Annotated in this window: 47 protein-coding genes (1 of these 47 running past the window's edge); 29 read left to right on the forward strand and 18 right to left on the reverse strand. The window is 53.2% G+C overall.

The window, feature by feature from the left end:
* Positions 1 to 208 precede the first annotated feature (208 nt).
* Entirely contained in the window at positions 209 to 463 is a 255-nt protein-coding gene (locus J1778_RS03840; protein ID WP_217172068.1) for a helix-turn-helix domain-containing protein, read from the forward strand.
* Positions 464 to 541: 78 nt separating this feature from the next.
* On the opposite strand, the gene J1778_RS03845 is transcribed toward J1778_RS03840, so the two are convergent.
* From J1778_RS03845 to J1778_RS03855, 3 genes are read right to left on the reverse strand one after another with little or no spacing between them, the layout of a single operon-like run.
* On the reverse strand, positions 542 to 1,945 hold the full coding sequence (locus tag J1778_RS03845) for an efflux transporter outer membrane subunit (RefSeq protein ID WP_217172069.1): 1,404 nt from the start codon (positions 1,943 to 1,945) through the stop codon (positions 542 to 544).
* Entirely contained in the window at positions 1,938 to 5,087 is a 3,150-nt protein-coding gene (locus tag J1778_RS03850; protein WP_217172070.1) for an efflux RND transporter permease subunit, read from the reverse strand. Before J1778_RS03850 ends, J1778_RS03845 begins: the two co-directional genes overlap by 8 nt.
* Before the next feature lie 9 nt (positions 5,088 to 5,096).
* Positions 5,097 to 6,230 (reverse strand): efflux RND transporter periplasmic adaptor subunit, encoded by a 1,134-nt coding sequence (locus J1778_RS03855; protein WP_217172071.1) that lies wholly within the window; start codon positions 6,228 to 6,230, stop codon positions 5,097 to 5,099.
* A gap of 615 nt (positions 6,231 to 6,845) precedes the next feature.
* Between J1778_RS03855 and J1778_RS03860 the strand changes: the two genes are divergently transcribed.
* Positions 6,846 to 8,447: a PTS transporter subunit EIIC gene (locus tag J1778_RS03860; protein ID WP_217172072.1), complete on the forward strand. Its 1,602-nt coding sequence runs from the start codon at positions 6,846 to 6,848 to the stop codon at positions 8,445 to 8,447.
* Positions 8,448 to 8,453: 6 nt separating this feature from the next.
* Here J1778_RS03860 and J1778_RS03865 read toward each other — a convergent pair whose 3' ends face one another.
* Both J1778_RS03865 and J1778_RS03870 read right to left on the reverse strand, forming a co-directional pair.
* Positions 8,454 to 9,194, reverse strand: a complete 741-nt coding sequence (locus J1778_RS03865) for a GntR family transcriptional regulator (protein WP_217172073.1) — start codon at positions 9,192 to 9,194, stop codon at positions 8,454 to 8,456.
* Positions 9,195 to 9,367: 173 nt separating this feature from the next.
* The gene (locus J1778_RS03870) at positions 9,368 to 11,122 is read right to left on the reverse strand and encodes an ABC transporter ATP-binding protein/permease (RefSeq protein WP_217172074.1); all 1,755 of its coding nucleotides are present in this window, start codon (positions 11,120 to 11,122) and stop codon (positions 9,368 to 9,370) included.
* Positions 11,123 to 11,251: 129 nt separating this feature from the next.
* Here J1778_RS03870 and J1778_RS03875 point away from each other — a divergent pair, with 129 nt between their 5' ends.
* On the forward strand, positions 11,252 to 11,968 hold the full coding sequence (locus J1778_RS03875; RefSeq protein WP_217172075.1) for a tetratricopeptide repeat protein: 717 nt from the start codon (positions 11,252 to 11,254) through the stop codon (positions 11,966 to 11,968).
* 114 nt (positions 11,969 to 12,082) lie between these two features.
* Here J1778_RS03875 and J1778_RS03880 read toward each other — a convergent pair whose 3' ends face one another.
* Positions 12,083 to 12,952 (reverse strand): MBL fold metallo-hydrolase, encoded by an 870-nt coding sequence (locus J1778_RS03880; protein WP_217172076.1) that lies wholly within the window; start codon positions 12,950 to 12,952, stop codon positions 12,083 to 12,085.
* A gap of 115 nt (positions 12,953 to 13,067) precedes the next feature.
* Between J1778_RS03880 and J1778_RS03885 the strand changes: the two genes are divergently transcribed.
* Both J1778_RS03885 and J1778_RS03890 read left to right on the forward strand, forming a co-directional pair.
* Entirely contained in the window at positions 13,068 to 13,985 is a 918-nt protein-coding gene (locus J1778_RS03885; RefSeq protein WP_217172077.1) for a LysR family transcriptional regulator, read from the forward strand.
* Between the two features lie 216 nt (positions 13,986 to 14,201).
* A complete protein-coding gene (locus J1778_RS03890; protein ID WP_217172078.1) occupies positions 14,202 to 15,365 on the forward strand; it encodes an MFS transporter in 1,164 nt (387 codons plus the stop codon).
* 84 nt (positions 15,366 to 15,449) lie between these two features.
* On the opposite strand, the gene J1778_RS03895 is transcribed toward J1778_RS03890, so the two are convergent.
* From J1778_RS03895 to J1778_RS03915, 5 genes are all read right to left on the reverse strand, one after another.
* Positions 15,450 to 17,720, reverse strand: coding sequence for a TonB-dependent receptor domain-containing protein (locus J1778_RS03895; RefSeq protein WP_217172079.1), 2,271 nt, complete (start codon positions 17,718 to 17,720; stop codon positions 15,450 to 15,452).
* Positions 17,721 to 17,778: 58 nt separating this feature from the next.
* Positions 17,779 to 19,917 carry a S9 family peptidase gene (locus tag J1778_RS03900; protein WP_217172080.1) on the reverse strand — a complete coding sequence of 713 codons (2,139 nt, stop codon included), beginning with the start codon at positions 19,915 to 19,917 and terminating at the stop codon, positions 17,779 to 17,781.
* Between the two features lie 9 nt (positions 19,918 to 19,926).
* Positions 19,927 to 20,757 carry an energy transducer TonB family protein gene (locus tag J1778_RS03905; protein ID WP_217172081.1) on the reverse strand — a complete coding sequence of 277 codons (831 nt, stop codon included), beginning with the start codon at positions 20,755 to 20,757 and terminating at the stop codon, positions 19,927 to 19,929.
* Between the two features lie 125 nt (positions 20,758 to 20,882).
* The gene (locus tag J1778_RS03910) at positions 20,883 to 21,740 is read right to left on the reverse strand and encodes a ChaN family lipoprotein (protein WP_217172082.1); all 858 of its coding nucleotides are present in this window, start codon (positions 21,738 to 21,740) and stop codon (positions 20,883 to 20,885) included.
* Positions 21,741 to 21,806: 66 nt separating this feature from the next.
* Entirely contained in the window at positions 21,807 to 22,742 is a 936-nt protein-coding gene (locus tag J1778_RS03915) for a LysR family transcriptional regulator (protein WP_217172083.1), read from the reverse strand.
* Positions 22,743 to 22,875: 133 nt separating this feature from the next.
* On the opposite strand from J1778_RS03915, the gene lysA reads away from it, so the two are divergent.
* The gene (lysA, locus tag J1778_RS03920) at positions 22,876 to 24,135 is read left to right on the forward strand and encodes a diaminopimelate decarboxylase (RefSeq protein WP_217172084.1); all 1,260 of its coding nucleotides are present in this window, start codon (positions 22,876 to 22,878) and stop codon (positions 24,133 to 24,135) included.
* Positions 24,136 to 24,278: 143 nt separating this feature from the next.
* Here the strand turns inward: lysA and J1778_RS03925 are convergent, their stop codons facing one another.
* A complete protein-coding gene (locus J1778_RS03925; RefSeq protein WP_013574149.1) occupies positions 24,279 to 24,596 on the reverse strand; it encodes a PTS lactose/cellobiose transporter subunit IIA in 318 nt (105 codons plus the stop codon).
* 279 nt (positions 24,597 to 24,875) lie between these two features.
* On the opposite strand from J1778_RS03925, the gene J1778_RS03930 reads away from it, so the two are divergent.
* From J1778_RS03930 to J1778_RS03950, 5 genes are read left to right on the forward strand one after another with little or no spacing between them, the layout of a single operon-like run.
* The gene (locus J1778_RS03930; protein ID WP_217172085.1) at positions 24,876 to 26,219 is read left to right on the forward strand and encodes a PTS sugar transporter subunit IIC; all 1,344 of its coding nucleotides are present in this window, start codon (positions 24,876 to 24,878) and stop codon (positions 26,217 to 26,219) included.
* 24 nt (positions 26,220 to 26,243) lie between these two features.
* Complete coding sequence (locus J1778_RS03935; protein ID WP_217172086.1) at positions 26,244 to 27,680, forward strand: glycoside hydrolase family 1 protein; 1,437 nt, start codon at positions 26,244 to 26,246, stop codon at positions 27,678 to 27,680.
* 15 nt (positions 27,681 to 27,695) lie between these two features.
* Entirely contained in the window at positions 27,696 to 28,013 is a 318-nt protein-coding gene (locus tag J1778_RS03940; RefSeq protein ID WP_217172087.1) for a PTS sugar transporter subunit IIB, read from the forward strand.
* Between the two features lie 38 nt (positions 28,014 to 28,051).
* A complete protein-coding gene (locus J1778_RS03945; protein ID WP_095923259.1) occupies positions 28,052 to 28,825 on the forward strand; it encodes an FCD domain-containing protein in 774 nt (257 codons plus the stop codon).
* Between the two features lie 5 nt (positions 28,826 to 28,830).
* A complete protein-coding gene (locus tag J1778_RS03950; protein ID WP_217172088.1) occupies positions 28,831 to 29,304 on the forward strand; it encodes a GNAT family N-acetyltransferase in 474 nt (157 codons plus the stop codon).
* Here J1778_RS03950 and galR read toward each other — a convergent pair.
* Both galR and J1778_RS03960 read right to left on the reverse strand, forming a co-directional pair.
* Entirely contained in the window at positions 29,293 to 30,300 is a 1,008-nt protein-coding gene (gene galR, locus J1778_RS03955) for an HTH-type transcriptional regulator GalR (protein ID WP_217172089.1), read from the reverse strand. The two genes, J1778_RS03950 and galR, sit on opposite strands and share 12 nt — an antisense overlap.
* A gap of 216 nt (positions 30,301 to 30,516) precedes the next feature.
* Positions 30,517 to 31,437, reverse strand: a complete 921-nt coding sequence (locus tag J1778_RS03960) for a LysR family transcriptional regulator (RefSeq protein ID WP_217172090.1) — start codon at positions 31,435 to 31,437, stop codon at positions 30,517 to 30,519.
* A gap of 119 nt (positions 31,438 to 31,556) precedes the next feature.
* Here J1778_RS03960 and J1778_RS03965 point away from each other — a divergent pair, with 119 nt between their 5' ends.
* The 9 genes from J1778_RS03965 to lplT all read left to right on the forward strand — a co-directional run bounded on the left by J1778_RS03965 (position 31,557) and on the right by lplT (position 43,748).
* A complete protein-coding gene (locus tag J1778_RS03965) occupies positions 31,557 to 32,528 on the forward strand; it encodes a transporter substrate-binding domain-containing protein (RefSeq protein WP_217172091.1) in 972 nt (323 codons plus the stop codon).
* Positions 32,529 to 32,606: 78 nt separating this feature from the next.
* Complete coding sequence (gene hilA, locus J1778_RS03970) at positions 32,607 to 33,500, forward strand: L-isoleucine 3(1)-dioxygenase (RefSeq protein WP_217172092.1); 894 nt, start codon at positions 32,607 to 32,609, stop codon at positions 33,498 to 33,500.
* A 62-nt stretch (positions 33,501 to 33,562) separates the two neighbouring features.
* Positions 33,563 to 34,294, forward strand: coding sequence for a 3(1)-hydroxy-L-isoleucine 4-dioxygenase HilB (hilB, locus tag J1778_RS03975; RefSeq protein WP_217172093.1), 732 nt, complete (start codon positions 33,563 to 33,565; stop codon positions 34,292 to 34,294).
* Positions 34,291 to 35,022, forward strand: a complete 732-nt coding sequence (locus J1778_RS03980; protein ID WP_217172094.1) for an SDR family NAD(P)-dependent oxidoreductase — start codon at positions 34,291 to 34,293, stop codon at positions 35,020 to 35,022. The genes hilB and J1778_RS03980 overlap by 4 nt, the downstream gene beginning before the upstream one ends.
* 47 nt (positions 35,023 to 35,069) lie before the next feature.
* Complete coding sequence (locus J1778_RS03985) at positions 35,070 to 36,326, forward strand: ATP-grasp domain-containing protein (protein ID WP_217172095.1); 1,257 nt, start codon at positions 35,070 to 35,072, stop codon at positions 36,324 to 36,326.
* 59 nt (positions 36,327 to 36,385) lie between these two features.
* Entirely contained in the window at positions 36,386 to 37,624 is a 1,239-nt protein-coding gene (locus J1778_RS03990; RefSeq protein WP_217172096.1) for an MFS transporter, read from the forward strand.
* Positions 37,625 to 37,761: 137 nt separating this feature from the next.
* Positions 37,762 to 40,023: a molybdopterin guanine dinucleotide-containing S/N-oxide reductase gene (locus J1778_RS03995; RefSeq protein WP_217172097.1), complete on the forward strand. Its 2,262-nt coding sequence runs from the start codon at positions 37,762 to 37,764 to the stop codon at positions 40,021 to 40,023.
* Between the two features lie 354 nt (positions 40,024 to 40,377).
* Positions 40,378 to 42,543, forward strand: a complete 2,166-nt coding sequence (aas, locus tag J1778_RS04000; RefSeq protein ID WP_217172098.1) for a bifunctional acyl-ACP--phospholipid O-acyltransferase/long-chain-fatty-acid--ACP ligase — start codon at positions 40,378 to 40,380, stop codon at positions 42,541 to 42,543.
* The gene (gene lplT / locus J1778_RS04005; RefSeq protein WP_217172099.1) at positions 42,540 to 43,748 is read left to right on the forward strand and encodes a lysophospholipid transporter LplT; all 1,209 of its coding nucleotides are present in this window, start codon (positions 42,540 to 42,542) and stop codon (positions 43,746 to 43,748) included. Before aas ends, lplT begins: the two co-directional genes overlap by 4 nt.
* A gap of 76 nt (positions 43,749 to 43,824) precedes the next feature.
* On the opposite strand, the gene J1778_RS04010 is transcribed toward lplT, so the two are convergent.
* From J1778_RS04010 to mutH, 3 genes are all read right to left on the reverse strand, one after another.
* Positions 43,825 to 44,865: an NADP(H)-dependent aldo-keto reductase gene (locus J1778_RS04010; protein ID WP_217172100.1), complete on the reverse strand. Its 1,041-nt coding sequence runs from the start codon at positions 44,863 to 44,865 to the stop codon at positions 43,825 to 43,827.
* A 176-nt stretch (positions 44,866 to 45,041) separates the two neighbouring features.
* Entirely contained in the window at positions 45,042 to 45,260 is a 219-nt protein-coding gene (locus J1778_RS04015) for a YgdI/YgdR family lipoprotein (RefSeq protein ID WP_217172144.1), read from the reverse strand.
* A 105-nt stretch (positions 45,261 to 45,365) separates the two neighbouring features.
* Positions 45,366 to 46,052 carry a DNA mismatch repair endonuclease MutH gene (gene mutH / locus J1778_RS04020; protein ID WP_217172101.1) on the reverse strand — a complete coding sequence of 229 codons (687 nt, stop codon included), beginning with the start codon at positions 46,050 to 46,052 and terminating at the stop codon, positions 45,366 to 45,368.
* Between the two features lie 697 nt (positions 46,053 to 46,749).
* Between mutH and rppH the strand changes: the two genes are divergently transcribed.
* The 9 genes from rppH (at position 46,750) to ptrA (ending at position 56,717) form a co-directional block, all read left to right on the forward strand.
* Complete coding sequence (gene rppH, locus J1778_RS04025; protein ID WP_013574162.1) at positions 46,750 to 47,277, forward strand: RNA pyrophosphohydrolase; 528 nt, start codon at positions 46,750 to 46,752, stop codon at positions 47,275 to 47,277.
* Positions 47,278 to 47,288: 11 nt separating this feature from the next.
* A complete protein-coding gene (ptsP, locus tag J1778_RS04030) occupies positions 47,289 to 49,535 on the forward strand; it encodes a phosphoenolpyruvate--protein phosphotransferase (protein WP_217172102.1) in 2,247 nt (748 codons plus the stop codon).
* Between the two features lie 182 nt (positions 49,536 to 49,717).
* Positions 49,718 to 50,587, forward strand: coding sequence for a prolipoprotein diacylglyceryl transferase (lgt, locus tag J1778_RS04035; RefSeq protein ID WP_217172103.1), 870 nt, complete (start codon positions 49,718 to 49,720; stop codon positions 50,585 to 50,587).
* A 6-nt stretch (positions 50,588 to 50,593) separates the two neighbouring features.
* Positions 50,594 to 51,388 carry a thymidylate synthase gene (gene thyA, locus J1778_RS04040; protein WP_112288301.1) on the forward strand — a complete coding sequence of 265 codons (795 nt, stop codon included), beginning with the start codon at positions 50,594 to 50,596 and terminating at the stop codon, positions 51,386 to 51,388.
* A gap of 249 nt (positions 51,389 to 51,637) precedes the next feature.
* A complete protein-coding gene (locus J1778_RS04045) occupies positions 51,638 to 52,132 on the forward strand; it encodes a prepilin peptidase-dependent protein (RefSeq protein ID WP_274388727.1) in 495 nt (164 codons plus the stop codon).
* A complete protein-coding gene (locus J1778_RS04050) occupies positions 52,123 to 52,710 on the forward strand; it encodes a prepilin peptidase-dependent protein (protein ID WP_217172105.1) in 588 nt (195 codons plus the stop codon). Before J1778_RS04045 ends, J1778_RS04050 begins: the two co-directional genes overlap by 10 nt.
* A gap of 44 nt (positions 52,711 to 52,754) precedes the next feature.
* On the forward strand, positions 52,755 to 53,192 hold the full coding sequence (locus J1778_RS04055; protein ID WP_217172106.1) for a YgdB family protein: 438 nt from the start codon (positions 52,755 to 52,757) through the stop codon (positions 53,190 to 53,192).
* Entirely contained in the window at positions 53,185 to 53,529 is a 345-nt protein-coding gene (locus tag J1778_RS04060; RefSeq protein ID WP_217172107.1) for a prepilin-type N-terminal cleavage/methylation domain-containing protein, read from the forward strand. Before J1778_RS04055 ends, J1778_RS04060 begins: the two co-directional genes overlap by 8 nt.
* Positions 53,530 to 53,831: 302 nt before the next feature.
* The gene (gene ptrA / locus J1778_RS04065; RefSeq protein ID WP_217172108.1) at positions 53,832 to 56,717 is read left to right on the forward strand and encodes a pitrilysin; all 2,886 of its coding nucleotides are present in this window, start codon (positions 53,832 to 53,834) and stop codon (positions 56,715 to 56,717) included.
* An 81-nt stretch (positions 56,718 to 56,798) separates the two neighbouring features.
* Here the strand turns inward: ptrA and argA are convergent, their stop codons facing one another.
* On the reverse strand, positions 56,799 to 57,671 hold the 3' portion of the coding sequence (gene argA / locus J1778_RS04070) for an amino-acid N-acetyltransferase (RefSeq protein ID WP_217172109.1). Its footprint extends 453 nt past the window's final position; 873 of the gene's 1,326 nt are visible here — the last part of the coding sequence; its start codon lies off the right edge, out of view — the gene reads right to left on this strand; the stop codon is at positions 56,799 to 56,801.

The raw sequence follows: 57,671 nt of genomic DNA on the forward strand, positions 1-57,671 counted from the left end.
GGGTATTAATGGCTACGCGGAGTAAAAATCCCCACCAAAATAATTTTTTATCAGTATTTAGTCTGCTATCTCATCAATATTACATCTTATCTATCAATAACCTGATTATCCTCCCTCAGCGTTTATCCCGTTTTGGGATAATTTTTCTCCCGGTTTACTCTTCCTGTGTAGACGTTTTATTTACTCATAACTCAGGAAAGGATCCTCCATGAACAAAACACAGAATCATACTGACTGGCATCAGGCAGACATCATTGCGGCATTGCGTAGACGGGGTACGACATTGGCGGCGGTATCGCGTAGTGCGGGATTGAGTTCTTCGACGCTATCGAATGCGCTGTCACGATCATGGCCGAAAGGGGAGAAGGTGATTGCGCAGGCACTGGATGTGCATCCGAGTGTGATCTGGCCGAGCCGTTATTTTGATGCGCGGGGAGAGTTGGTGAAGAAGATTCTGCGATGAATATTATTGCGAGATAAAGAATCTCCGTCTTTTAAACAAAAACGCCGACTTCCGTCGGCGTTTCCATTCATTCAAAAATTACTCCTTCCATCCGCCACCCAGCGCTTTATATAAACTGATGTCCTGATTCAGTTGGGCAAGTTGTGTGGTGATCAGCGTTTGCTGAGCAGAATACAGGGAGCGCTGCGCGACCAGTACGCTCAGGTAGTTGTCGACACCGCCTTTGAAACGCATCTGCGAGAGGTCGTAATTGCGCTGGTTGGCATCGGCGTCCTGCTGGCGGGCCAGCAATTCGTCTTTGTAGGTCTCCTGGCCAGCTAAGCCGTCGGACACTTCTTTGAACGCCGTCTGAATCGCTTTTTCATAGTTGGCGATATCAATTTTCCTGGTGTCTTTCGCGATGTCGAGATTGGCCTGATTCACGCCGCCGTCGAAGATCGGGATGTTAATCGATGGCATAAATGACCATGCGCCGGTGCCGCCGTCGAACAATTTACTCAGGCTGCCACTTTCTGAACCGGCGGTGCCGGTCAGCGTGATGCTCGGGAAGAATGCCGCGCGCGCTGCGCCGATGTTGGCGTTAGCCGCTTTCAGCGTATGTTCAGCGGCAATAATGTCCGGGCGACGGGTCAGCAGATCAGACGGTAAACCGGCCGGTGTCTGCGGGAATTTCCAGTCCTGTTGCAGGGTGGCGTTCGCCAGCAAATTCTGCGGAATGGGGGTGCCGACCAGCAGCGTCAGCGCGTTCACATCCTGACGAACCTGGCGCGTGTACTGCGCGATATCGGCCTGTGCTGCGCGAACGGTGGTTTCGGCCTGCACCAGATCCTGCGAGGTGCTGATGCCGGAGTCGTAACTGCGTTTGGTCAGCTCGTAGGATTTGTTCTGGCTGTCAGCGGTACTGATCGCCAGTTTCAGCAAGTCATTATCCGCCGCCAGACTCAGATAGCCGGAAGCGACTTCAGACACCAGCGAGATTTGCGTAGCGCGCTGCGTCGCCTCTGTCGCCAGGAAGGTTTCCAGCCCCTGATCGCGCAGGCTGCGCACGCGGCCAAACAGGTCAACTTCATAGGATGTCACGCCGAGATTGGCACTGTATTGCTGATAGGTTACGGGACCGGTATTTTGCGTCGAATACAATCCTCCGGGCAGATGCTGGTTGGTTTCACCGGCGCTGGCGTCGAGCGTCGGCAGCAGCGCAGCGCGGTCAATCTGGAAGGCCGCGCGCGCGGTATCGACGTTTAACGCCGCGACCCGAAGGTCGCGGTTGTTAGTCAGAGACATGCCAATCAGCTGATTCATCGCCGGTTGACTGAAGAAGGTTTTCCAGCCGATATCCTGTGCAGCGCCGGTTTTCGCACCGTCCCAGTTGCTGGCGACCGGCAGCGCAGGGCGCTGATAATCCGGCTCCATCGTACAGCCCGCCAGCAGGGTGAGTGAAAACGCGCCGATAAGTGACAGCGCGAAATGCGGTTTATTCATGGTGTGTTGCCTCAGACGCCGGAAGCGCCTTGTCTTGTTTTTTCGATTTGCGGGTGAACAAATTCACAATCGTCACGTAGAACATCGGGACGAAGAAAATCGCCAGGAAGGTCGCCGTAATCATCCCGCCGACCACGGCGGTACCGATGGAATGCTGGCTGCCCGCGCCCGCGCCGCTGGAAATGGTCAGCGGGAATACACCGAGAATAAAGGCCATCGAGGTCATGATAATCGGCCGGATGCGCAGCTTGGCCGCTTCGATCGCCGCTTCCGTCACCGACATGCCTTCGTTCTCATGCAGCTCTTTGGCGAACTCGACAATCAATATGGCGTTCTTTGCCGCCAGCCCGACGGTGGTTAACAGGCCGACCTGGAAGAAGACGTCATTCGACAAGCCGCGCAGCAGCACGGCGCCGATCGTCCCGAGGATCCCCAGCGGTACCACCAGCATGACGGAGAACGGAATTGACCAGCTCTCGTACAGTGCCGCCAGACACAGGAACACCACGATCATCGACAGGGTATAAAGTGCCGGTGTTTGTGAGCCGGAAAGCTTTTCTTCATAGCTCAGGCCGTGCCATGCCACTTTGTAACCCGGTGGCAGTTTGGCCGCGATTTCCATCACCGCGTCGTTGGCGTCGCCCGAGCTGTAACCCGGCGCCGGTGCGCCCATCAGTTCGACAGAAGACACGCCGTTGAAACGCTCGTAGCGCGGTGAACCGTACACCCATTTGCCGCTGCCGAAGGCGCTCCACGGCACCATATCGCCGCTGGAGTTACGGAAATACCAGTTGTTCAGATCTTCCGGCGTGACGCGGGAAGCAGCTTTGCCCTGGATGTAAACGCGCTTCACGCGGTTGTTGTACATGAACTGGTTCACATACGCCGAACCCCAGGCGGCAGACAACGTATTGTTGATGTCGTCGAGGCTCAGCCCCAGCGCCTGTGCGCGTTCATCGTCAATTTCCAGCTGATATTGCGGTTCATCTTCCATCCCGTTCGGACGCACGGCGGTCAGGCGTTTGTCCTGCGAGGCCAGTTGCAGGAACTGGTTACGCGCCGCCATCAGGGCGTTATGCCCTTTGCCGTTGGTGTCCTGCAGGAAGAAGTCAAAACCAGTGGCGTTACCCAGTTCCATAACCGCTGGCGGAACGAAAGCAAACACGCGGGCATCTTTGATGGTGGCGAAATGCGCCATCGCACGACCGGCGAGTGCCTGAACTTTCTGCGCGGCGTCCGGACGTTTCGCCCAGGTTTTCAGCTGCACGAAGGCAATCCCGACGTTCTGACCACGGCCGGCGAAGCTGAAGCCGTTGGCGGTGAATACCGAGGAAACGATGCCCCCTTCCTGCGTCATCAGGTATTCGCGCACGTTATCCAGCACCTGCTGAGTACGTTCCGCCGAGGCATTAGCGGGCAGCGTGGCCTGAACCAGCATGACGCCCTGATCCTCATCCGGCAGGAAGGTGGTCGGCACGCGGGTGAACATAAACCCGGTGGCGATCACGATCAGCAGATAGATGCACATAAACAGACGACGACGGGAAATCACCGTGCCGACGGCGCTGGTGTAGCGCGTCGCCCCTTTGTCGAAGGTACGGTTGAACCAGCCCGCAAAGCCTTTCTGCGATTTTTCCTCGTCGTTGTGTTTGATGATGGTGGCACACAACGCCGGAGTGAAAATCAGCGCCATCAGCACGGAGAGCGCCATGGCAGACACAATGGTGATCGAGAACTGACGGTAGATGATCCCGGTCGAGCCGCCGAAGAATGCCATCGGCACTAACACGGCGGAGAGCACCAGTGCGATACCAAACAGCGCGCCCTGGATCTGTTTCATCGATTTGATGGTGGCTTCTTTCGGCGACAACTTATCTTCTGTCATCACACGTTCAACGTTTTCCACCACCACGATGGCGTCATCCACCAGCAGGCCTATTGCCAGCACCATCCCGAACATGGTCAGGGTGTTAATGGAATACCCCGCGGCCGCCAGAATACCGAAAGTACCGAGCAGCACCACCGGCACCACCAGCGTGGTGACCAGCGTCGCGCGCAGGTTTTGCAGGAACAGCAACATCACGCAGAACACCAGCACGATGGCTTCGATCAGCGTTTTCACCACTTCTTCAATCGACGCGCTGACCACTGGCGCGGTCTGGTACGGGAACTCGACTTTCACGCCAGCCGGCAGGGAATCTTCCAGCCCGGCGACGGTAGCTTTGACCGCTTTGTCGGTATCCAGCACATTTGCGCCGCTCGCCAGACGCAGGGCGATAGCGGTAGACGGGCTGCCGTTAAAGGTCGAGGAGATGGAATAACTTTCCGGTCCCAGATCGACATTTCCGACATCACTAAGGCGTACCTGCGAACCGTCGGCATTCACTTTCAACAGCACGTTTTTGAACTGATTAATGCTGTCGAAACGGGTTTTCCCGATGATGGTGGCGCTGAGTTTGCTGTCTTTGACCGTCGGCAGTCCGCCGAGAGAACCGGAAGACACCTGGACGTTTTGCGCTTCAATCGCCGCACTGACATCACTTGGGATCAGCTGATATTTATACAGTTTTGCCGGATCGAGCCAGATACGCATCGCGTATTCGGAACCCAGCACCAGGAAGTCGCCGACGCCTTTGGTACGCACGATCGGGTCTTCCAGTTTGGTCACCAGCAGGTTACTCAGATCCGAGTTACTCATTTTGCCATCGGTCGAAATCAGGCTGACCAGCAGCATAAAGTTGGCCTGATATTTGGCAATACGGATCCCCTGATTGACCACTTCAGTCGGTAGCTGCGATTCGGCCAGAGACACTTTATTCTGAACCTGAACCTGCGCGATATCCGGGTTAGTGCCCTGATCGAAGGTGGCAATAATGGTGGCGCTGCCGTCGCTGTTACTTTGCGATTCGATGTAGCGCAGGTTATCCAGCCCGTTAAGCTGTTGTTCAATGACCTGAACCACTGTGTTCTGCGCGGTTTCCGCCGAGGCACCCGGATAGGTGACGCTGACGGAAATCGCCGGAGGCGCGATATTCGGGTACTGGTTGATCGGCAGTTTCATGATCGACAGCGCACCGGCGATCATGATGACGATGGCGACAACCCAGGCGAATATGGGGCGATTAATAAAGAAAGTAGACATTCAGCTCACCTATTGCGCGGAAGGATCGGTCATCGCGAGATTAGCCTGTTCGGCAGGGGCACTGGCTTTGCGCTCGGTGGCATTCACTTTGGCGCCCGGCCTGACGTTCTGTAATCCGTCAGTGATCACTTTGTCGCCGTCGTTCAGCCCCTGATTGACTAACCAGTTGCCGTTCATCATCTGACCGGTGGTGACGGAGCGCTGCTCAACGGTGCTGTCGGCTTTCACCACGTACACATACGGCGCGCCTTTTACGTCATGCATGATGGCTTCCTGCGGCACCAGAATCCCCTTGTCATCAATGCCTTGCTGCAGCTGGGCGTGAACAAACATGCCCGGCAGCAGTTCATCGTGCGGGTTCGGGAATGAGGCGCGCAGGGTGACGGAACCGGTACTTTGCGACACGGTGACTTCAGAGAATTCCAGCTTGCCCGGCAGCGCATATTTGCTGCCATCTTCCAGCGTCAGGGTTGCCTGAGCAGCATTGTCACCGGCGGATTGCAACTTACCGGAAGCCAGCGCACGACGCAGCCTCAGTAAATCCTGCGAGGATTCGTTGACGTCGACATAAATCGGATTGAGCTGATCGATAGTGGTCAGGTATGCCGTCTGACCGCTGGTCACCAGCGCCCCTTCGGTATACAACGAGCGGCCGATGTGGCCGGAAATCGGCGCGTACACTTTGGTGTATTGCAGATTGACGCGGGCGGTTTCGACATCTGCGGCAGCTTCGCGCTCGGCGGCCACGGCATCGTCATATTGCTGGCGGCTGACCGCCTGCGCTTCGACCAGCGGTTTGTAGCGGCGCGCGGTGGCATCGGCGCTTTTCCAGGTCGCCATCGCACGGTCGAAAGCGGCCTGATAGGTCGAAGGATCAATCTGATAAAGCTGCTGACCGGCTTTGACTTCACTGCCTTCAACAAAAAGACGTTTTTGGATCACGCCGTTCACCTGCGGACGGACTTCTGCACTGCGAACCGCCGTGGTGCGGCCGGGCAGGCTGGTGGTCAGGGCGACGGGCTGGCTGTGCAAAGTGACGACATTGACCGCAGGCACTTGTGCCGCCGGGGATGCAGAACCGGCGGAACCATCACATGCCGAAAGCAGTACGACAGTACTGACAGAAAGAAACTTCAGGCGCATAGAATTCACTCTTATTAGGAAATTGAGAATAACCGTTCTCAACAAGTCCTCCACTATACGAGAGCGCCAGAGTTCGCTGTGTAAGGATATTGTCATTACCCATGAGTCGATGTTTCGAACTATGAAGAAAATGTTGCTGCATAATCCATTGAAATTATAGGGTTTTAAACTTTTTGTGCAGTGGTAAATGGCGGGAAAGTCATTACTTAGCAAACTAATTGATAGTTATTAAGAATGATAACCAGTTAAATATTCTAAAAGTGAATGAATTGTTGGTGGTTAGGAAAGTGTGATTCAGATCAAACAAATTTATACATTTTAACCTGCTGCTTACCATAAAAGGCTGAAGGATCACCGCAACTGCCGTTACCTTAGGGGCCGAGAGCGAGCAGTTCTCACATTTGCTTGTTGCCAGCCGTTCTGAACGACGACCAGTCGCAACCCCGTGCCCACAGTCCGATGTGGGCTTTTTTTTGCCTGCTGCCCCAAGCCGTTTTTCTCCGATAAAACTGTGATCCCTTTCATACTCCTGACTGTTATGTCTATACAACTATACATTCCGTGACTTAACTCAATTAACGGCTTATTTTTAGCCAGCTAACTGAGGGACGACAGATGATAAAACTTGGCAGCAAGGTGCATGATCTGGGCAAGGCCCTGATGACGCCTATCTCGGTGATTGCCGCCGCCGGGATTTTCTTAGGTCTGGCGGCGGCGTTGCAAAATCCGGCGGTCACCGGTGAAGCCTTCACGCAGATGAAAACCCTGCAACTGGTGATCGGTTTTATCCGCCAGGTGTCCGGCGCGTTGTTCGCCAATCTTCCGCTGTTCTTTGCCGTTGCCACTGCGATGGGTCTGGCCAATGCAGAGAAAGCCACAGCGGCTTTTTCCGCAGTGATCGGCTTTGTCGGGTTGCACGTTGGCGTTAACTACAGCCTGCTGGCACAGGGGATTACGCCGGAAACCATTACGGTCGCCAAACTCATGGCCAAAGGCATGACCGAAAGCGATGCGATGATTTACGCCGCCGAGTTCACCAATACGCTGGGGATTTTCACCTACAACATGAGCGTGCTGGGCGGGGTGCTGGTCGGGTTAATCACCATGTGGCTGCACAATCGCTTTTATACGATTGTGTTGCCGACCGCAGTCGCTTTTTTCGGTGGACGTCGCTTCGTGCCGATCATCACCATTCTTGTGCTGCCGATTGTCGGTGTGCTGATGTCGCTTGTCTGGCCGACCATTGCCATGGGGATCCAGTGGATCGGTGAACTGATCGGGCGCACCGGCGAGATCGGCACCTTTATCTATGCCACGTCGGAGCGCTTGCTGATCCCGACCGGTTTGCATCACATCATCAACGAAACCGTACGTTTCACGCCAATTGGCGGCGTGACGACGGTGGATAATCAGAGCATTGTCGGCGCGCTGAATATCTTTAATGCTGCTCTGGCCAATCCCGGCATGATCCCGGATGCGGTCACCCAGCAGGCGACGCGTTTCCTGGCTCAGGGCAAAATTCCGGTGATGATGTTTGGTTTACCGGCGGCGGCGCTGGCGATGTATCACTGCGCCAGACCTGAACATAAAGGTCGTGTAAAAGCGCTGATGCTGGCGGGCGCACTGGCGTCGTTCACCACCGGCATCACCGAGCCGCTAGAGTTCTGCTTCATCTTCGTTTCGCCGGTGCTGTACATCCTGCACGCGGCGCTGACCGGCCTGTCATTTGTGCTGATGCAAATGCTGCATGTGATGATCGGTAACGTGCAGGGCGGGGCGATTGACTTCCTGATCTTCGGCGTGCTCGGTGGCAGTAAAACACACTGGTGGTACCCGCTGATCCTTGGCGTGATTTACGCTCCGGTGTACTACTTCAGTTTCCGATGGGTGATCTTGCGGATGCAGATCAAAACGCCGGGACGCGAGGATGAAAACGATGCTGAAGAACGCGCGAAGCCTGCGCAGGGAACCGGCGAGAAAACCAAAAATATCATTATCGGACTGGGCGGCGAGGGGAATATTACGGCGGTCGATTGCTGCTTTACCCGTCTGCGCGTGAAGGTCAAAGACATGGCGCAGGTGCAGGACGGGACGCTAATGAAAACCGGTGCGGCAGGCGTCAAACGCATTACCGACACGGACGTGCATGTGATCTATGGTCCGCAGGTTGAGCAGGTGGCTAATCTGGTAAAGGCCGAGCTGTCGGGTATTGCCTGATGGCGGTTAACCTTTGACTTTGGCATGGACGCTGAAGGCATAGTTTTTCTGGTTGTAATAAACATCTGACACTTCAAACAACGAACCGTCAGTGAAAGAAACCACGGCGTGAGAGTGCAGCACCGGCTGGTCGCGTGACAGATTCAGCGCGAGGCGAATTTCGTTAGAGGGCAGTTCGGCGGAAATCAGTTTGGTGCTGCCTGCCGGCTGAAAACCTTTGGAACGGATATAGGCATATTTCGATGCAGTCATGGCGGCGCGGTTAATATCCGGGAAATTATCGGCGCGCATCCAGCATTGCTCATACACAAACGGCTCATCGCCCAGCAGGCGCAGGCGGATCATAAAATACACCTCCGTACCGGCCGGAATATTCAGCTCGCGGGCGATGTCTTCGCTGGCTGGCATGCGCCGAAATTCCAGCACCTGGTTTTCAATGCGCTGATTATTTTCCTGCGCGACTTCGCTGGCGGTGAGATGGCGGTCGAGCGGTAAGATGATTTTATGCTGTTTCGGCGGTTCGACCACAAAGGTACCGCGTCCGCGATAGCGCGCCACGCGGCCCTGACGGACCAGATAATCGACGGCTTTCCGCGCGGTCATCCGCGATACTCCGTAGATTTCGCAGAGCGCCGCTTCGGTAGGGATCGGGTCGCCCGGCCTGATTTCACCGGCGCTGATTTTTTCGGTCAGTTGCTGCTCAATTTGCAGATAAAGCGGGGTGAATGAGTTCTTATCTATTTTCATTAAGCCTGACCTCCGGTTCTTCACTTAAGAATAATTGTATAGTTAGCTATACAAATGAGCTAACTGCGCAGCTGATATTCTGTCCAAAATGGGTTTCAGCACACAAAAAAGAAAGGTTGCCGATATCAGTAACCATTGTTCGTTTTTTGGCCGCTTTGCAGCGGCGTCAGGCGTTACTCAGGGAGCAGTGCGCTGGAGGTAAATCCGCACGGGCCGTTTTCCTGATTTTTGAACCGCCAGCAGTGCTGATGGTATTTCGCCACAGTATTACGGTGCGCCACGCTGATAACCGATGTTTGCGGCAACTCGCTGAGCAGCAGAGCGTAAACCTGTTGCTCGGTTTCGTCATCCAGCGCGCTGGTCGCTTCGTCGAGGAACAGCGTATCGGGCTGGATCAGCAGGGCGCGGGCGAATGACAACCGCTGTTGTTCACCCGGCGACAGGCGCTGGCTCCAGTTGGCGTAATCATCGAGGATTTCAACCGAGGCCAGATGCGGCAGGCGGCATTGTTCCAGAACCTGTTGCAGGCGTTCATCGGTATATTCGCGGCTGGCGTCAGGGTAACTCAGCGCGTCACGCAGGGTACCAATCGGGATATAACTGCGCTGCGGCAGGAACAGATAACGCTTTCCTTCCGCCAGCGCGATATTGCCAGAACCGTAAGGCCAGATACCGGCGATGGCGCGCAGCAGCGTCGATTTACCACAGCCAGAAGGACCGGCAATCAGCACACGCTCACCCGGCTTCATTGATGCGGAAACGTCACAGAACAGCGGATTACCGTTCGGCAGATTCAGTGTCAGCTTATCGAGTTGCAGGGCATGTTCACTGCTTTTACCGACGTTAATCCCGCGTGGCTGAGCGTTGACCTGATCGATAGCGGCGTTAAAACCGGCAAGACGGTTAACCGTGGCTTTCCAGTTGGCCAGATCGGTGAAGGCATCGATAAACCAGGATAACGCACCCTGTACCTGACCGAACGCAGAGGCGATTTGCATCAGCGCACCCATCTGAATGGCACCGGCGAAATAGCGCGGCGAGGCCACCAGAATCGGGAAGATATTGGCAAACTGTGCGTAAAAGTTGGTCGCGACGTTCAGACGACGGGTCACGCGCATGATTGACCACCAGTTGGTTTTGATGGATTCAAACTTGCCGGTCAGCTGGTCGTGTTCGTTTTTCTCACCGTGATACAGGGCAATTGCATCGCTGTTTTCGCGGATACGGATCAGGCCAAAACGGAAGTTCGCCTCAAACCATTCCTGATTAAACCCGAGTTTTACCAGCGGCTTACCGATATACCAGATAATGAAGGAACCGACGGCGGCGTAAAGCAGGGCGAACCACAGCATGTAGCCCGGGATTTCAAAGTGATGTCCCGCCAGCATGAAATTTAGCGGGCCGCTGATCGACCACAAAATAAACACGAACGAGAACAACGTCACCACGCTCGACAGCAGTCCGAGAACCAGAGAAAGTGTCCCGCTGGTCAGGGCATTCAGGTCATCAGAAATACGCTGATCGGGGTTATCCACCTGATGCTGGTACTCCGTGTAATAATAGGCGTGATTGGTCAGCCACTTCTCCATATACTCTTCGGTCATCCAGCGCCGCCAGCTCATTTGCAGGCCTTGTGTCAGATAAACCCGGTAGATGGCAATCACGATAAACAGCAGCGCCAGCCAGGTAAATTTCCACAGCTGGGCTTTGAAAACCGGATAGTTTCTGTTTTGCAGCGCGTCGTAAAAAACGCGGTTCCATTCGTTAAACTGCACGCTGAGATACACGCCAGCCAGTGAAAGGATGATGATAGTGGTCAACATGCCCCAGGCTCGCCACTTTTCTTCCGAACGCCAGTAAGGCTTAATTAACTGCCAGACGGCGCCCCATTGCGCCGATTTCCCAGGTTTTTTAGTCATAATAGCCATGTGTAATCGATATGTTGTGAAGCCAATCATCCCAGAATGAGTGCCTCAGTGCGATAGGGCAATGAGCCACTTGTAAGGATGTTTTTCCAGCACGAAGCTCTGTAGACCACAAAAGTAGAAGGATGTTTGATGAAAGTCGCAGTGAATTTACTGCTGGTGGCAGGATGTCTTGCCAGTGTTCAGGCGTTTGCTCAGATTGATGAACCTGATATTGATGCTGATTGTGTAAAAGCAGGCATTTATGCTGCCGCAGGGAAAGTGGCTTACCAGCAGGGCGAGATGGGCAAAGCCCGGGAAATTTTCCGCAATCAGGTTGCCTGGAGCGAGTTTTGCCACAAGCCGCAGGATCAGATTGCGACGGCTTACAACAACATCGCGCTGACCTACATAAAGCAGGGCGATTATCTGAAAGCCAAAGCCTGGCTGATGCTGGCACCTGCTGACAAAAAATCACAATACAACCTTGGTCTGATCCAGCCAAAACTGGCTGCAATGCCGCAGGCTGAGAGTCCGGCAGGTATTTACTGGCAATATGCCGGTTTTGGTAGCTGGAATATCCTCGAAGTGAAAGGCGAAGAAGCGCAGTTCAAAATTGATTTCAGCGGCCTGTATATGGGGCAAATGTCGCTGTACTACGGTCCGAATACCGGTGAGTTTTCGGTGGTAACGGCCATCAAAGACCATCACGCGATTTACCACGAAGCCGACGATGCCTCGGCCGGTGGCGGTGAATGCAGCGTAGACATGAATTTCGACCCGCACACCGTGAAACTGCACACTACCGGTGACTGCGGTTTCGGCCACAATGTCCAGGCCGAAGGCGCATTTGTACGGGTGACGCAGTAGGTCTAAGAAGGTGTACGGGCAGACCTGGGACGTTTTTTAACGCCTCCCCTTCGCAGGGGAGGGTGCCGATCGAAGTATAGGGTTAGCAGAACAGGGCGCCGGCTCAGTTTATATTCACTGCGGCCACTTCATTTCGCCCTTCAATACTTTCGCGCTTAACTCTAATGACGAATCATCTTTAAGTTGCGGATAGTGTTTTTTCATTGCGGCGATAAGTGCTGCGGAATCTTTCGCTTTCGGTAATTCCTTTTCCAGCGTCAGCAGGTACTGGCGGGTGAATTTTACCGACTCCAGCGTTTTTGGCGCACCTGGCAGGAAATGCCCCGGCACCACGACTTCCGGTTTCAGGCCGGTGATTTCATCCAGCGCTTCCACCCATTGCTTACGCGATGTCGGCGTCTGCGTATCTGCGGTCCAGACATGCATATTATTGCCATCCACCAGCACCCCGCCGGCCACCGCTTTCAATGACGGGATCCACACGAACGTACGCTCTGCATCCACGCCCTGAATTTCGAATTTATGGCCTTCGAGCGTGAATTCATTGCCCTTCAGCGGCTCTGGCGTGGTGACAGATTTTGGCGCGTTGTCCTTGAGTTGTGGACCCCAGAACGCGACTTTGCCGTCTTTAGTGGCATTGATCTGATCGACCGTCGCCTGCGTGGCGACCACTTTCGCTTGCGGGAATGCTGCGCGGATAACGTCCAGCCCGAAGTAGAAATCAGGATCTGACTGGCTGATGTACACGGTGGTCAGTGTCTTGCCGGTGGCTTTGATCATCTCCACCAGCTTCTCAGCATCATTACGCTGAAACTGCGCGTCGATTAACACCGCTTCTTTTTCGCCGGTGATGATTTCAGAGGACACCGGGAAAATGCTGTTTTCACCCGGGTTATACACCTCCATTTTCAGCGCGCTGGCGGCGTGAGCGGAAAGGCTGCTGCCCAGCAGGGCGGCGATCAGAGTCAGATGTTTCAGTTGCATGGGGTTTCCTCAGAGGTATCAATAATCACGTTCAGTAAGTATCTACTGTACGTTGCATAATCCGCGGGAAAAACCGGATAATGCGCAACTGTTTGTTGCATAAACCGGACGAATCATGGACAGAATTACCGCTGCACAAGTGTTTGTTGCCATCGTTGAACGGGGAAGCATGATCAATGCTGCCGAGTCGCTGAATATGTCGCGGGCGATGGTGACGCGTTATCTGTCAGAGATGGAAAAATGGTCGGGCGCGCGCCTGCTGCATCGTTCCACCCGTAAACTCAGCCTGACGGATGCGGGCGAAAACACGCTGGCGCGTTGCCGGAAAATGCTGTCGGTGGCGGCGGAAATGGCCAGCGTAGCGGACACCGGCGATGAAGCGTTGCGCGGTTTGCTGCGTCTGAGCTGTTCACAATCATTCGGGCAGGGCGCGCTGGTGATTGCGGTCACCGAGTTTTTGCGGCGACATCCGCAGGTCAGCATTGATCTTCAGCTGGAAAGCCGGGCGATCAATCTGGTGGAAGACCGTATCGATCTGGCGCTGCGTATCACCAACGATCTGGATCCGAATCTGATCGCACGGCCGCTGGCGCTTTGCCCTTCGGTGGTGTGTGCCTCTCCGGCTTATCTTGCCGCGCAGGGCACGCCGCAACATCCGCAGGATCTGGCGGTTCATAATTGCCTGACGTACACGTATTTCGGCAAAAGCCTGTGGCAGTTTGCGCGGCTGGGTGAACAGGTGACGATCCCGGTGAGCGGCAATCTGAGCGCCAATGAATCGCTGGTACTGCTGACCGGCGCGGTGGAAGGCGCGGGGATTGTCATGCAGCCTTATTACTCGGCAGCGCCGCTGATTGCCAGCGGGCAACTGGTTCCCCTGCTTGAACAGTGGCAGCCACAGGAAATGGGGATTTATGCGATTTACGCGTCGCGACGGCAAATGCCAGCGGCGTTGCGTGCGCTGCTCGATTTTCTGGTGGAGTGGTTTAAAGGGAATCCGCGCTGGCTTTCCCTGAAAGAGGAAAAACGCTGAACTGACGGGGAAAGAAATCACTGGAATCGGTTCCTTTTCCGCTGTTAGCGCATTTTATGCAATGTATTGTTATGTAAAGATTAATCGTGTAAACGGGTGTTTTTCAGGCAGTAAGGGCACAGACTGCGTCTGGTCAAAAGTGTGATCAACGTGGTATTTAAGCCAATCCGGTGTCATACCGGACTTTACTCATAACTAAAAATATCCGGAGTTTTTATGCCTGTCGCACTCCTGGCACTGGCGCTGAGCGCGTTTGCCATCGGTACCACTGAATTCGTCATTATGGGGCTGCTCCCCAACGTGGCGGGGGATCTGAATGTCAGTATTCCTTCTGCAGGCTGGTTAATCAGCGGATACGCACTGGGCGTGGCGATCGGTGCGCCGATCATGGCCGTACTGACGGCAAAACTGCCGCGCAAAAATACCCTGCTGCTGCTGATGAGCATCTTTATTGTTGGCAACGTGATGTGCGCGCTTTCCTACAGCTACGGTTTCCTGATGCTGGCGCGTGTGATTACCGCGCTGTGTCACGGGGCCTTCTTTGGGATTGGCGCGGTGGTGGCGGCAAGTCTGGTGGCGCCTAACCGCCGTGCCTCAGCGGTTGCGCTGATGTTTACCGGCCTGACGCTGGCTAACGTGCTGGGTGTTCCGCTCGGTACCGCGCTCGGACAGGCTTTCGGCTGGCGTTCAACGTTCTGGGTGGTGGCCGTGATTGGTGTGGCGTCGCTGTTCGCGCTGTATAAAAAGCTGCCGGATAAGAAAGAAGAAGAACCGACCGATCTGCGTAAGGAAATCCGTGCGCTGGGCAGCCTCGGTTTATGGCTGTCGCTGTCGATCACCATTTTCTTTGCGGCGGCAATGTTCGCGCTGTTCACCTATATCGCGCCTATCCTGACGCAAATCACCGGCGTGTCTGAACACGGCGTCAGCTGGACGCTGCTGCTGATCGGCCTCGGTCTGACCATCGGTAACGTGCTGGGCGGACGTCTGGCGGACTGGCGTCTCGGTATTTCACTGACCATGACCTTCCTGATGATCGCGATATTCTCCGTGCTGTTCAGCTACACCAGCGTTCATCTGGTAGCCGCCGAAATCACGCTGTTTATCTGGGCGATGGTGAACTTTGCTGCGGTGCCTGCGTTGCAGGTTAACGTGGTGACCTATGGTAAAAACGCGCCGAATCTGGTTTCCACGCTGAACATTGCCGCATTTAACGTTGGCAATGCGCTGGGCGCGTGGGTTGGCGGTGCGGTCATCGAGCGCGGAATGGGGCTGAACACCGTGCCACTGGCAGCGGGCGGACTGGGCGCCATCGGCTTCGTGCTGTGCGTGATCACTTTCCGCCGTGCGGCGAAGAAAGCGGAAAAAGCCGTCGCGTAAATCAGTACCCTGAGATGACAAAAGGCCACGTGGAAAATATCCGGCGTGGCCTTTTTTGTTTCTCTTTTACAGGTCAGGTATTGATCAGAAACGCACTTCGCCACCCACCAGCCAGGTTCTTCCGCGCGCGGTATTCACCGCTGTGGTCGGGTCGTTCTGACCATACATCGAATTCAGCTTGTTCAGGGCTTCTGAATAATCTTTATCCATCAGATTCTGAACCGAGAATTTCAGCATCAGATTACGGTTAAATTCGTAGGTGCTGTAGAGGTCGATAATCGTCGGAATGTTGGGCATCTTTTCATTTTCCAGCGCACCGGTGGTTTCGTTAAAGTTCTGATCCGGCGAAGTGCGGCGGGTTTTTCCGGTGTATTTCACCAGTGTCCCGACCGTCAGGCTTTCATCGAGGAAGCGCACGCCGGTATCTACGGTGAAATACATCTCCGGCAGTTCATTGATATTGCCGACACCAAACGAACCGGTGGCAATCGACGTCGGCTGATTGGTGTGTTCCTTGCTGAAAGAGAGTCGGGTGAAGGCCCGACCGGTATCATATTCCGCCTCAATTTCCACGCCGTGCGTGCGCACCGGTGACAGGGAATTGACGTAAATGTACATGTTGTCGGAATAGTCTTCGCTCTGGTCTTCCCAGTCGTTTTGCAGATTCTCGCCGATGCTGCATTTGCGCCCGTTGCGGCACACCATAAAGGAATCACTGTAGATGTACTTCTTGATTTTGCTGGTGTAATACAGGGCTTTCAGGCGCAGGGAGTCCTCTTCAAACAACAGGTTACCCGCTGCGGAATTAAAGCCAATCTGATAGGTTTCTGCACGCTCGCCTTTGAGGAACGGGTTCATCGAGGCGCCGCCGGAGTTAGAGAAAAACACTTCCTGCACGTTCGGACCGCGCATTGATTTGCTGTAACTGACGAAGGGCTCGAACCACGGACGGATCTCCGCTGAGAGCATGACGGACGGATTAAAACCGTCTTCGGTCAGGCTGATATTCTGACCGCCCTGCGGGAAACAGGTGACGCGCGGATCGCACGCCGGTTTGTAACCGCTGAGATCGTAATAGCTGTAGTTAAGATCAAAGTTACCTTTCCAGATGCCTTTTTTCAGCTCCAGCCCGGTATACAGGCTGTAAACGTCCTGCTTGCCGGAAGGCTGGAACGTATTGTTCTCAATCGACTGCTGCTCCGCGTCGGGATTATCCTCAGACCAGGCATTGCTGTTGATATTTTTATCGTATTTATTGCGCATAATTTTGCTGCCGTAACTCCATGTGGTGTCCAGCCCGGCAAACACAAAGCGCGAGGTATTATTGATGTCGATGGCATCTGACTGATTACTGGCATCAGTATTATAAAATGTATACAGCGTGTTGTTATCGTATTTCTGATTTCCACGGCTGGTGCTGAGCATTAAATTAAAATCAATCAGCTCAGAGAAAGGCGCGTAATGATATTTCAGATAAAAGTCGTCGCTGGTGATATCACGCTGGGTAAATTTATTGCCATAATGTCTGCCGGATAATTCGAAACTGTTAAATTCATCGGGTTTAATATCCACTTTAACTAACTGGGATTTCGGATTCTGGCGATAACTTTTCTCATAGCCGAAATCGCTGCTACTTTGACCGTCGCCATTTTTGAACTGGGCGTCGATGGAACTGCCGCTGATCGCCGTCATAATGCCGAAACTGCCGGTGTCGGTGAACGCATCGGTTTTACCGGCGACGGCGATCATGCCGCTTTCGCCAATGCCGTTATTGCCCGCTGAGAAACGGGTGCGGATGCCAAACGGATTGCCGGAAAAAATCACGTCGTCCACGCCGAGGGTGCGCAGGTTGGCGCTGCCCGCTAAGGCATTGACGCCTGCTGAACCGGCGCTGGTGCCGCGTGACACATCAATGCCGACCAGGAAATTCGGGTCGATTAACGCGCCGGAGGCGCTGCTGGTAGAACCATGCGAAATACCGCCCGGCACGGAAGAACCGTAGAAGTTTTGCGTCACGCCGTCGATCATGGTGTTGACGCGGCCAAAGCCGGACATGCCACGAATGTTGACGTCTACCGTGCCCTGGCTCGGATCAATTTGCGTGAAGGTGCCCGGCATACTGCGTAATACGGAATCGGTAGATTGCAGATGGGTATTTTCCCCGCGTGAGCTGAACGCGCCGGGTTTGGCCATCGCTTCATGTTCACTGCTGAGTTTATCTGCCGAGACTTTCAGCGGACTGAACGTCACGGTTTCTTTATTACTTTCTGTTTCTGTGGTGGTGTCAGCAAATGCCAGCGGCGCAGTCAGCACTAAACCGGCACTGAGCATGCCGGTTAAAATGTTTTTTTTCATATTCCCTCAGGAGGCTTTATTTTCTAATTGTTATTGCTCAGTATTGCTTTCTAATAAATTACCAGGCGGTCTTGCGGTTATTATTTTTATTATTACTATCTTGGTCCATCTGAATAATGAAACTGTATTCCTGTGCTGTATTTTTAAGCCGGTTCAGGCGACCTGATTTTCCGCCATGACCGGCGGCCAGCTCCGTGGACAGTAAAATCACTGACGATCCCTGATTCAGGGTTCGCAGGCGCGCCACCCATTTCGCGGGTTCCCAGTACGGCACTTGAGAATCGAATAATCCGCCGGTGACCAGCAGGTTCGGATACGCTGCCGCATGCACATTGTCATACGGGCTGTAAGATTTAATGCGCTGCCTGGCATCAGGCTGCGCCGGATTTCCCCATTCTTCATATTCGCCTTCGGTCAGCGGCAGCGTCGGATCCGACATCGTCGTCAGCACATCAACAAACGGCACCTGCGCGACCACAGCGCGGAACAGCGCCGGTTCCTGATTGATCACCGCACCCATCAGCAGACCGCCGGCACTGCCGCCCATGGCATATAAACGTCCCGGCTGGCCGAAACCTTGCTGCGTCAGCGCATGGGTGGCATCAATAAAATCATTGAAAGTATTGGTTTTATTCTCCAGTTTCCCCTGCTGATACCATTGCTGACCCAGTTCACCGCCGCCACGCACGTGGATCAGCGCGAAAATAAACCCGCGATCTAACAGGCTGATGCGGCTGGCGCCAAACGCCGGATCCATGCTCATGCCGTATGCACCGTAGCCGTAAGTCAGCAGCGGATTCCGGCCTTTGCGAAACAGCGATTTGCGATACACCAGTGAAACCGGCACCTGTACGCCGTCGCGTGCGGTGATCATCAGCCGCTGGCTGGCGTAGTTCGCCGGATCGACGCCTTGTACCGGCTTCTGTTGTAACAACGTGCGCGTGCCGGCAGACATATCCCATTCATAAATGCGGGTCGGCGTGGTCATCGACGAGTAGCCATAGCGCAGTTTGTCGGTGTCCGGCGTGGGATTTGCACCGAGCCACGCCATGTAACTTTCTTCATCAAATGCCACGTTGCGTGTCTGACCCGTTTTCCAGTCGATCATTTCCAGCTGAACACGTCCCTGACTGCGGATCTGCAACACCAGCTGATGACGGAACAAAGCAAAGTTTTCCAGATCCCGTTGCGGATTTGGCGCAATCAGCGTCTGCCACGGCTTACCGGCGGATGGCGTTTCATACAATCCAAAATGCGGGCTATGCCAGCTGGAGCGGATGTAAAACTGACCGCGATAATGATCCAGATAATATTCGACACCCGCACGGCGCGCGGCGAATAACTGCGGCGCAGCCAGCGGTTCACCGGCAGGGATCAGCCGCACGTCGGAAGACGTGTTGCCACTGCTGACGATCATCAGATAATCGTCAGAGGCGGTGCGGGAAAGGCCGAGGTAAAAGCCGCCATCCTTTTCTTCATACACCAGCGCATCCTGAGAAACAGCTGTGCCCGTTTTGTGACGCCATACCTGATACGGCATCAGCGTCTGCGGGTGATTGCGAATGTAAAACAAATAATCCCCGTCCGCCGACCACTGCATATTTCCCGAGGTGTTTTGCAGCACATCGTTATGCCAGAAGCCGGTTTTCAGATTGCGCAGACTGATGCTGTACTGGCGGCGTCCCTGCGTGTCTTCAGCAACGGCCATCTGCTGATTGTTGGTGCTGATTTCCAGCCCGCCAAACTGATAATACTGATGCCCGGCAGCGCGCTGACTGGCGTCCACCAGCGTTTGCCAGACAAGATTTCCACCAACCGGCTGGCGCAGATACTGCGCATACTCTTTGCCCGGCAGATAACGCTGCTGATAACGATAACCGCGCAGTTCATAAGGCACGGATTCGGTTTGCTCACCCTGACGGGCGTGCATTTCCTGGTACAGCGTCTCAGTTAATGCTGCCCAGCCGGACATGATCTGCGCGCTGTACTGATTTTCAGCACGCAGATAATTCAGCACTTTCGGATCCTGACGGCTGTCATCGCGCAGCCAGTAATAATCGTCCGTCCGGCTTTCACCGCCCGTCTGCAAAATATGCGGATGCTTTTCGGCAACCGGCGGCACAGGCTGCGCGGAAGTATTGGAGCAGGTAAAGAGCGTTCCCGCCGTCAGCAGCGTAATTAATCGTAAGAGAGTCATCATATTCCGTTAAGACTTGCGGCTGTTCGCACCGCTCAGGGTAAATTCCAGTGGCATTGTCACCGGCACCTGACCGGCTTTAAGCATCTCGCCCGGCGGTTGCGGCAGCGGGCTGGCACGCTGTAAAACCGCCAGCGCTTCGGTATCCATCGACATCGTGCCGGAAGATTTTACTAACCGGCTGCTGATCACTTCGCCGCGTTGATCGACGACAAAAGCCACCAGCGCGACGCCGGTGCGGTGGCGGGAAATGGCGTCCGGCGGATATTTTTTCAGGCGGTTAAGCTGCACTTTCACCCGCGTTTCCCAGGTCACTTTGGCGTCGCGGGTTTGTGAAGAATCACTGTTCATCGGCGCAGCGATTTTATCGGACACAGCCGCCGTCACCGGCGGGGCAGCAGCGCTGGCGGCGGAAGCCCGCGTAGGATCCTGCTGACGCTCCTGCGTTTTTTCTACCGGTTTGCGGCGTTTGGGCTGTTCTTCCGGCTTTTTACGTTGCTGAACCTGTTTGATTTCTGCGCTTTCATTCACCGGCGGCGTGATGTTTTTCTGCCACTGTGGCGTCGTTTCCTGTTTGCTCGACGCAGCCGAATCTACCGCCTGCTGAATACCGACCGGCAGCGGTCTGGTGGTTTGATTGTTTTCGATGCTGGCAGAAAGCGTCACCATCACGGCGGGAGGTGGCAGCTCAGATGGCGGCGGCACGGGCGCTGACCACAATAAAAATGCGGCCAGCGCGCCGTGTGCTGTCAGGGACATTATCAGTCCGATGACCCGGCGCTGAGGGCGAAAAACAATTGCCGCGGCGACCGGAGTATCGGGAAGGCTGTGAGTGGTCATTTAGTCCGTTAAAATGATAATGAGATTCAATATTATTTGATAATAGTAATCATTTGTAATAGCCCTTTACAAGAAACTTTCACAACCTCCACATTTTTATTTCAATGGGCGCAATAACTTAAGGGTTATTCCATTGCAGATTTAGCGACTGCCGCCGGGGTTATCCAGACGAAATCGGCCTGAGATTTATCGACAGCCACACCTTGTTCTGCCAGAAGCAGTACGGTGACGGACGCCGCTGCATCCAGATCTTTCACATGCACGGGAACGCCGATACTTTTACCTGCGTGATAACCGCCAGCGATCAGTAAAGCAGGAGACGGCGCGGCAAGAAGACGTTCCGCCATACGACGGTCGCGTTGTTGCTGGATCGCCAGCATGGCGTGCAGCTGTTCTGCGCCGATATTTTGCTGATGAGAGGTGCGGATGGTGTCACTGATGGCGTTTCGTACCTGTGGATCCGCTGAATGCACACCGGCCGGGAACTGGGGATTTTCATAGAATGCCATGATTTCACTGCGATCCAGATTGGCTGAAAGCAGCGGATACGGTGCTTTCATAGCGGTCATCACCACATCGCCGTACATCGACCAGTCCCAGCTTTTTTGCCAGTTGATCAGCTCAGCGACGCGTGCGGGGCGGGCGTCCGGTCCGGTTTGCAGCCAGGCTTTCACCTGATCCACTTTCGGCTGCTGATCCGGCGTCAGCATTTCCATCAGCACGCTGCCCTGCGGGCGCACGGATGGCAGGTTTTGTACCAGCCAGTTCTCGATCTGATGATGTACCGGGTTGTCGTGTTTTTCGCCCACTATAACGCGGGGTTGAGCCGCCAGTTTGCTCAATAACTGTGAGGGGGAAAGGGTTTCGCCGGTGCGTAAATCGGTAAGGGTTCCTACCGGCGCAGCCGCCGGGGTTGCGGTATGGCGCGGTGCGGTGGAGCAGGCGGTCAGTGCCAGAATAGCCAGAAGTAAAAACTTGTTCATTGTGATCCTCATTTTCCATAGCGGGACGCTGCCCGCATGTTATGGATAATGATTATCATTTACAAGTTAACGCCCCAGCGCGGTTTCAAGGCGATCTGCAAAGCGTTGCGCCTCCTGATGGCAGTGTTCGATGAATGTACTTACCAGCGCGGAGGCGGGACGGTGCAGCGGCCTGATCAGACTGACGGTAAATGGCACGGCGACGCTGAATTCCCGTAATACGACGCCGTTTTCGCTGTTTTTGACAGAATAGTCCAGCGCGGTCAGCGGATTGACGATCGACACGCCCGCGCCCTCGCGCACCATGCTGCACACCGACGCCGCACTGTGGGTTTCTATCGCAAGCCGCCGCGTAACCTGTTGTTCCGTAAATAAAGTATCCAGCAGTTGCCGGTAACTGTCTGTTGCCGACAGGCTGATATAATTCAGGCCACTGAAATCTTGTGGTGTGAGTCGCGATTTTTCTGCCAGGGGATGTCCGGCAGGCAGCACGCACACTTCATTCAGCGTCAGCAGGGTCTGGCGCTCGGTTCCGGCAGGCGTCTGGGTGTTTTCGGTCAGTCCTAAATCATGGCGCTGCGCCGACAGCCATTCTTCCAGCAGCGGCGATTCCTGCGGCACAATATTGAAACTGACATCAGGATAACGGTCGAGAAAAGGTTTACACACCGCAGGCAGCAGCGACTGACTGAACACCGGCAGGCAGGCGATTGAGAGCTGCGCCTGCTCGAACTGGCGGATACCTTCCGCTGCGCTGATGATCCTGTCCAGACCGTAATACGAGCGCTGCACTTCCTCAAACAATCGCAAACCCTGCACGGTCGGATATAAACGCCCGCGCAGGCGTTCGAATAACTGCAAATTCAGCAACTTTTCGCAGCGCGCCAGTTCGCGGCTGACTGTCGGCTGCGAGGTATTGAGCAACGCGGCGGCTTCGGTCAGATTGCCGGTGGTCATCACCGCATGAAAAATTTCGATATGGCGCAGGGAAATCGCAGGCATGGTTTATCCGGTCAGCGGCGTGAATTATCCATATCATAAATGAATAGACCAGCCTGAAATAGATATTTTATCGCCAGTCTGTCACGCGGCATACTGAGGGAAATATGACTGAATTTACCTGACGGAAAATCTTATGCCACGCGCCCTGAATGACATATCGACCGCGCTTAATGCCGCGAATTTACTGGCTCTGCCGCAACAATTTGGCTGCCCTGTCTGGGCGTATGACGCGGAAATTATCAAAGCGCGCATCGCGCAGTTGCGTCAGTTTGATGTGATCCGTTTTGCGCAGAAAGCCTGTTCCAACATTCATATCCTGCGCCTGATGCGTGAGCAGGGGGTGAAGGTCGATTCCGTTTCGCTGGGCGAAATTGAACGTGCGCTGGTGGCCGGTTTTATTCCGGGCCGTGAGGACAGTGAAATTGTGTTTACCGCAGACGTGCTGGATCAGCCGACGCTGGAACGCGTGACGGCGCTGGATATTCCTGTGAATGCCGGTTCCATCGACATGCTCAGCCAGATTGGTCAGCACAAAGCCGGGCATCCGGTGTGGTTACGCGTGAATCCTGGCTTCGGTCACGGGCACAGCCAGAAAACCAATACCGGCGGCGAAAACAGTAAACACGGTATCTGGTATGCCGATTTACCCCAGGCACTGGCGGAAATCGCCCGCTACGGACTGAAACTGGTGGGTATTCATATGCATATCGGTTCCGGCGTGGATTACGGCCATCTGGAACAGGTATGTGATGCGATGGTGCGTCAGGTAATTGAAACCGGACAAGATATTGAAGCGATTTCAGCCGGTGGTGGTCTGTCGATTCCGTATCATTTCGAAGAAGAATCCATTGATACCGGCCACTATTTTGGCCTGTGGAACCGTGCGCGTGAGCAAATCGCTGCACACCTTGGGCACGAGATTAAACTGGAGATCGAGCCGGGACGTTTTCTGGTGGCGGAATCCGGCGTGCTGGTGGCGCAAATCCGCGCGGTGAAAGACATGGGCAGCCGTCACTTTGTGCTGTGTGATGCAGGTTTTAACGACCTGATGCGTCCGGCAATGTATGGCAGCTATCACCATATTTCGCTGTTACCGGCCGATGGTCGCGATGTCAGCGGACAGCCGCTGACGGATGCTGTGATCGCCGGCCCGCTGTGTGAATCCGGCGACGTGTTCACCCAGCAGGCCGGTGGCGGAGTGGAAACCTTCCCGCTGCCGCCGGTACACATCGGTGATTATCTGGTGTTCCACGATACCGGCGCGTACGGCGCATCGATGTCATCGAACTACAACACCCGTCCTTTGCTGCCGGAAGTGTTGTTTGAGAACGGTGTGCCACGTTTGATTCGTCGCAGGCAGACGGTGGAAGAGTTAATTGCTTTAGAACTGTAATCCCCGTCATCCTTCGAGCTGCATCTGCGTTGGCTGCGTTCATGAACCCCGGTCACATACTTGTGTATGCTCCCGGGGATTCATTCAGTTGCCGCCTTGATGCAGCTCAAATGATTTAGGGGAATTCCTGCGTTATAAACTCATTACTTATCAAACATCTCTTTTCTCAGTAACACGATCTCTTCGGCCAGATCACGGCACAGCATGGCGGTCATCAGATGATCCTGCGAGTGCACCATGATCAGATTCACCGGAATTTTGCCCACGCCTTCATCCAGACCAATCAGTTGCGTCTGGACTTTGTGTGCGACCCGCGCCGCATCGTCCGAGGCTTTCAGCATCGCATCGGCCTGTTCCCATTCTTTTTTACGTGCGTGCTGAATTGCCATCATTGCGTTAGATCGTGCTTCTCCGGCGTTGATCAATAACTCCATCACCGTTTGTTCCAGATCGAATTCCATCGAAAACTCCAAATTGGTATACCAGAAAAGTGTGAATTCATCATATTGGAATTCCAATATTCACATGTGAGAACGCTGTCACAGAAATTAATTCGTATTCCGCTATTTTTTGGCATGCCACATTACGGAAAAGTTCGTCGTAAAGTGGCCGACAGGATAATTAACAAAACCGGATTCTGACTCAGCTTCGGACGACACCTTTAATCCTCATTCAATATAAAAAGGTGAAGACGAAACCAACACCTGTGAAGTATAGAAAAATGAAAATGAGGTGCTGTCATGTCACTGAAAGACCGTTTTATCGATTCTCTCGGGGGATTCGCCAATACCTTTAATAGCCTCAGATATATCATGGCTATTAAGGCTTCTTTTATCACGTTAATGCCCGTTATTATTGTGGGGGCATTCTCAGTTTTAATTTCTAATATGGTGATGGATCCTAAAAACGGATTAGCTCACTTTGAAATGTTCTCCTGGCTGGCGACGCTCAAACCGATCATGAGCAGTATTAACTACGCCACGCTGAGTTTTCTGACCATCGGTGCCGTATTTTTAATTGGGATTGAACTCGGGAAAATTAACGGTTCACGTTCGTTATTTCCGGGGCTGCTGGCGGTAATTTGTTTTATTGCTGTTACGCCGACCACCGTCGATATGATGGTCAATGGCCAGATGCAGGAAGTGAAAGATGTGCTGGCCAAACAGTTCTCCGATACTAAAAGTCTGTTCCTTGGCATGTTTATTGCCATTCTTTCGGTCGAGATTTATTCCCGTCTTGAACGGATAAATGGCCTGCGCATTAAAATGCCCGAGAGCGTGCCGCCTAACGTTTCGGCGTCTTTCTCGGCGTTAATTCCCGCCATTATTACCGTGGTTATCGTCGCGACTTTCGGCTTTGTTTTCCATCGCGTCACCGGTATGTATTTGTACGACGCGGTGTATCAGGTGATTCAGCGTCCGCTGGAATCGGTGATGCAAAGCCTGCCGGGCATTCTGCTGCTGATGTTTGTCGCGCAGCTGTTCTGGGTGATTGGTATTCACGGCAACCAGATGATTAAACCTATCCGTGAACCGCTGCTGCTCGGGGCGATCATGGTCAATATGACGGCGTTTGAGCAGGGCCATGAAGTGCCGAATATCATCACCATGCCGTTCTGGGATGTGTATATGAGTATCGGCGGTTCTGGCTGCACCATCGGTTTGCTGCTGGCAGTGATGCTCGCCACACGGCGTAAAGAGATGCGCGAAATCGCCAAGCTTTCTCTCGGACCAGGTTTCTTCAACATCAATGAACCCGTGATTTTCGGCATGCCGATCATGCTTAACCCGATCCTCGCCATCCCGTTCATTATCACGCCGCTGATCACCGGCACCATCGGCTATTTTGCGACGAGCCTCGGATTCGCCGGACGCGCCGTGGTCATGGTGCCCTGGACCACGCCGCCGATTATCAACGCCTGGCTTTCCACTGCGGGGTCGATGGGCGCGGTGGTCACGCAAATTGGCTGCATCGTGGTGGCGGTACTGATTTACCTGCCGTTCGTGAAAGTGGCCGCACGCCGTGCCGAACAGGCGCAACGGGAAGCCCTGCAGCAGAGCCAGAAACAGGCCGCAACCGCGTAAACCATTCGGAAAAAGAGGGACGTTATGAGTAAGGTTTCAATCGCCATTCCTGACGGATTTATTCTCGGTGCTGCGGCATCTGCGTGGCAGACCGAAGGCTGGAGCGGCAAAAAAGACGGCCAGGATTCGTATCTGGATCTCTGGTACAAAAATAACCGCCATGTCTGGCACAACGGTTACGGCCCGGCGAAAGCCACCGATTTCATCAACCGCTACAAAGAAGATGTGGCGCTGATGAAAGCCAGCGGGCTGACGCATTATCGCACGTCAGTAAACTGGTCGCGCTTTTTCACCGACTACGAACGGGGCACCGTCGATGAAGAATACGCGGCCTACATTGACGACTATCTTGATGAGATGAAGCGCAATGGCATCGAACCGATGTTGTGCCTGGAACACTATGAATTACCCGCCTTTCTGATTGAAAAATATGATGGCTGGAGCTCGAAAAAGGTCGTCGAACTGTTTGTGCTCTACGCGGAGAAAGTCTTCGAACGGTATGCCGGAAAAGTCAGCCGCTGGTTTACCTTCAACGAACCGGTGGTGGTGCAAACCCGCGTGTATCTGGATGCGATCCGCTGGCCGTTCGAGCAAAATACTGCGAAATGGATGCAGTGGAATCATCACAAAGTGCTGGCAACAGCGAAAGTCGTCGAACTGTTCCATCGCAAAAAATATAACGCCGCAGGCACCGTCGGGGTGATTTTAAATCCGGAGGTGACTTACGCCCGCTCTTCAGCGGCGCACGATCAGAAGGCGGCGCATTTATACGATTTATTCTACAACCGGGTATTTCTGGACCCGATGATTAAAGGGGAATATCCGCAGGAGTTGCTGGAATTGCTGGAAAAGCACGGCGTGCATTTCGATTATTCCGAAGCAGAACTGGCGATTATCCGTAATAACACGGTGGATGAAGTGGGTATTAATCTCTATTACCCGCACCGCGTAAAAGCGCCGTCCCGCGAGTGGAATAAAGAGACGCCATTTCATCCGGCGTATTACTACGAACATTTCGAATTACCTGGCCGCCGGATGAACAAATCGCGTGGCTGGGAAATCTATCCAAAAATTGTTTATGACATGGCGATGCGCATTAAAACGGAATACGGGAATATTTCGTGGTTTGTGGCGGAAAACGGCATGGGTATCGAAAATGAAGGGCAGTTCCGCGATACAAAAAGCGGGGAAATTCAGGACGACTATCGTATTGAATTTGTTGCTGAGCATCTTTACTGGACATTAAAAGCGCGGGAAGACGGCGCAAATTGTCAGGGATATATGCTCTGGGCATTCACCGATAATGTCTCGCCAATGAACGCGTTTAAAAACCGTTACGGTCTTATTGAGATTGATCTTGATAACAAGCGTGATCGCCGTCAGAAGAAATCATCTCACTGGTTTAAATCGCTCAGTGAAAGTGGTGTGTTGTCATTAACGCTCGATGACCAGGAAAAATAACCTAAGGAAAACACTATGAAACGACTCGTTTTAGCCTGTTCGGCAGGGATGTCCACGTCACTGGTGGTCACCAAAATGGAAAAAGAAGCCGCCGCGCGCGGTCTGGAATTTAAGATTTACGCCATCCCGGAAAATAATCTGCGTGATGAGCTGGAAGCCTATGGCCGCGATATTGTCGCTGTTCTGCTCGGGCCGCAGGTACGCTTTAAGCTGGCGGAGAATAAAAAGCTGACTGATGAGCACGGGATCCCGATTGCAGTGATCGACATGGTGGCTTACGGCACGTTAAACGGTGCAAAAGTGCTGGATCAGGCGCTATCTCTGATACAGTAACATCCGGTCTTTTTTGTTATTTGCATCAGGGTGATTGTGTGGAAAAAGGTGTGGTTTCGCAGGACAGAAAGCAGTATCAGGAAATCGGGCACGACCTGCGTGAGCAAATCAAGCAAGGGCATTTCGCCGTAGGATCCCGCCTGCCGCCCGAAAGGAACATGGCGGAAACCTACGGTGTCAGCCGGACGATTGTGCGCGAAGCCTTACTGATGCTGGAACTGGAAGGCACGGTGGATATCCGTCAGGGTTCCGGCGTGTACGTGATCCGCATTCCTTCTCAGGAAGAGGGTGAAGACGAACTGATGTATCAGGGGCAAATTGGCCCCTTTGAAATCCTGCAGGCGCGGCAGTTGCTCGAAAGCAATATTGCCGCGTTTGCCGCCAAAATGGCCACCAAAGCCGATATCGAAAATCTGCGCCGCACGCTGGAGCAGGAACAGATTGCCATCGTTGCTAATGACGAAAGCGGCGATAACGACAGGCTGTTTCATCTGCTGATTGCCGGCGCGACGCAAAATCAGATGCTGCTCGATTCAGTGAAAAATATCTGGATGCACCGCGATTCCAGCCCGCTGTGGAAACAGTTACACAGTCATATCGCTACCCGCGGTTACCGTCTGAAATGGCTGGCTGATCATCAGAATATTTTGGCCGCACTGCGCCGCCGTGACGTCATGGGCTCTTATCAGGCGATGTGGCAGCACATGGAAAACGTCAAAAATACGCTGATGGAACTGTCGGATGTCGATGCACCGGAGTTTGACGGTTATCTGTTTGAATCCGTGCCGATTTTTCAGGGTAAGCTGGTCTGAGCGCGATGAAAATCATTAATCTCACTGAAAGACCTGAATTTGCGGAAGCGGTTGCCGACTGGCAATGGCAGGCGTTTGGCAGCGAAAACAGCCGCGAGTTTTTCGCCAGCGTGGTGAAAAGCTGTCTGACCGGCGCGGATTTGCCACAAACCTTTATTGCGCTTGATGGTGACACCTTAGCGGGAACGGTGGGATTGTGGCGCTGCGATTTGATCAGCCGTCAGGATCTGACGCCGTGGCTGGCGGCGTTATATGTGGATGACGCATATCGTTCGTGCGGGCTGGGGCAAAAGTTACAGGAATTTGTGCTGGAACAAAGCCGCAGCAGCGGCTTTCGTGAGGTGTATCTCTACGCCGAATTCACCGGCTATTACGAACGTTTTGGCTGGGAATATATCGGCGATGCGCTGGATTATCCTGACAAGCCGGTACGCGTCTATCACCAGTCACTTCAGGCACCAGTGACTTCAGGTCGTTGACGGGCTGCTCACCGAGTGCCGGCGAACCAGCGTCGGGCTGAACATGTGGGTCGTTTCCGGCAGCGGCTGACCGTTTGCCAGAGCTAACGCCAGTTGCGCAGCCTGATTCGCCATCGCCACCACCGGATAACGCACCGTGGTCAGGCGCGGGCGCAGGTAACGCGATATCAGCACATCATCAAATCCAATCAGCGAAATTTCTCCCGGCACATCAATGCTGTTATCGCTTAATACCGATAACGCACCGGCGGCCATCGGGTCGTTGTAGCAGGTCACCGCCGTGAATCCTCTGCCCAGTCCCAGTAAATCGGCCATGGCTTTTTCGCCACCGATTTCATCGGGTTCTGCATAGGCAATCAGCTTATCATCGACAGGAATATTGTGTTCCGTCAGCGCATCGATATAACCCTGCAAACGATCACTGGCATCAGAAATACCGTGGTTGGAACATAAAATCGCGATGCGCTGATGTCCGGCCTGAATAAGATGGCGGGTCGCCAGCCAGGAACCGTAACGGTCATCGAGGGCGATACAGCGTTGCTCAAAGCCCGGCAATGTGCGGTTAATCAGTACCATACCGGGGATTTGCTGCATCAGGCTGGTCAGTTCATCTTCCGGCAGCATTTTGGCGTGAACCACTAACGCCGCACAGCGGTGGCGGATCAGCTGTTCAATGGCCTGACGCTCTTTGTCGACGTTATGGTAGCCGTTGCCAATTAACAGGAAGTTACCTGTGGCATAGGCCACCTGTTCAACTGCTTTGACCATCGCACCGAAAAACGGGTCAGAAACGTCGGCCACGATTAGCCCCAGCGTTTCAGTCGCCTGCTGAGCCAGTGCGCGGGCGTTGGCATTCGGGTGATATTGCAGATGTTGCATGGCGTTCTGTACGGCTTCCCGCGAGCTGTCGCTGGCTTTCGGGGAATGGTTTATTACGCGTGAAACGGTCGCAACCGATACGCCTGCCAGTTTTGCTACATCCTTAATCGTTGCCATAACACTTCCGTTTTCCGTGAGGGTAATCGGTTACACCAGCCAGTTTTGCGGAAAAGACCTGAGGCTGCAAGGATGACGATCGCAACTTTGGCATGTAAGCGTGATGTAACGGAAAAAATACAGGAAAGTTTTGCGCCTCCTCTGTGCAGGAGGCGGCGGGGAGAGGGGGCAGGCGACACAATTCCCGGCGTAAACGTCACTCCACTTTCCTTCTGACTACACCCTTCCCTCCTCCTTAATCCACTGCATAAAATCATCGATAAACACTCGTGTTTTAAGCGGCAGCAGTTTATTGGGCAGGGTGATTGCGTAGGTGTTGCGCGGCAGGGGGTTCTCCACTCGCCATTCAGGCAACACGCGATGCAATTTTCCATTCGCGATATATCGGTTGGCAATGAATGTGGGGATCAGCGCAATGCCAACACCCTGCAAGATGGCGTCAATCATGGCGTCGCTGTTATTGATCATCAACCGTGGAACCAGCGTCACAGTCTCCATTATATCATTGTGCCAAAAACGCCAGGCACCGCGAAATTGCCGTTCATCGGGGAAAAAAATGTTGTGTTTGGTGAGCGCAGCCGGGAAATCCGGCAGCGCTTCGTCGTAATCCGCAGAACAAACCAATACGTAATCAATAGGCATCAGGGCACGGGCTACCATGTTCTCCGGTGGACTTTCGGTGACGCGCAGTGCCAGATCGTAGGCGTCCTGCGTTAAATTCGTGACGCGATCGGTCAGCGACAGCTCGACGTTTATTTCAGGATAGCGGCGTAAAAATGCAGGCAAAAAAGGGGTGAGCAGGATCTTACCCAGTGTGTTAGGCGCGGTGATCCGCAAAACACCCTGAGGAGTGTCGCTGAAGCTGTCTGCCCGGGAAAAAAGTGTCTGCGTAGCGGACAGAACCGTCAGCGCCTGCTGATAGATTTCCAGTCCGATCTCGGTGATGGCGACAGAGCGGGTCGAGCGGGTAAATAACACCACATTCAGACGCTTCTCCAGCCGGTCTATCATCCTGCTCACGGAAGAGGGAGCCAGCGAAGCCTCCCGTCCTGCAGAAGAAAAACTCCCTTTTTCAACCACCTGAATAAAAACGGACAAACTGGGAAGGAGTTCGGCTAACTCATTTGTGCTTTTCACGCATAGCTCTTTTGTTTCTGGAATATCTATCCAAATTATCATCAAGCCGTATGATGTTCAACAGAGGCAATCTCTGGTGAGAATAAGCCACAATAGTCAATTTAATTAATGGGTTAGCTATGTTGAACCAAACGGTTATTGAACGGATACGCCAGCACGATGTGCTGAATGTTGGCGTTAGTCTGGGTTTTAAAGGATTGTCGTTTCGTAATGCATTACATAATTGCTGGGAAGGGTTCGACATTGATTTAGCCCGTGCGGTAGCGGTGGCGGTGTTAGGTGATGTCGGAAAAATTCATTATATGCCGCTGCAGTCCGGTGACCGTTTTCGGGCGCTGCGTGACGGAGTGATTGACCTGGGGTCATTTAATTCCAGCATCACCTTCCAGCGTGAATCTGAGTCAGAAATCAGTTTTGTTCATCCGATGCTGTTTGATGGTGAAGTGCTGATGACGCCGGCGAGTAATTTGCTCGAACCCGTTGAACAGGCAAAGTATACCCGCGAGCGCCGGATAGCAGCCATGCGGGGATCAACTACCGAAGAAAACCTGAAGCGTTACTTTGGAAATTTAAATCTCTCCTGCGAGATCCGACTGTTTGATTCGCCGAATCAGGCCCGTCAGGCTTATCAGCTGGGCGAATGCAATATTTACTGTCTCGATTCCTATCTGCTGGCCGGCGAACGTGCTCAGCTGAAAGATAAAGAAGCGCACATTATCTTGCAGGACCGCATCTCGCTGGAAGCCATGTCACCGGCAGTGTCCTCACATGATACGCAGTGGCTGAAAGCGGTGACCTGGATCATGCGTACGCTGATAGAAGCGGAAAACTTACAGATCACCAGCAAAAACATTCTGGAAATGAGTCAGGAGGCGACGGGATACCTGCGCACTTTCCTTTATCCGTCAGAACAGCATTGTAAAAATCTGGGGCTGCGTCCTGATTTTATCCGCGCGATCATTCATCAGGTCGGAAATTACGGTGAAATATTCCAGCGTAATTTGGGGAAATACTCCGAGCTTAATCAGGAACGTCGGGATAATAATTTATGGTCTAAAGGGGGGATGCTGTATTCACCTTTATTTATCTGACATCTCATTTTATCCAGATTGATTTAATAACAAATTTCTTGTGCGATTATCATTTTAATATTCTTTGACAGGAACATCATGAGTGAATTATTGGCTGAAAAACAGCAAAAGATGGTATTGTCCGGTTCAGTAAAAAAAGGTTTCAGTTATTTAGACACACAGTCTGACAATGTAGATTTTAATATTATCAAGAATATTATTCTCCACGGTCATCATCAGGGTAATGTTCTGTATATTATCCGCGACTTTGCTAATAAAAAAATCTGCCAGGATGTCGCAGAAAAGTTTAATCAGATGGTAAATCGCAACGGGGGCGGAAACCGCGCCGATGACGGTTTTGTTCTGACCAATCAGATTGGCGCCACACAGTTTTCACGTAACGGTGAAGAGTATATGGCGGAAGTTAACCGCGTAAACGGCAGTGTTGCAGAACTGATGTCCGTCGCGGACAGCTATGCCACCGAGTCCCTGTTCCTCAATCGCACGCTGGAAGACTTATTCCTTGACGAAGGCATCCATTTTGGCCCGGCGCGTTATAAGAATTCTTACGCCAGCTTTGCCACGTTCCGACGCTGGCTGGATAACGGAGTCATGTCGCTGATGCCTCATGAAGACCGCGCCCAGCTTAAGTTCGCGCAACAGGACAATTTTGAAATTTCCGATGCAATGACGGTTACCGCGTTTAATGTGTGCCTGGAAGCGGCGCAGGGCGGCGGCGAATTGAAAATGTGGAACCTCGATCCGGATGAGCCCTGCCGCGCCCGCTTTGGCGTGACTGACACCGGTTATCCCTATCCTCCGCACCTGTTGCAGGGAGTGGAATCACTGTCAGTGCGACTGAATGCCGGGGATATTTACTTTATGAACGCCTGTCATCTGCACGGCGTCAGCAGCGTCAGTGAGGGAAGTCGTCTTACGGCCGGGCGCTTTATTGGCAGACTCAATAACAGCAAAGTGGTGTATTGGACATAACAGGAGTGAATTAATGTTGGTGATTCTTTCTCTCTTTGTCCTGAATTAATAACGAGCCTTATATGGAACATGTTAATCATCTTGCCACCGGGGGATATGCGTTTATTCCCGGTAGTTATTATCAAACATTGTCTGATGTTAATTACGATAATAAAGATATTTTTCTTTCTGAACTTGAACAATTAAAACTGGCGTATGAACAACTGACGCTGGATCCTTATTCTGCGGGGAATCGCTGGCGCGGTTATGCGCAATGCCGGCGCAATGAGCAGGGCGAGTTGAGTTTTGGTCATTTTACGGAATATAAGCAAACTAAAAAATACAATCCGGACACCGGCGGTATTGTTCGCCATTATCCTTTGCTGCCCGAAAATATTACGGCTAACCGCCTGATGCAGGCGATTTTACAGGACGACATCGCGTTTGTTGAAGCCTATGAGCGTATCGGGCCGCTGGAAGAGCTGTCTGTCGGCATTCATTTATTCCGCTATGAAGCGCAGTGTGATGCGCCCGCGTACAGCTCGCCTGTCTGGCTGCATAAAGATGATGAGGATGTAGTGTTTGTTCACCTGATCCATGCCTCCGACAACATGCTGGGTGGCGACAATCTGATTGCCCCGAACCCTAAAAATATCGAGCGGGTGCTGCGTCTTGAGGCGTTATTCGACACGCTGGTGGTGAATCACGACAAATACCATGCGGTAACACCCATAGGCTGCCGCCAGCCGGGTGAGACGGCACTGCGTGACATCATTCTGGTGACGTTCCAGCGCACGGTGAAGGAAGCAGCATGAGCCTGAAACATAAAGCATTTATCACGGGCGCATCCAGTGGTATCGGTCAGTCTATGGTGGCGGCCTATCTTGCCGCCGGCTATGCGGTAGAGGGCATCGACTGTTCCCCGTCCGTTTTCGCCAGTGAACCTGACTACGTTCACCACCAGATGGATATCACCGACTCAGTACGTCTGAATGGCGTATTTGAAGCGGCAGAATACGCCAGCGATAACAACGTCTTAATAAACTGCGCCGGTACGCGTGAAATCTGCCGAATCGATGAATTATCGCTGTCACTGTGGGAACGTGTTTTTGCCGTCAACGTGACCGCCAGTTTTGTTGCCGGACGTGCATTCTGTGAGCAACTGGTTCGCCATCACCGGCCTGGCAATGCCGTCAATATCGCCTCGGTCTCCGGTCTGATGGGCGAGCCTGATCGCACCGCCTATGTCTCATCCAAGCACGCGGTGATCGGCCTGACGAAACAGCTGGCGCTGGAATACGGCAAACATCACATCCGGGTGAATGCAATTGCGCCCGGTGTTATCCGCACACCGCTTACAGAACCTTACTACGACAACCCGGCACAGATGGAGAAGATCCAACGTGGTCAGTTCCTGCCTGTGCTGGGCGAAACGCAGGATGTGGCAAAAGCGGCAATGTATCTCACCTCATCTGATGCGCGATTTGTGACCGGTTCCACGCTGGTTATTGATGGCGGCTGGACGATTGGTAAAGACCTTTAATCCGATGGCCGGCATAACGGCCACTACTGACTTGCAGGAGTTTTATTATGAACAACACCTATATCTTGATCCTTGGCGGTGAGTTTGCTTTACGTGAGCGTGTGCTGGCGGGGGCTTTACGTGCCTCAGGCGGCATGCGGGTACTGACGATGGCAAAAAACCGCACCTCCCCGACCATCAAATTTTTCGACGGTTTTTTACCGGGGGATGTCGCCGATGCGGAGGCTGTACTGCTTGCTGTACAGGCTCATGAACAGGAAACCGGTGAAACGCCAGCGGCAGTTATCCCGATGAACGACTTCACCGTGCGTGCCGCCAGCCTGCTGACTGAGCATTACCAGCTTCACGGAAATGATTGCCAGACGATCACCAACTGCCGTGACAAATTTGTGATGAAGCAGATCCTGCAAGCAGCTGGCCTGCCGGTGCCTCGCTTCGCGGCGTTTCGCACCCTCACTGAACTGAAAAAACTGATCGCGGAGTTTGGTCTGCCCGTGGTGATTAAACCCCGTGAACTGGCGGGGAGTCTGGGCGTGTTGAAAATCAGTCACGAACAGGAAATCGAAGAAGTGTTCGCCCGTTGCGTTACCGATGTGATTTCACTTAATGGTGAATCCTTTGCGCCGGAAGATCTGTTCCAGGTCGAGGAATATATTCCGGCGTGGCAGGAAGTCAGCGTTGAGGTGATCAATCAGGGCGACTATCACCGGGCAATGGCCGTTACCGACAAATACCTGGGTGAAGAGCCGAATTTTGTCGAAGTGGGCCACAGCATGCCGTCGCTGCACAGTGACAATCAGCAACTGCGTGACATTGCTGAGCGTGCCTGTCATGCACTGGGGATCCGTTACGGGGTGGCGCATTTTGAAGCACGTATTACGCCTGCCGGTGAAATCAAAATCATCGAAGTGGGTGCGCGCACAGGGGGCGACACCATCATGGATTTGGTGGAAAGAACCTACGGCATCAACCCGTATGAACTGCACGTACTCAGCCATCTGAACAAACTTAAACCGCTGCCGGATACGCTCAAACCTCGCGGCCTGAGTGCTGTCGCTTTTATTAAAGCCGACGTGGGCGTGATTGAGAAAATCACCTTGCCCGCCAGTTTGCCAGCTCATGTGGTGAATATGCAGGTGACCGCTAAGCCGCTGGATCTGTCGAAAAAGCTGGTTTCGTGGAAAACCCGTGAAGGTTCCATAGAGTATTTCTGGCCACAGCGTGCCGCAGAACAGGGTTTTGACGAGCACTTAACCATTGCTGATCAATACGCCCGCTCGCTGTTTACCCTTCGTCAGATCTGATATCACCCGAGCCACTTCATTTGGGGTGGCTCCCGAACTCCTTCAAGGAAAGCAATGATATGAACAGTGATCGTTTTGGATTAAAACGTTTCGTCTTTTCCCGCTTTGCCGGGTCACTGTGCGATCAGTTTCTGCTGTTTGCCGTGCCGCTGGCCATTTTGAAAGCTACCGGTTCTCTTACCTTTTCCTCGCTGGCATTCGTGATTGAATGGCTGCCGCGCATTTTGTTTTTCCCGCTTTCAGGTTTTCTGGCTGACCGTATCAGGCCCCGTTTTATCTTCTTTAACGTGGAAGCCGGACGCTGCATATTAATGGTGGTCGCTTTCCTGACCCTGACCTTTCATCCCGGCGCCACATTCCCGGTGCTGGCGGTCATGATGGCGCTGCTGTCGGTGGCTTATGTCCTGAACTTTGTCGCCACTGAGGCGCTGTTACCGCGCCATATCCCGGCAGAGACTCTGCCGAAAGCCCATTCCATGTTGCAGGGTGTCGACCAGACCACGCAGGTTCTGGGCCCTGCGCTGGCAGTGGCAATTTCCGTCTATGGCGGCGTCGGGGCGATTTTAGCCTGTGCAGCCGTGCTGTTTGCTGTCTCTGCCATCAACTACCTGTTCCTCGAAACTCATGACCTTGAAGTCGCAGAGAAGATGAGTCTGCGTTCAATTTTGCAATCCAACATTACGGCGATTCAGGTGCTTAAGCAGAATAAAATCCTGCTGCATCTGTGTGCGCTGACCTGGGTAGTGAATCTGGTTTACGGTGCGGCGCTGGTGGTGAGTGCGGCGGTGATCCTCAAAGAGTTTCATCTGCCTGAGAGTTACTTTGGTGTGTTACAGACCTCGGCAGCGCTGGTCACCATCATTACGTTTTTCTTTGTGCCGCGAATTGCCAAACGTTTTGGGCTTTCCACGCTGGGCACCCTGTCATTTTGCGGCATGATATTGTCAGGTGCCCTGATGTCGCTTTCACTCGATTATGCGATGTATCTGGCCGGTTACGCATTACTGATGGCTTTTGACGGTGCATTCAGCGTCTACCTGCGCACCTTACGCAGCCAGATTATTCCGCAGAAACATCTGGGAAAAACCATGGGGCTGATTGGCCTGATGAATATGTGTTCGGTCCCGGTTAGCGGCCTTGCGGTGACAGCGCTGGCAGGCAGTTTTATGCCGTTGCAAATCATCGCCATCATACTGATTTTTGCGCTGATATTAGGATTGCTGTTGATCTTCATCGGCCGTCGTGCCTTCGGCTACAACAGCTGGCTACCGCCGGTCATCGCTCAGCCACAGGCTTGAATGATCATTTCTTACTAAAATGATGACGAATGGGGAGCAGGCCACTTTTACTGTTTATCCACATTTGTGCTTTGAGTTATCAGCGCAGTGAATGGTATTTTTAAAGTCATTTATCTGCGCTGAGAAAAATAGAAATAATGTCTATTAAACGCTATCCGCAACTTGCCCACTGGGGCGCGTACACCGCCGTGGTGGAAAACGGCCGGCTTATCCGCTGCGAACCTTACAAAGCGGATGCCGATCCTTCCCCTTTACTCGATTCTATTGCGCCGCTGGTCTATTCCGACAAACGTATCCGTAAACCTGCCGTGCGCCGGTCGTGGCTGAAAAACCGTGAGAACAGCGATCGAACGCTGCGCGGGCGTGAAGATTTTGTCGAGGTAGACTGGGATCTGGCGCTGGATCTGGTGGCTGAAGAGAACAAACGCGTGCGTGACCGCTACGGCGCTTCCGGCATTTTTAACGGCTCTTACGGCTGGTCATCGGCCGGTCGCCTGCATCATGCCCGTTCTCTGGTGCGTCGTTTTTACTTCACCGGCGGCGGTGGTGTGGATCAGCAGGGCAACTATAGCTGGGGCTCGGCGCAGTTCTTTCTGCCGTACGTTATTGGCACGTTTACCCCGCTGACCGGACGTGTGACGTCGTGGCCGAGTGTGGTCGAACATGCTGACATTCTGGTGGCGTTCGGTGGTCTGGCGCTGAAAAATGCGCAGGTTGCTTCCGGCGGTGCAGTTGAACATACCCTGAAACCGGCGCTGGAGCAGCTGGCGAAGAAAGGCACGCGCGTCATTAATATCAGCCCGATGCGTGACGACTGTCCGGAATTTGTGAATGCGGAGTGGATCCCGATCCGCCCGAACACTGACGCTGCGCTGATGATGGCGGTGGCGTATGAAATTCAGCGCAAAGAAGCGCAGGACGACGCGTTTCTTGCCACCCATTGCGTTGGTTATCCGCAACTTGCCGCCTATCTGCGCGGCGAAACCGACGGCATCCCGAAAACGCCTGACTGGGCGGCCTCTATTACCGGTGTTCCGGCAGAACGTATCGCGCGTCTGGCAGATGACCTGATCGGGGTGCGCAGCTTTATTACCTGTTCCTATTCCGTGCAGCGCGCCCACCGCGGCGAGCAGCCTTACTGGATGATGATCGCCATTTCCGCCATGCTCGGGCAGGTCGGTTTGCCGGGCGGCGGATTCTCGTTCGGACACGGTTCAATGAACAGCGTCGGTAATCCGCGTTATGACACGCCAGGGCCTGCCGTCAGCGCCGGGCCGAATCCGTCAGGATTGTCGATTCCGGTCGCGCGTATCAGCGACATGCTGCTCAATCCCGGTCAGCCGTATGAATTTCAGGGCGAGACGCTGAATTATCCGGATATTCATCTGGTGCACTGGGCGGGCGGCAATCCGTTCCATCATCATCAGCAGCTTAACCGGCTGGTCGAAGGCTGGCAGAAGCCGGATACTGTGATTGTGCAGGATAACGTCTGGACGCCAGCGGCGCAGATGGCGGATATCGTGCTACCGGCGACGACCTCGCTGGAACGTAACGATATCGGCGGATCCTCGCGTGACCGTTTCGTGCTGGCGATGCATCAGGCTATCGCGCCTCAGCATCAGGCACGTAACGATTTTGATATTTTCGCGGACATTGCCGATCGTCTCGGTTATCGCGAGCAGTTCACGCAGGGGCGCAATGAAGATCAGTGGCTGCGCCATATTTACCGTCAGTGCGGCGAAGCGCAGAAAGGAACTGGCGTGGAATGGCCTGACTTCGAAACGTTCTGGGAGCGCGGTTTTGTTGAACTGCCGATGCCGGAAAAAGACTACGTGTTCTTTGAGGAATTCCGTAAAAGCCCGCGCGCTAATCCGCTCGGCACGCACAGCGGCAAAATCGAATTGTTCTCTGAAACCATCGCCGGTTACGGCTATAAAGATTTCGCGCCGCATCCTGAATGGCAGCCACCGGTCGAATGGCTGGGGGCCGAAAGCGCCAAAGAATGGCCATTGCACCTGATTTCCATTCAGCCGAAAGATCGCCTGCACAGTCAGCTCGATCAGTCGCCGCTGGCGCAGTCGAACAAAACTGCCGGGAAGGAAACGCTGTTTATGCATCCTGAAGATGCGGGCAGCCGCCAGCTGAAAAATGGCGACCGGGTGAAAGTGCATAATGCGCGTGGTAGCTGTCTGGCGGGTGTTTCGCTTAACGACGGGATCACGCGCGGCGTAGTGCTGATGTCCACCGGTGCCTGGTTTGATCCGGGCTTTGGGGGTAAATGGCAGGAAACCGAGCAGGCGGGGAACCCGAATGTGCTGACGCTGGATATCGGCACATCGCGTCTGACGCAGGGGCCAAATGCGATGAGTTGTTTAGTCGAAGTCGAGATTATTCAGTGAACTATGTAATCCGTTAAGCTGAAAACAGATAAATCGGGTCGATTTTCACCACTCGTTACACTTTGCGGAATTATGTTTCGATTGCCTGCTGGCTGTGGTTCGTACAAAACAGCTAAATTGAACGTCCCAGAGGTATTGATTGGTGAATCATCAACGTGCTCTGCATGTTGATACCGATTAAATTTGCACCAACCTACGCGGATGCGTAGGTTTTTTTTTGCCTCAATACCTGCACGTCCTTAAGCAACCTCCTAAACTCTCTCTGACTGGCGTCTTTTGCAACCGCTTATAGTATGCTGTTTCCCCAACCTTTTTCTTTCAAAATCAGGGATGACACATAAGGAGATGGCAAACATGTATAACTTTCTTTTCGCCTTATTCAGAGGGCTTTTCCGTCTGATGTTCCGGGTCACTGTGACCCCGGTGAAAAACGACTTTAATTACCCGCGTTTAATCCTCACGCCGAACCACGTCTCATTTATCGACGGCATGCTGCTGGTGCTCTTTCTGCCGATCAAACCGGTATTTGCGGTGTATTCCAACATCACGGACAGTTGGTATATGCGCTGGCTGAAGCCGTACGTGGACTTCATGCCGCTGGATCCGACCAAACCGATGGCGGTCAAGCATCTGATCCGCGAAGTGGAGAAAGGGCGTCCGGTGGTTGTGTTTCCGGAAGGCCGCATTACGGTTACGGCTTCTTTAATGAAGATTTACGACGGCGCGGCCTTTGTGGCGGCGAAGTCACAGGCGACAGTGATCCCGGTGCGTATCGACGGGCCGGAATACACGCCGTTTGGCCGTTTGTTCGGCAGCTTTAAAATCCGCTGGTTCCCGAAAGTCACCATCAATCTTTTGCCGGCGACGACAATTCCTATGCCGGATGCGCCGCGTTCCCGTGACCGTCGCGTGCTGGCCGGTGAGCAACTGCATAAAATTATGATGCAGGCACGTATGGACACCCGCGAGCCGGAAACGTTGTATCAGGCGCTCCTGTCCGCGCAAACCCGTTATGGCCGCCGCAAACCCTGCATCGCCGATATCGCGTTCAAAGAAGACTCTTATCAGGGGCTGCTGAAAAAATGCCTCGGCGTGAGCCGTATCCTGCAACGTTTCACCCGTGAAGGTGAACATGTCGGGATGCTGCTGCCGAACGCCACCATCATGGCGGCGGCGCTGTTTGGCGCGTCGATGCGCAACCGCATTCCCGCGCTGCTCAACTACACCGCTGGCGCAAAAGGGCTGCAAAGCGCGATGAAAGCCGCGCAGATCAACACCATCATTACCTCCCGCCAGTTCCTTGAGAAAGGCAAACTGACACATCTGCCGGAAAATGTACCTGAGGCGAACTGGGTCTATCTGGAAGATTTAAAAGACACGGTGACCACGCAGGACAAGCTGTGGATCCTGTTCCATCTGATTTTCCCGCGTCGTGCGATGTTGCCGCAAAAGCCTGATGATGCGGCGCTGGTGCTGTTTACTTCCGGCTCGGAGGGTAATCCGAAAGGGGTGGTGCATTCACACGCCAGCCTGCTGGCGAACGTTGAGCAAATCCGTACCGTGGCTGACTTTACGCCGCGTGATCGCTTTATGTCATCGCTGCCGCTGTTCCACGCCTTTGGCCTGACCGTCGGATTGCTGACGCCGCTGATCACCGGTGCGCGCGTATTTTTATATCCAAGTCCGCTGCATTACCGCATCGTGCCGGAACTGGTGTATGACCAGAACTGTACAGTCCTGTTTGGTACCTCAACCTTCCTGGGCAATTACGCCCGCTTTGCCCATCCGTATGATTTTGCCCGCCTGCGTTATGTGGTGGCTGGAGCGGAGAAACTGGCTGAAAGCACCAAGGAAATCTGGCAGAACAAATTCGGTATCCGCATTCTGGAAGGCTACGGTGTGACCGAATGCGCACCCGTGGTAGCAATCAACGTGCCGATGGCGACCAAAGTGAATACCGTCGGTAAAATTCTGCCGGGGATGGAATCGCGTCTGATTACCGTGCCGGGTATTGAAGAGGGCGGTCGTCTGCAACTGCGTGGCCCGAACATTATGAAAGGCTATCTGCGCGTCGAAAATCCGGGCGTGCTGGAAACCCCGCAGGCTGAAAATGCCGCAGGTGAAATGCAGGCTGGATGGTATGACACCGGCGATATCGTCACGCTGGATGAAAAAGGTTTTTGCGCCATCCGTGGCCGCGTGAAGCGTTTTGCCAAGCTGGCGGGGGAAATGGTGTCGCTGGAAAGCGTCGAGCAACTGGCGATCAGCGCGTCACCGGATAAACAACATGCGGCGACATCGCGCAGTGATGCCAGCAAAGGCGAGGCGCTGGTGTTGTTTACCACCGATCCTGAATTACGCCGCGATGCGCTGAGTAAAGCCGCCCGCGAACTCGGGCTGCCGGAACTGGCGGTGCCGCGTGATATTCGTGTCGTTAAAGCGTTACCGTTGCTCGGCAGCGGTAAACCCGATTTTGTCACCCTGCGCCAGATGGCAGAAAACCCGGAGACTGAGGCATGATCCAGCCAGTAAAGGCGGCATCGCCGCTGATGTCAAAAAGCATGAGTGCGGTGATCGTGGCGCAGTTCCTGTCCGCGTTCGGTGACAACGCGCTGTTGTTCGCCGCGCTGGCGCTCATCAAACAGCAGCTTTATCCCGACTGGAGCCAGCCCGTTTTACAAATGGCGTTTGTGGCGACGTATATTATCCTCGCACCGTTTGTCGGGCAATTTGCCGACAGCTTCTCGAAAGGCCGCGTGATGATGGTCGCTAACCTGTTGAAACTGGCAGGGGCTGCGGTGATTTGCGCCGGCATGGATCCGTTCCTCGGCTATACGCTGGTCGGTATCGGCGCCGCGGCTTATTCACCGGCGAAATATGGCATTCTCGGTGAAATCGCCAGTGGCGAACAGCTGGTGAAAGCCAACGGGCTGATGGAAGCATCCACTATTGCCGCGATCCTGCTGGGTTCGGTTGCCGGTGGCGCACTGGCTGACTGGAGCATACTGGCGGCGCTCGGGATCTGCGTGCTGGCGTACGGCGCGGCAGTGGCGGCAAACTGGTTTATTCCAAAGCTGGATCCGGCGCGTCCGGGGCAGTCGTGGAATCCGGCAAAAATGAGCCGGACGTTTTTCTCTGCCTGTAAAACTTTGTGGCAGGATGGCGAAACCCGCTTCTCGCTGGTCGGCACCAGCTTGTTCTGGGGCGCGGGCGTAACGCTGCGTTTCCTGCTGGTGCTCTGGGTGCCGGTGGCGCTGGGCATTACCGATAACAAAACGCCGACGTTGCTGAACGCGATGGTGGCGATCGGGATTGTGTTTGGTGCGGGAGCCGCGGCGAAATTAATCCGTCTGGAAACCGTAAAGCGCTGTCTGCCCGCCGGTGTCGCCATTGGTATCGCTGTCGTGGTATTTGCGCTGCAAACCAGCATGCTGAGTTCTTACATCGTTCTGGTGGTGGTAGGGATTTTGGGCGGCTTCTTCGTGGTGCCGCTGAATGCCCTGTTGCAGCATCGCGGTAAAATTTCTGTCGGTGCCGGTAATGCGATTGCCGTACAGAATCTGGGTGAAAACACCGCCATGCTTTTGATGCTGGGGCTTTATTCGCTGGTGGTCATGGCGGGTGCGCCAGTGGTGGCAATTGGCATCGGATTTGGTGTGGTATTCGCGCTGGCCATTGCCGGGCTGTGGATCTGGAAGAATATGCAGAAACGCCGTCTGGCGTAATGTTGTTTTAGCACAAAAGAAAAGGGCGCTGAGCGCCCTTTTTTGTTGCCTGCTATCCGCATTAACAATGCAGGAATCACGGTGCAGGAATAGTGAATCGTTTGTGGATATTTTCCAGGTCAGCGAGGATTTCTTCGTCGAGTGTCAGGTTCTGACTGTCGATGTTGATCTTCAGCTGTTCCAGGGTCGTCGCGCCGAGCAGCGTGCTGGCCACGAACGGTTGCTGACGAACAAAGGCCAGCGCCATTTGTGAAGGATCCAGATTGCGTTTCTTCGCCAGAGCCACATATTCGGCAATCGCCGCTTCTGCCTGCGGTGAAGAATAACGGGTGAAGCGGCTGAACAGCGTATTACGCGCATCCGCCGGTTTCGCACCGTTGAGGTATTTGCCGCTCAAGGTACCGAACGCCAGGCTGGAATATGCCAGCAGTTCAACGCCCTCGTGCTGGCTGATTTCTGACAAACCGATTTCAAAACTGCGGTTCAGCAGGCTGTACGGGTTTTGAATCGACACGATGCGGGGCAGATCGTGTTTCTCCGCCAGTTGCAGATAACGCATCACGCCCCACGGGGTTTCGTTAGAAACGCCGATGTAGCGGATTTTACCGGCACGCACCTGTTCATTCAGCGCTTCCAGCGTTTCCAGCAAGGTCACCGGAGACTGTTCTTCAGTGTACTGATAGCTCAGTTTGCCAAAGAAGTTGGTCTGACGCTGCGGCCAGTGCAGTTGGTAAAGATCCAGATAATCTGTGTTCAGACGCTTCAGGCTGGCATCCAGCGCGGCGCGGATATTTTTACGATCCAGCATCTGACCCGGTCGGATCGCGTTGTCATTACCACGGGAAGGGCCGGCGACTTTGCTCGCCAGAACAATCTTCTCACGGTTGCCACGGGCTTTGAGCCAGCTGCCGATATAACTTTCTGTCAGTCCCTGCGTCTCAGGACGCGGAGGAACGGGATACATTTCAGCAGTATCAATCAGATTGATGCCTGCTGAAACGGCGTAATCGAGCTGCTGATGGGCGTCGGCTTCGCTGTTTTGTTCACCAAAAGTCATGGTGCCAAGTCCCAGTAAGCTCACTTCTAAAGAACTGTGGGGTATACGGTGATATTGCATTGCCGGTCTTCCTTTCTATCTGAGAATGTCAGGCTAATGAAAATGCGCCTCAACTGACTATATACAAGGGAATCATCAGGGGGAAGTGGCAGAGAGTGCCGGTAATCTGAGCTGGGAGGGGAAATAATAAAAGAGCCGTTCAAAACCGGCTCTTATCGGACTGGATCAGACTTTACTTAACGCTTCATGACCTGACTGACGTTATCGTTATTGATCTGGCGTTCATTGCCTTGTTCATCGGTATAGCTCAGTAACCCGGTGGACTTATCCAGCTTTGGTTTGCCATCGGTCAGGATCATGTTGCCGTCTTTAGTCGAGATGACGTAATCGCTGGCGCAACCTGCCAGGGTAAAAACCAGCATGGCGGCACCGGTCATCATCAATGTTTTTTTCATCATTATTATCATTCCTTTTATTTACAACAAGAGAGTCAGATTCTAGCGTAGCAAAAGGTTTCAAAAGTGGCAGAAAAGGTGATTAAAATTTTCTAAATGCGGCGATCAAAGCAAAAAATGCCGGGCCAGCAGCGCCGAGGTAAAACGCTTCTTAAGATAGAAACCACGAGGCAACGTCAGGATCGGTTGCCCGAATTCGCCGATGGCTTCGGTCAGCGCTTTACTGTTCGCAGCCTTTGGCCTGATTTGTAAAAACTCGCCATGACGTGCGGTGATGCTTTCTACCTTGCCCAGCACAATCAAATCCATCAGTTCTTCCCAGTCCTGACGCAGTTGTTCATCTTCTTCATGCGAAGGCTGCCACAGCAATGGCGCTCCAATATGCCGCTCTGCCAGCGGGATCTGACGTTCGCCTTCGACCGGTATCCACAACACCCGCGCCAGTTTATGCCGTACATGGCTGCTTTCCCACGTCACACCGCTGTTGCCGGTTAAAGGGGCGACACACACAAAGGTGGTTTCCAGCGGCTTACCACGGGCATCAACCGGAATGGTTTTTAGCTCAATGCCGATGTCAGCGAAATCCTGCTCAGGTTTACTGCCGGCTATTGCGCCAAGATAAACTTCCAGCAACATGCCGACCCATCCTTTCTCCCGTTTAAGGTTTTCCGGAATAGGTAATCCCGCATGCGCCGCCAGTTCGCCAAAAGTGTGACCCGCCAGCGACTGCGCGCGTTGCAGCAGCTCCTGTTCGTGATGGGGCGGTGTGGTCGCAGGTAAAGGAATAGACATAAAAAAAACAACGCTCAATTAAATGATTAATTTTTGTACTGCTTTGTGCAGGCACAATGAATAAAAAGTTATCCCTGTGGAGTAATGAAATAATAGCATGATTTGCCTTAGGTTTTTTTCCGCTTTCTGGCCTCTTTTATTCACATTTGATTAGGTTGATCACCTGTTGAAGGCGACAATAAACAGGATCTTCCCCCTACTTATCCACAGATTTCTTGGATAACCCTGTCTTTTACCGATCACTGGTTCGATTTACAGGCTTGACGGAAGGGGTTTTATCCAATTTTTGCTCTGATGACGTCAACTTTTAAACGATCGCTGTGGATAAAAACGACATTGGTGGATCTTTCGCCAGGTTACTGTGCGGTGTGAGATAACTCTCATTTTTAACCGTGGGATAACTTCAGTTATTGCCTGTAATGATATGTTTTATAATTGTTTTATGACGGCTCATTTTTCTCATGAAAATAAGTTCAGCAGAGTTTTACCCCGCTTACTCTTAAGTTCTTCACATATCTATCCACAGAAAAAGTGAATAAAATGGCGGGTCATTTTCAAAATCTGTTTATAACTTCGAGGTTAACTGTGAGTTATCCCATTTTTATTCATGCTCATCGGCATTAACCAGTGGTTTACCGCCTGTTGGTAGTATGAAACAATCAGAACATCTATGATTTTAAGCTATTGAGGTAGTCCGGTGATCGATGATGATGGCTACCGCCCGAATGTTGGTATCGTAATCTGTGACAAGCAGGGTCAGGTATTGTGGGCCAGACGATATGGTCAGCACTCCTGGCAGTTTCCGCAGGGGGGCATAAACCCCGGTGAAACTGCTGAGCAGGCCATGTACCGCGAGCTGTTTGAGGAAGTGGGGCTTGGCCGTAAAGATGTACGTATTCTGGCTTCAACCCGTAACTGGTTACGTTATAAATTACCTAAACGTTTGGTGCGTTGGGACACAAAGCCGGTTTGTATCGGCCAAAAGCAAAAATGGTTCTTGCTGCAACTGATGTGTAACGATGCTGATATCAATATGCAGCGCAGCAGTACGCCTGAATTTGATGGCTGGCGTTGGGTGAGTTTCTGGTATCCGGTTCGTCAGGTGGTTTCTTTTAAACGCGATGTTTACCGTCGCGTTATGAAAGAGTTTTCCACCACGATTATGCCGATGCAGGAAGTTTCCCTTCCCAGGACATCGCCCGCTTATCGTCGTAAAAGAGGCTAAGTCACGAAGAGATGCTCACGCGTTTGCGAGAAATTGTTGAAAAGGTAGCAATGGCGTCCAGCCTCAATGATGCGCTGGATGTACTGGTCAACGAAACCTGCCTGGCGATGGACACCGAAGTGTGTTCCGTCTATCTCGCTGACAATGACCGCCGTTGTTATTACCTGATGGCGACGCGAGGTTTGAAGAAACCTCGCGGGCGGACTATTACTCTGGCATTTGATCAGGGGATTGTCGGTCTGGTAGGGCGTCTTGCCGAACCTATTAACCTTGCTGATGCGCAGAGCCATCCCAGCTTTAAATATATTCCTGCCGTAAAAGAAGATCTTTTCCGATCCTTTTTAGGTGTGCCGATCATTCACCGTCGTCAGTTGCTTGGCGTGCTGGTTATCCAGCAACGCGAACACCGTCAGTTCGATGAAAGTGAAGAGTCATTTTTGGTCACGCTGGCGACGCAGCTGGCCGCGATCCTTTCTCAGGCACAGCTTAATGTGCTTTACGGACGCTTTCGTCAGACCCGTGTCCGCGCGCTTGCCGCTTCGCCGGGTGTGGCCATCGGTATCGGCTGGCAGGACAGCTCGCAGCCTTCGCTTGAGCATGTTTATATGGCGTCCACGCTCGATACGGTGCGTGAACGCGAACGTCTGACCCGCGCACTGGAAGATGCCGGTGCCGAATTTCGCCGTTTCAGCAAACGCTTTACTGCCAGTGCGCAGAAAGAAAGCGCCGCGATTTTTGATCTCTATTCTCACCTGCTTAACGATGCACGCCTCAAACGCGAATTGTTCGCCCAGATTGATCAGGGTGCAGTTGCGGAATGGGCGGTCAAAAAGGTGGTTGAAGAGTTTGCCGCTCAGTTTGCCAGTTTGCAGGATACTTACCTGCGTGAACGCGGCAGCGATTTACGTGCGCTGGGCCAGCGACTGGTTTTCCATCTCGACGACACGATTCAGGGTAATACCCAGTGGCCTGAGCGTTTTATTCTGGTCGCCGATGAGCTGACCGCCACGTTGCTGGCCGAAGTGCCGCAAGACCGGCTGGCCGGTGTCGTGGTTCGCGACGGTGCGGCCAACTCTCATGCGGCGATTCTGGTGCGGGCAATGGGCGTGCCAACCATCATGGGCGCTGATATCCAGCCTGCACTGTTGAGCCAGCGACAACTGATTGTTGATGGTTATCGTGGCGAGCTACTGATTGACCCCGAGCCCGTGCTGGTCACGGAGTACAAGCGCCTGATCAGTGAAGAAATGGAGCTGAGCCAGAAAGCTGAAGACGACGTTGAGCAACCCGCTGCGCTGAAAAGTGGCGAACGGGTTAAAGTGATGCTCAATGCCGGTCTGAGTGCCGATCACGAAAAACTGTTCGGCAGCCGCGTTGATGGTGTCGGGCTGTACCGCACTGAAATACCGTTCATGTTGCAAAGCGGCTTCCCTTCTGAAGAAGAACAGGTCGCACAGTATCAGGGGATGTTGCAGCTGTTTCCGCAAAAGCCGGTAACCCTGCGCACGCTGGATATCGGTTCTGATAAACAGCTTCCGTATATGCCGATCAGCGAGGAAAACCCTTGTCTGGGCTGGCGTGGTATTCGTATTACCCTCGATCAGCCGGAAATTTTCCTCATTCAGGTACGGGCAATGCTGCGTGCCAATGCGGCGACCGGTAATCTCGGCATTCTTCTGCCAATGGTGACCAGTCTAGAAGAGATTGACGAGGCGCGTCGTTTAATCGATCGTGCCGGACGTGAAGTGGAGGAACAACTCGGTTACGAACTTCCACGCACACGTCTTGGCGTCATGATTGAAGTGCCTTCCATGGTCTTTATGCTGCCTGCGCTGGCCGGAAGGGTTGAGTTTATTTCGGTCGGCACCAACGATTTAACGCAGTATCTGCTGGCGGTTGACCGCAACAATACCCGCGTGGCCGGGCTCTATGACAGCCTGCATCCGGCTATGCTGCGCGTGCTCAGGCAGATTATTACCAGTGCAGAAGTCGCAGGACTGGACGTCAGTTTGTGTGGCGAAATGGCAGGCGATCCGATGGGCGCATTGCTGCTCACCGGCATGGGGTTCCGTAATCTCAGCATGAACGGACGCAGTGTCGCCCGCGTAAAATACCTGCTTCGCCGCATTGATTTAGCCGATGCACAAGAGCTTGCCGGACGGGTTTTACAGGCGCAATTCACGACGGACGTGCGTCATATGACCGCTGCATTTATGGAAAGACGCGGACTGGGTGGCCTTATCCGCGGTGGTAAATAAGCGCCGTACGCCAGTTTTTGCACCGCCTTATTCTCATCCCGATCGCACTCTGGCGCGGGATGAGATGATTTTTTACAGAACTTTTCCAGCGGCTTAGCCCCGGAAAACCTTCCGGCTATGCTACTATTCGCTCCCTGCTGGCCCCTGACCGGGCAATAATGATAAACAATTTGTGGTGATAGATGAGCAACAGCTATCTGGCGTTTCCCCAGTTTGATCCGGTGATTTTCTCAATCGGACCGGTATCTCTTCACTGGTACGGACTGATGTATCTGGTCGGTTTTGTCTTCGCAATGTGGCTGGCGGTACGCCGTGCTAACAAGCCAGGCAGTGGCTGGACCAAAGACGAAGTTGAAAACCTGTTGTACGCGGGTTTCCTCGGTGTCTTCCTCGGTGGTCGTATCGGTTACGTATTCTTCTACAATCTGCCTTTGTTCCTCGAAAACCCACTCTATCTTTTCAAAGTGTGGGACGGCGGCATGTCCTTCCACGGCGGCCTGATTGGCGTAATCGTGGTCATGTTGATTTTTGCCCGTCGCACCAAACGCAACTTTTTCCAGGTTGCCGATTTTATCGCTCCGCTGATCCCGTTTGGTCTGGGGGCGGGCCGTCTTGGTAACTTTATCAATGGCGAGCTCTGGGGCCGCGTGACCACGGATGTGCCATGGGCGATGTTGTTCCCGGGTTCCCGTCAGGAAGATATTGCGATTGCCGCTGCTGACCCGAAATGGCAGCCGTTGCTGAACCAGTACGGTGTGTTGCCGCGCCATCCTTCTCAGCTGTATGAACTGCTGCTCGAAGGTGTTGTACTGTTCATCATCCTGAACGTGTTTATCCGCAAATCACGCCCGATGGGCGCGGTATCAGGCTTGTTCCTGATCGGATATGGCTTATTCCGCATCATCGTGGAACACTTCCGCCAGCCGGATGCACAGCTTGGCCTGTTCGACGGGATCATCAGTATGGGGCAGGTACTGTCCATTCCAATGGTCGTCGTTGGCCTGATTATGATGGTCTGGGCATATCGCCGTCCGCAGAAACAATTGTCGTGAGGTAACATGAAACAGTATCTGGATTTAATGCAGAAAGTGCTCGATGAGGGCACCCCTAAAGCCGACCGTACCGGCACTGGCACGTTGTCGATTTTTGGTCATCAGATGCGTTTCAACTTGCAGGAAGGTTTTCCGCTGGTCACAACCAAACGCTGTCATTTGCGCTCTATCATTCATGAACTCCTGTGGTTCCTGAAAGGCGAGACTAATATCGCGTACCTGCGTGAAAACAATGTCAGCATCTGGGATGAGTGGGCTGACGAAAACGGCGACCTCGGCCCGGTTTATGGCAAGCAATGGCGTGCCTGGGGCGCGGCTGATGGGAAGCAAATCGACCAGCTGGCAAACGTGGTTGAACAGCTGAAGAAAGACCCGGATTCGCGCCGTATTATCGTGTCAGCGTGGAACGTGGGCGAACTTGATCAGATGGCACTGGCACCATGCCATGCTTTCTTCCAGTTCTATGTGGCTGACGGCAAATTGTCCTGCCAGCTGTACCAGCGCTCATGCGATATCTTCCTTGGCTTGCCGTTCAATATCGCCAGCTACGCACTGCTGGTGCATATGATGGCGCAACAATGCGACCTCGAAGTGGGTGATTTTGTCTGGACGGGGGGCGATACGCACCTGTACAGCAACCACATGGAACAGACGCATCTGCAACTGAGCCGTGAACCTCGTGCGTTGCCAAAACTTGTCATCAAGCGCAAACCAGCCTCCTTGTTTGATTACAACTTCGAAGATTTCGAGATTGAAGGGTACGATCCTCACCCGGCAATCAAAGCCCCTGTCGCGATCTGAACCTTCGTTGTCTGCCGCCTGACGCTCCCGTCAGGCGGTCACTTCCCTTTTATCCTGCCTTTCTGCTGCTGCACTTTTTACGCTTTTTTCTCAGTATTCCAACCCCGTTTTAAACCCAAACGTTATTCCTGCGAGACATCACGCAACTTTTTTGCCGTGTGGATTTCGTTGCACCGATAGTTCTCACGACATCCTGGAAAAAAGAATGTTGCCGGTGGTGTTAAAAATTCAAACGCCTATTTTGGCCGCATGAAAACATTTGAGTGGGCAGGAGAAGAGGGAATGTCGCTGATCGAAATGATGGTAGTCGTGGCTCTGATCGCCATGTGTACGTTGTGGGGGATCCACAGCTGGCGCAATTACCAGCAGGCATTAAAGCTTGAGCAATCTGCACAGCAGTTGCGTTTGTATCTGTCCGGGGTACAGGCAGAAGCCAATAATTACAATCGTTCTGCTGTTTTATGGGGCATTGCTGGTGCTGATGGATGCGTGGGAACCGGAACCCGTCCTTCGGATTGTCATCATGCTGCCGGTAAAATATTTGCCACCAGCGAATCCGGTGTGGAGTTACTTGCTGTCAGCGAAAAAATCATGGGTTTTTACGGCCTGCGTAATGCCGCGCTGGCCGGGCATATCACACTGAAAAATTCAGCGGGAAGTGTGCGGATCGTGCTTTCTGTCAGAGGACGGCTTCGTACCTGCAGTGAAACCCAGCCATTGCTGGGCATCGGGTTATGCCAGTGAACATACCCCGCTGTCAGGGATTTACGCTGCCAGAAGTCATGATAGCGATGGGGATTGGCAGCATGCTGATGCTCAGTGCCGCGCAAATCTATCCGCTCATGCGTCAGAGAAGTCAGAGCCTGGGCCGCCATTATCAGCTCGATCAATTGTTGCGGCAGACTACTTTTGCCATTGGCAAAGATATTCGTCGCGCCGGTTTCTGTAACGGAACCTGTGAGGGGAAATCTGTCATTATCGGCAACGCTGCGGGTGAAGCGGCCAGTTCCTGCATCCTTGTTATCTATGACCTGAACCGTAACGGAAAATGGGATAAGCCTGGTACGGCAGAGTCTGAATACTTTGGTTATCGTTTACGTCAGGGCGGTATTGAGATCCAGCGAGGGGCAGGTGATTGCAGCAGTGCGGGTTGGGAAAATTTCCTCGACCCTGCTGAAGTCAACGTGACCCGGTTTGAGGTGACCGAACTGGCAGCAAGTGGCTCCGGCCGCCTTTATTCTCTGCAACTTGAAGCCAGCTGGAGCAACAATCCTTTGATCCACCGGCAGGTGACCGAAATGATTGCAGGCCACGTTTTATGACAGCAGCAGAAATACACGTTTCGTTCAGGCAGCGGGGGAGTGCGATGATCCTGAGTATTATGGTGATGATGGGGTTAGGATTAATTGCCCTTAACTCGCTGCAACAGCAGCTTTCCGCCGGACTGGCGCTGACGTCCAATCAGCATCGTTATGTCATCGCCTGGGAAAACGCAGCATCAGCATTAGCCTGGGGTCTTCGCCAGTCGTGGAAAGAAAGCAGCGAACCTCTCTGGCAGTGCCGGGATATGGCCGCTGGCATCATCGCTTCAGGCACCGGCAAAGTGTGTATCCGGCCTTCATTGCGCCAGGATATTTTTCTGCTTCGTGGTGAAGGAAGAATGGCAGAAGGCAATGAACCTGTTATGCAATATCAGCAGGTCATTATGAAAAAGCAGGCCAGCGGAGATGTAATTTTTTTACCACTAAAACAGGGATGGCTGGATTTTTGCCCTGAGGCTGATGAGCAGGTCTGCAATGAATAAAAGCTGTTCCGTTCAGCAAGGATTCAGCCTGACGGAGGCTTTGATTGCAATGTTATTGCTGTCAGTTTCGATTCTTGGACTCCTGAATTACTACCAGTCGCTTACCCATGGGTTTATGCAACAGTGGCAGGTTCAGCAGGCGTGGGCGAAAGCGCATTCTCAGCTTGAAGCCTGTTCCGTGACAGGAAAAGGCACAGAGCCTTTTACGGATGGTTGGGAATTTCTGCTTACTGGCCTTTCAGATGCACAATCCTGCACGTTAGTCAGTGCTGCGATTCAAACGCCAGCAAAATATCAGGCAATATTGCAGCGGCTTATATGCAATTTCAGCCCCTGAAACGGTGCCCGTTAGCGGCATAATGAAGGACAAAAATACCCTCAAGCTACTTGCAATGGTGAGCTAACAGCTTAGAGTGGTTTAACAGGGTGATTTTTCCCTAATGGGAACATTTGGCTTTATGGCTAAAACGTGACGGAACACAGGAAGAAAATCCCGATTGGATTTTTTTCACAACTATCCTGTTTCTGCGGGGGCTGAACAGACTCATCTGCTCAAAACAGCTTGTTGAGGTTCATCTGTTGTTGAACCCTGTATTTATTGCCCGTGTGGCACGTTTATTCGATTTAGGGAGTGTGGCAATGTTAAAACAGGTTACCCGTATTTCCGGGTTACTGTTGTTGTTGACCTTTTGGGCCCCTGTTGTTTCAAGTGCAGCCGACTGGCAGCCTTATCCACAAGCTATCAATAAAAGTCAGAACGACCCGCGTCAGTATCAGGCCATAAAACTGGCGAATGATATGACCGTTTTGCTGGTATCTGATCCTCAAGCTCCCAAGTCTCTCGCTGCACTGGCTATTCCTGTCGGATCTCTGGAAGATCCTGATTCTCAATTAGGCCTGGCTCACTACACCGAACACATGTTGCTGATGGGCTCAAAGAAATATCCTCAGCCGGAAAGTCTCTCTGAGTTTCTTAAAAAGCATGGCGGCAGCCATAACGGCAGCACGGCTTCTTACCGCACGGCCTTTTATCTTGAAGTCGAAAATGATGCCCTGCCCGGGGCAGTCGATCGCCTTTCCGATGCCATTGGCGAGCCCTTACTTGATCCTGCCAATGGCGACCGCGAGCGTAACGCTGTCAACGCTGAGCTGACGATGGCCCGTTCCCGTGACGGAATGCGCATGGCGCAGGTTCGCGCAGAGACATTGAATCCTGAGCATCCGGCCGCCCGTTTCGCCGGGGGTAATCTGGATACCCTGAAAGACAAACCCGGCAGCAAGCTGCATGATGAGCTGACGGCTTTTTATCACCGCTATTATTCCGCTAACCTGATGGTCGGTGTGATTTACAGCAATAAGTCTTTGCCGGAACTGGCAGAGCTGGCCTCCAATTCCTTTGGTCAGATAGCCAATCATCACGCGGTGGTTCCGCCGATCACGGTGCCCACTTTAACCGCCGAACAGAAAGGGGAATTCATCCATTTTGTTCCTGCACAGCCCCGCAAAGAATTACGCATTGAATTTGCTATTGATAACAACAGCGCAGATTTTCGCAGTAAAACAGATACCTATATCAGCTATCTGATTGGCAACCGCAGTCCGAATACACTTTCTGACTGGTTACAGAAACAAGGTTATGCCGATGGGATCAGCGCCGGTGCCGATCCGATGGTGAATCGTAATAAGGGTGTCTTCAATATCTCGGTTTCCCTTACGGATAAGGGGCTCGCACAGCAAGACACCGTCATTGCCGCGGTATTCAGTTATCTCAATGAGATGCGCACAAAGGGTATTGATAAGCCCTATTTTGATGAAATTGCACACGTGATGGCGCTGGATTACCGCTATCCGGCATTAACGCGGGATATGGATTACGTTGAATGGCTGGTCGATACCATGCTGCGCGTCCCGGTTGAGCACGTCCTCGATTCGCCTTATCTGACAGATCAATACGATCCTAAAGCCATTGAATCCCGTCTTGATGAGATGACGCCGCAAAATGCGCGCTATTGGATAATCAGCCCAAATGAGCCGCACAATAAAATTGCTTACTTTGTGAATGCGCCCTATGAGGTCGATAAAGTACCGCCTCAGACCTATGAACAATGGAAAACCATCGCGCAACGTATTTCGTTATCACTGCCGGCACTGAATCCTTATATCCCGGAGTCACTCGCGCTGGTGACCAAAGATTCTAAAGCGACCCGGCCTGAACTGCTGGTACAAGATAAAGGTTTGCGGGTGTTCTACATGCCCAGCAGATACTTTGCAGACGAGCCAAAAGCCAATGTGACCGTTTCTTTCCGCAACGATCAGGCGCTCAGCACGGCTAAAAATCAGGTGCTGTATGGCCTGACGGATTATCTGACCGGCGTAGCGTTCGATCAGCTGAGCTATCAGGCGTCCATTGGTGGGATCACTTTCGGGACTTCTCCGGACAATGGCCTGCAATTTACGGCCACAGGTTTTACCGAGTGTTTGCCCGATTTACTGGCGGCGCTGGTAGACAACTATCCGGATTTCAAACCGACTCAGGAACAACTGGATCAGGCGAAATCGTGGTATCTCGAACGCCTGGCTTCAGCGGATAAAGGAAAAGCGTTTGAACTTGCGTTGCAACCTGTTCAACTGCTTTCCCGCGTGCCTTATACCGAGCGCAGCGAACGAGAAAAACTGGTTTCCGCCATCACCCTGGAAGACGTGAACGCTTATCGTGAACAACTGGCGCATCATGCCGCCGTGGAAGTAATGGTTGTCGGTAATATGACGGCCGGTCAGGTTAAAGCCATGTCGCAACAGATCATGCAAAAGCTTGGTTCGCATGGTGACAAATGGTGGCGTGGCGAGCAGGCGCAGGTAACTGAGCCGGTTAAAGCTAATATCCAGCGTGTCGGTACCAGTTCGGACTCCGCGCTGGCTGCCGTTTATGTGCCGACAGGCTACGATGAAGTCCAGAGTATGGGATACAGCGCGCTGCTCGGGCAGATTATTCAGCCCTGGTTCTACAGCCAGCTGCGTACTCAGGAGCAACTGGGATACGCTGTATTTGCTTTCCCTATTCCTGTCGGAAAACAGTGGGGTATCGGTTTCCTGCTGCAAAGTAACAGTAAGCAGCCGGACTATCTGTATCAGCGCTATCTGGCATTTTATCCGCAGGCCGAAAAACGTCTGCGTGAAATGAAAGATGCGGAATTCCTGCAGTACAAGCAGGGACTGGTCAATGAAATGCAGCAGAATCCACAAACCCTGGACGAGGAAGCCGACAGGTTCGGTAATGATTTCAGTCGCGGAAATTCGCAATTTGATACCCGGACGAATGTCATCCGCGTGATTGCCGGTCTGACACAAACCCAGCTGGCGGATTACTTCCGGAAAGCGGTGATCAAGCAGGATGGGCTGGCGATGTTGTCTCAGGTTTCGGGCAATGACAGTAAAACACCGCAATACGCCGCACCGGAAGGCTTTAAAACCTGGCCAGATACGTCGGCATTGCAGAAGACGCTGGAACCCAAATCTGCTGAATGACTTTGCAGGAACCAGCAGAAAATCAAAAAGGACGCTTATGCGTCCTTTTGATTTCTACAATTCACCGTTCAGAACGTAAGGTTACAGCTCAGAAATCAGGATTTTTGAACGGCGCTGATAGTTGTACAGTTCCTGTTTCTGAATCGGCAGCACATCGACCTCTGCCGGTTTAAAACCACGCTCCTGGAACCAGTGAATGCTGCGCGTTGTCAGGACAAACAGCCGGTTTAGCCCCATCATTTTTGCCTGACTGGCAACACGCTGCAGCAGCATCTCACCCCGTGAAGAACTGCGATAATCCGGGTGAACGGCAACGCAGGCCATTTCGCCAATGCCTTCATCATGGAAAGGATAGAGCGCGGCGCAGGCGATGGTCAGATTATCCCGTTCGATAATCGTGAATTTATCGATTTCCATTTCCAGCTGTTCGCGGGAACGGCGCACCAGAATGCCCTGTTGCTCCAGAGGGCGGATCAATTCAAGGATACCGCCGATATCGTTAATCGTGGCGCGGCGAACCTGTTCAGCGCTCTCCATGACGATTTGCGTACCGATGCCATCGCGGGAGAACAACTCCTGAACCAGCGCACCATCTTCCTGATAACTGATCAGGTGGCTGCGACGAACGCCGCTGCGGCAGGCTTTCACCGCACCCCGCAGGAAACGCACCGTACCGGAAAGATAATCGCCACTGGATTCCATCTGATCAATTCGTTCCTGCGCATCATTTGGGAACAATTCGGAAATGATATTACCTTCCTCATTAATGACCCCTTGCGAAGAACAGAAACCGATCATTTTCTCGGCTTTAAGCTTAATTGCCAGCTGCGTCGCGACCTCTTCTGATGTCAGGTTAAAGCTTTCGCCGGTGACGGAAACCGCCACCGGACCGAGCAGCACGATAGCGTTGCTGTCGAGCTGACGATGAATAGCTTCTTCATCAATACGGCGGAT

Origin of the sequence: Rahnella bonaserana (genome assembly GCF_019049675.1) — a bacterium.
Taxonomy (GTDB): Bacteria; Pseudomonadota; Gammaproteobacteria; order Enterobacterales; family Enterobacteriaceae; genus Rahnella; species Rahnella bonaserana.

Excerpts from the sequence above, each read along its gene's own strand:
- J1778_RS03840 (WP_217172068.1), top strand. The coding sequence starts at position 209 with ATGAACAAAACACAGAATCATACTGACTGGCATCAGGCAGACATCATT.
- J1778_RS03845 (WP_217172069.1), bottom strand. The coding sequence starts at position 1,945 with ATGAATAAACCGCATTTCGCGCTGTCACTTATCGGCGCGTTTTCACTC.
- J1778_RS03850 (WP_217172070.1), bottom strand. The coding sequence starts at position 5,087 with ATGTCTACTTTCTTTATTAATCGCCCCATATTCGCCTGGGTTGTCGCC.
- J1778_RS03855 (WP_217172071.1), bottom strand. The coding sequence starts at position 6,230 with ATGCGCCTGAAGTTTCTTTCTGTCAGTACTGTCGTACTGCTTTCGGCA.
- J1778_RS03860 (WP_217172072.1), top strand. The coding sequence starts at position 6,846 with ATGATAAAACTTGGCAGCAAGGTGCATGATCTGGGCAAGGCCCTGATG.
- J1778_RS03865 (WP_217172073.1), bottom strand. The coding sequence starts at position 9,194 with ATGAAAATAGATAAGAACTCATTCACCCCGCTTTATCTGCAAATTGAG.
- J1778_RS03870 (WP_217172074.1), bottom strand. The coding sequence starts at position 11,122 with ATGGCTATTATGACTAAAAAACCTGGGAAATCGGCGCAATGGGGCGCC.
- J1778_RS03875 (WP_217172075.1), top strand. The coding sequence starts at position 11,252 with ATGAAAGTCGCAGTGAATTTACTGCTGGTGGCAGGATGTCTTGCCAGT.
- J1778_RS03880 (WP_217172076.1), bottom strand. The coding sequence starts at position 12,952 with ATGCAACTGAAACATCTGACTCTGATCGCCGCCCTGCTGGGCAGCAGC.
- J1778_RS03885 (WP_217172077.1), top strand. The coding sequence starts at position 13,068 with ATGGACAGAATTACCGCTGCACAAGTGTTTGTTGCCATCGTTGAACGG.
- J1778_RS03890 (WP_217172078.1), top strand. The coding sequence starts at position 14,202 with ATGCCTGTCGCACTCCTGGCACTGGCGCTGAGCGCGTTTGCCATCGGT.
- J1778_RS03895 (WP_217172079.1), bottom strand. The coding sequence starts at position 17,720 with ATGAAAAAAAACATTTTAACCGGCATGCTCAGTGCCGGTTTAGTGCTG.
- J1778_RS03900 (WP_217172080.1), bottom strand. The coding sequence starts at position 19,917 with ATGACTCTCTTACGATTAATTACGCTGCTGACGGCGGGAACGCTCTTT.
- J1778_RS03905 (WP_217172081.1), bottom strand. The coding sequence starts at position 20,757 with ATGACCACTCACAGCCTTCCCGATACTCCGGTCGCCGCGGCAATTGTT.
- J1778_RS03910 (WP_217172082.1), bottom strand. The coding sequence starts at position 21,740 with ATGAACAAGTTTTTACTTCTGGCTATTCTGGCACTGACCGCCTGCTCC.
- J1778_RS03915 (WP_217172083.1), bottom strand. The coding sequence starts at position 22,742 with ATGCCTGCGATTTCCCTGCGCCATATCGAAATTTTTCATGCGGTGATG.
- lysA (WP_217172084.1), top strand. The coding sequence starts at position 22,876 with ATGCCACGCGCCCTGAATGACATATCGACCGCGCTTAATGCCGCGAAT.
- J1778_RS03925 (WP_013574149.1), bottom strand. The coding sequence starts at position 24,596 with ATGGAATTCGATCTGGAACAAACGGTGATGGAGTTATTGATCAACGCC.
- J1778_RS03930 (WP_217172085.1), top strand. The coding sequence starts at position 24,876 with ATGTCACTGAAAGACCGTTTTATCGATTCTCTCGGGGGATTCGCCAAT.
- J1778_RS03935 (WP_217172086.1), top strand. The coding sequence starts at position 26,244 with ATGAGTAAGGTTTCAATCGCCATTCCTGACGGATTTATTCTCGGTGCT.
- J1778_RS03940 (WP_217172087.1), top strand. The coding sequence starts at position 27,696 with ATGAAACGACTCGTTTTAGCCTGTTCGGCAGGGATGTCCACGTCACTG.
- J1778_RS03950 (WP_217172088.1), top strand. The coding sequence starts at position 28,831 with ATGAAAATCATTAATCTCACTGAAAGACCTGAATTTGCGGAAGCGGTT.
- galR (WP_217172089.1), bottom strand. The coding sequence starts at position 30,300 with ATGGCAACGATTAAGGATGTAGCAAAACTGGCAGGCGTATCGGTTGCG.
- J1778_RS03965 (WP_217172091.1), top strand. The coding sequence starts at position 31,557 with ATGTTGAACCAAACGGTTATTGAACGGATACGCCAGCACGATGTGCTG.
- hilA (WP_217172092.1), top strand. The coding sequence starts at position 32,607 with ATGAGTGAATTATTGGCTGAAAAACAGCAAAAGATGGTATTGTCCGGT.
- hilB (WP_217172093.1), top strand. The coding sequence starts at position 33,563 with ATGGAACATGTTAATCATCTTGCCACCGGGGGATATGCGTTTATTCCC.
- J1778_RS03980 (WP_217172094.1), top strand. The coding sequence starts at position 34,291 with ATGAGCCTGAAACATAAAGCATTTATCACGGGCGCATCCAGTGGTATC.
- J1778_RS03985 (WP_217172095.1), top strand. The coding sequence starts at position 35,070 with ATGAACAACACCTATATCTTGATCCTTGGCGGTGAGTTTGCTTTACGT.
- J1778_RS03990 (WP_217172096.1), top strand. The coding sequence starts at position 36,386 with ATGAACAGTGATCGTTTTGGATTAAAACGTTTCGTCTTTTCCCGCTTT.
- J1778_RS03995 (WP_217172097.1), top strand. The coding sequence starts at position 37,762 with ATGTCTATTAAACGCTATCCGCAACTTGCCCACTGGGGCGCGTACACC.
- aas (WP_217172098.1), top strand. The coding sequence starts at position 40,378 with ATGTATAACTTTCTTTTCGCCTTATTCAGAGGGCTTTTCCGTCTGATG.
- lplT (WP_217172099.1), top strand. The coding sequence starts at position 42,540 with ATGATCCAGCCAGTAAAGGCGGCATCGCCGCTGATGTCAAAAAGCATG.
- J1778_RS04010 (WP_217172100.1), bottom strand. The coding sequence starts at position 44,865 with ATGCAATATCACCGTATACCCCACAGTTCTTTAGAAGTGAGCTTACTG.
- J1778_RS04015 (WP_217172144.1), bottom strand. The coding sequence starts at position 45,260 with ATGAAAAAAACATTGATGATGACCGGTGCCGCCATGCTGGTTTTTACC.
- mutH (WP_217172101.1), bottom strand. The coding sequence starts at position 46,052 with ATGTCTATTCCTTTACCTGCGACCACACCGCCCCATCACGAACAGGAG.
- ptsP (WP_217172102.1), top strand. The coding sequence starts at position 47,289 with ATGCTCACGCGTTTGCGAGAAATTGTTGAAAAGGTAGCAATGGCGTCC.
- lgt (WP_217172103.1), top strand. The coding sequence starts at position 49,718 with ATGAGCAACAGCTATCTGGCGTTTCCCCAGTTTGATCCGGTGATTTTC.
- thyA (WP_112288301.1), top strand. The coding sequence starts at position 50,594 with ATGAAACAGTATCTGGATTTAATGCAGAAAGTGCTCGATGAGGGCACC.
- J1778_RS04045 (WP_274388727.1), top strand. The coding sequence starts at position 51,638 with ATGAAAACATTTGAGTGGGCAGGAGAAGAGGGAATGTCGCTGATCGAA.
- J1778_RS04050 (WP_217172105.1), top strand. The coding sequence starts at position 52,123 with ATGCCAGTGAACATACCCCGCTGTCAGGGATTTACGCTGCCAGAAGTC.
- J1778_RS04055 (WP_217172106.1), top strand. The coding sequence starts at position 52,755 with ATGATCCTGAGTATTATGGTGATGATGGGGTTAGGATTAATTGCCCTT.
- J1778_RS04060 (WP_217172107.1), top strand. The coding sequence starts at position 53,185 with ATGAATAAAAGCTGTTCCGTTCAGCAAGGATTCAGCCTGACGGAGGCT.
- ptrA (WP_217172108.1), top strand. The coding sequence starts at position 53,832 with ATGTTAAAACAGGTTACCCGTATTTCCGGGTTACTGTTGTTGTTGACC.